Origin of the sequence: Microcystis sp. M083S1, assembly GCF_020246405.1 — a bacterium.
Taxonomy (GTDB): domain Bacteria; phylum Cyanobacteriota; class Cyanobacteriia; order Cyanobacteriales; family Microcystaceae; genus Microcystis; species Microcystis aeruginosa_C.
Genome location: NZ_JADBTB010000052.1, coordinates 1 through 45,580, shown reverse-complemented (window position 1 = coordinate 45,580; position 45,580 = coordinate 1). Strand labels below are relative to the sequence as shown.

41 protein-coding genes and 1 pseudogene are annotated in these 45,580 nt (G+C 39.6%); 28 read left to right on the top strand and 14 right to left on the bottom strand.

Features of this window, described 5'->3' with window-relative positions:
- The first annotated feature begins 340 nt into the window (after window positions 1–340).
- Window positions 341–619, top strand: coding sequence for a hypothetical protein (locus IM450_RS04655; protein WP_287665745.1), 279 nt, complete (start codon window positions 341–343; stop codon window positions 617–619).
- Between the two features lie 23 nt (window positions 620–642).
- On the opposite strand, the gene IM450_RS04650 is transcribed toward IM450_RS04655, so the two are convergent.
- Window positions 643–1,623 carry an aspartate carbamoyltransferase catalytic subunit gene (locus IM450_RS04650; protein WP_002801327.1) on the bottom strand — a complete coding sequence of 327 codons (981 nt, stop codon included), beginning with the start codon at window positions 1,621–1,623 and terminating at the stop codon, window positions 643–645.
- An 83-nt stretch (window positions 1,624–1,706) separates the two neighbouring features.
- Between IM450_RS04650 and IM450_RS04645 the strand changes: the two genes are divergently transcribed.
- The 12 genes from IM450_RS04645 to IM450_RS04590 all read left to right on the top strand — a co-directional run bounded on the left by IM450_RS04645 (window position 1,707) and on the right by IM450_RS04590 (window position 19,626).
- Entirely contained in the window at window positions 1,707–2,309 is a 603-nt protein-coding gene (locus IM450_RS04645; RefSeq protein ID WP_002801328.1) for a GUN4 domain-containing protein, read from the top strand.
- 112 nt (window positions 2,310–2,421) lie between these two features.
- On the top strand, window positions 2,422–3,879 hold the full coding sequence (locus IM450_RS04640) for an efflux RND transporter periplasmic adaptor subunit (RefSeq protein WP_287665739.1): 1,458 nt from the start codon (window positions 2,422–2,424) through the stop codon (window positions 3,877–3,879).
- A gap of 5 nt (window positions 3,880–3,884) precedes the next feature.
- Entirely contained in the window at window positions 3,885–4,379 is a 495-nt protein-coding gene (locus tag IM450_RS04635; RefSeq protein WP_287665736.1) for an ureidoglycolate lyase, read from the top strand.
- Window positions 4,380–5,267: 888 nt separating this feature from the next.
- A complete protein-coding gene (locus tag IM450_RS04630) occupies window positions 5,268–7,421 on the top strand; it encodes a dynamin family protein (RefSeq protein WP_287665734.1) in 2,154 nt (717 codons plus the stop codon).
- A 151-nt stretch (window positions 7,422–7,572) separates the two neighbouring features.
- Window positions 7,573–9,747, top strand: a complete 2,175-nt coding sequence (locus IM450_RS04625; protein WP_287665732.1) for a VWA domain-containing protein — start codon at window positions 7,573–7,575, stop codon at window positions 9,745–9,747.
- 19 nt (window positions 9,748–9,766) lie between these two features.
- Complete coding sequence (locus tag IM450_RS04620) at window positions 9,767–10,159, top strand: hypothetical protein (RefSeq protein WP_287665730.1); 393 nt, start codon at window positions 9,767–9,769, stop codon at window positions 10,157–10,159.
- A gap of 23 nt (window positions 10,160–10,182) precedes the next feature.
- On the top strand, window positions 10,183–11,565 hold the full coding sequence (locus IM450_RS04615) for a vWA domain-containing protein (protein WP_271950186.1): 1,383 nt from the start codon (window positions 10,183–10,185) through the stop codon (window positions 11,563–11,565).
- Window positions 11,566–11,653: 88 nt separating this feature from the next.
- Complete coding sequence (locus tag IM450_RS04610) at window positions 11,654–12,217, top strand: FHA domain-containing protein (protein ID WP_012266788.1); 564 nt, start codon at window positions 11,654–11,656, stop codon at window positions 12,215–12,217.
- A 64-nt stretch (window positions 12,218–12,281) separates the two neighbouring features.
- Window positions 12,282–14,105 carry a protein phosphatase 2C domain-containing protein gene (locus tag IM450_RS04605; protein ID WP_287665725.1) on the top strand — a complete coding sequence of 608 codons (1,824 nt, stop codon included), beginning with the start codon at window positions 12,282–12,284 and terminating at the stop codon, window positions 14,103–14,105.
- Between the two features lie 31 nt (window positions 14,106–14,136).
- On the top strand, window positions 14,137–15,117 hold the full coding sequence (locus IM450_RS04600; RefSeq protein ID WP_149978947.1) for a hypothetical protein: 981 nt from the start codon (window positions 14,137–14,139) through the stop codon (window positions 15,115–15,117).
- A gap of 26 nt (window positions 15,118–15,143) precedes the next feature.
- Window positions 15,144–17,261, top strand: coding sequence for a protein kinase domain-containing protein (locus tag IM450_RS04595; RefSeq protein WP_287665718.1), 2,118 nt, complete (start codon window positions 15,144–15,146; stop codon window positions 17,259–17,261).
- Window positions 17,262–17,595: 334 nt separating this feature from the next.
- Window positions 17,596–19,626, top strand: coding sequence for a trypsin-like peptidase domain-containing protein (locus IM450_RS04590; protein ID WP_287665715.1), 2,031 nt, complete (start codon window positions 17,596–17,598; stop codon window positions 19,624–19,626).
- 5 nt (window positions 19,627–19,631) lie between these two features.
- On the opposite strand, the gene IM450_RS04585 is transcribed toward IM450_RS04590, so the two are convergent.
- The 5 genes from IM450_RS04585 to IM450_RS04565 form a co-directional block, all read right to left on the bottom strand.
- The gene (locus tag IM450_RS04585; protein ID WP_012266783.1) at window positions 19,632–20,108 is read right to left on the bottom strand and encodes a hypothetical protein; all 477 of its coding nucleotides are present in this window, start codon (window positions 20,106–20,108) and stop codon (window positions 19,632–19,634) included.
- The gene (locus IM450_RS04580; RefSeq protein ID WP_287665712.1) at window positions 20,099–20,560 is read right to left on the bottom strand and encodes a DUF6932 family protein; all 462 of its coding nucleotides are present in this window, start codon (window positions 20,558–20,560) and stop codon (window positions 20,099–20,101) included. Before IM450_RS04580 ends, IM450_RS04585 begins: the two co-directional genes overlap by 10 nt.
- A 51-nt stretch (window positions 20,561–20,611) precedes the next feature.
- Window positions 20,612–21,403: a hypothetical protein gene (locus tag IM450_RS04575; RefSeq protein WP_287665709.1), complete on the bottom strand. Its 792-nt coding sequence runs from the start codon at window positions 21,401–21,403 to the stop codon at window positions 20,612–20,614.
- A 261-nt stretch (window positions 21,404–21,664) separates the two neighbouring features.
- Complete coding sequence (locus tag IM450_RS04570; RefSeq protein WP_287665706.1) at window positions 21,665–22,576, bottom strand: DUF1822 family protein; 912 nt, start codon at window positions 22,574–22,576, stop codon at window positions 21,665–21,667.
- Between the two features lie 18 nt (window positions 22,577–22,594).
- Window positions 22,595–23,302 carry a sigma factor gene (locus IM450_RS04565; RefSeq protein ID WP_012266779.1) on the bottom strand — a complete coding sequence of 236 codons (708 nt, stop codon included), beginning with the start codon at window positions 23,300–23,302 and terminating at the stop codon, window positions 22,595–22,597.
- A 68-nt stretch (window positions 23,303–23,370) separates the two neighbouring features.
- On the opposite strand from IM450_RS04565, the gene IM450_RS04560 reads away from it, so the two are divergent.
- From IM450_RS04560 to IM450_RS04515, 10 genes are all read left to right on the top strand, one after another.
- Window positions 23,371–23,508: a hypothetical protein gene (locus IM450_RS04560; RefSeq protein WP_287665703.1), complete on the top strand. Its 138-nt coding sequence runs from the start codon at window positions 23,371–23,373 to the stop codon at window positions 23,506–23,508.
- Between the two features lie 114 nt (window positions 23,509–23,622).
- Window positions 23,623–24,396: a hypothetical protein gene (locus IM450_RS04555; RefSeq protein WP_287665700.1), complete on the top strand. Its 774-nt coding sequence runs from the start codon at window positions 23,623–23,625 to the stop codon at window positions 24,394–24,396.
- A gap of 19 nt (window positions 24,397–24,415) precedes the next feature.
- Window positions 24,416–25,261 carry a hypothetical protein gene (locus IM450_RS04550; protein WP_287665698.1) on the top strand — a complete coding sequence of 282 codons (846 nt, stop codon included), beginning with the start codon at window positions 24,416–24,418 and terminating at the stop codon, window positions 25,259–25,261.
- Entirely contained in the window at window positions 25,248–26,162 is a 915-nt protein-coding gene (locus IM450_RS04545; protein ID WP_287665696.1) for a hypothetical protein, read from the top strand. The genes IM450_RS04550 and IM450_RS04545 overlap by 14 nt, the downstream gene beginning before the upstream one ends.
- Window positions 26,163–26,166: 4 nt before the next feature.
- Window positions 26,167–28,779 carry a hypothetical protein gene (locus IM450_RS04540; protein ID WP_287665693.1) on the top strand — a complete coding sequence of 871 codons (2,613 nt, stop codon included), beginning with the start codon at window positions 26,167–26,169 and terminating at the stop codon, window positions 28,777–28,779.
- An 80-nt stretch (window positions 28,780–28,859) separates the two neighbouring features.
- Entirely contained in the window at window positions 28,860–31,160 is a 2,301-nt protein-coding gene (locus tag IM450_RS04535) for a hypothetical protein (protein ID WP_287665690.1), read from the top strand.
- An 11-nt stretch (window positions 31,161–31,171) separates the two neighbouring features.
- Window positions 31,172–32,278, top strand: a complete 1,107-nt coding sequence (locus IM450_RS04530; protein WP_287665687.1) for a hypothetical protein — start codon at window positions 31,172–31,174, stop codon at window positions 32,276–32,278.
- A 13-nt stretch (window positions 32,279–32,291) separates the two neighbouring features.
- Entirely contained in the window at window positions 32,292–33,566 is a 1,275-nt protein-coding gene (locus IM450_RS04525; RefSeq protein WP_287665685.1) for a vWA domain-containing protein, read from the top strand.
- Window positions 33,542–34,450: an ARC6/PARC6 family protein gene (locus IM450_RS04520; protein ID WP_287665682.1), complete on the top strand. Its 909-nt coding sequence runs from the start codon at window positions 33,542–33,544 to the stop codon at window positions 34,448–34,450. The genes IM450_RS04525 and IM450_RS04520 overlap by 25 nt, the downstream gene beginning before the upstream one ends.
- A 2-nt stretch (window positions 34,451–34,452) precedes the next feature.
- A complete protein-coding gene (locus tag IM450_RS04515; protein ID WP_104398322.1) occupies window positions 34,453–35,922 on the top strand; it encodes a serine hydrolase in 1,470 nt (489 codons plus the stop codon).
- 203 nt (window positions 35,923–36,125) lie between these two features.
- On the opposite strand, the gene IM450_RS04510 is transcribed toward IM450_RS04515, so the two are convergent.
- From IM450_RS04510 to IM450_RS04490, 5 genes are all read right to left on the bottom strand, one after another.
- Entirely contained in the window at window positions 36,126–36,278 is a 153-nt protein-coding gene (locus tag IM450_RS04510; RefSeq protein ID WP_002737765.1) for a hypothetical protein, read from the bottom strand.
- A complete protein-coding gene (locus tag IM450_RS04505) occupies window positions 36,265–37,143 on the bottom strand; it encodes an SDR family oxidoreductase (protein ID WP_002801332.1) in 879 nt (292 codons plus the stop codon). Before IM450_RS04505 ends, IM450_RS04510 begins: the two co-directional genes overlap by 14 nt.
- A gap of 3 nt (window positions 37,144–37,146) precedes the next feature.
- On the bottom strand, window positions 37,147–37,455 hold the full coding sequence (locus IM450_RS04500; RefSeq protein WP_287658651.1) for a hypothetical protein: 309 nt from the start codon (window positions 37,453–37,455) through the stop codon (window positions 37,147–37,149).
- 361 nt (window positions 37,456–37,816) lie between these two features.
- Window positions 37,817–38,878 (bottom strand): ABC transporter permease, encoded by a 1,062-nt coding sequence (locus tag IM450_RS04495; protein WP_287665675.1) that lies wholly within the window; start codon window positions 38,876–38,878, stop codon window positions 37,817–37,819.
- Between the two features lie 156 nt (window positions 38,879–39,034).
- Window positions 39,035–39,553: an adenine phosphoribosyltransferase gene (locus tag IM450_RS04490; RefSeq protein WP_002742074.1), complete on the bottom strand. Its 519-nt coding sequence runs from the start codon at window positions 39,551–39,553 to the stop codon at window positions 39,035–39,037.
- Between the two features lie 98 nt (window positions 39,554–39,651).
- On the opposite strand from IM450_RS04490, the gene IM450_RS04485 reads away from it, so the two are divergent.
- From IM450_RS04485 to IM450_RS04465, 5 genes are all read left to right on the top strand, one after another.
- Complete coding sequence (locus IM450_RS04485) at window positions 39,652–40,278, top strand: DUF3038 domain-containing protein (RefSeq protein ID WP_002801334.1); 627 nt, start codon at window positions 39,652–39,654, stop codon at window positions 40,276–40,278.
- A gap of 2 nt (window positions 40,279–40,280) precedes the next feature.
- Complete coding sequence (locus tag IM450_RS04480) at window positions 40,281–40,934, top strand: DUF4335 domain-containing protein (RefSeq protein ID WP_287665672.1); 654 nt, start codon at window positions 40,281–40,283, stop codon at window positions 40,932–40,934.
- Between the two features lie 184 nt (window positions 40,935–41,118).
- Window positions 41,119–41,526, top strand: a complete 408-nt coding sequence (gene speD, locus IM450_RS04475; protein WP_002781248.1) for an adenosylmethionine decarboxylase — start codon at window positions 41,119–41,121, stop codon at window positions 41,524–41,526.
- A gap of 59 nt (window positions 41,527–41,585) precedes the next feature.
- On the top strand, window positions 41,586–41,891 hold the full coding sequence (locus IM450_RS04470; RefSeq protein ID WP_002801338.1) for a DUF6464 family protein: 306 nt from the start codon (window positions 41,586–41,588) through the stop codon (window positions 41,889–41,891).
- Window positions 41,892–41,969: 78 nt separating this feature from the next.
- Window positions 41,970–42,482, top strand: a complete 513-nt coding sequence (locus IM450_RS04465) for a L,D-transpeptidase (RefSeq protein ID WP_002801339.1) — start codon at window positions 41,970–41,972, stop codon at window positions 42,480–42,482.
- Here IM450_RS04465 and IM450_RS04460 read toward each other — a convergent pair.
- The 3 genes and pseudogenes from IM450_RS04460 to IM450_RS04450 form a co-directional block, all read right to left on the bottom strand.
- A complete protein-coding gene (locus IM450_RS04460) occupies window positions 42,444–43,094 on the bottom strand; it encodes a TIGR04282 family arsenosugar biosynthesis glycosyltransferase (protein ID WP_287665668.1) in 651 nt (216 codons plus the stop codon). The two genes, IM450_RS04465 and IM450_RS04460, sit on opposite strands and share 39 nt — an antisense overlap.
- A 229-nt stretch (window positions 43,095–43,323) precedes the next feature.
- Entirely contained in the window at window positions 43,324–45,396 is a 2,073-nt protein-coding gene (locus IM450_RS04455; protein WP_287665665.1) for an ABC transporter substrate-binding protein, read from the bottom strand.
- 54 nt (window positions 45,397–45,450) lie between these two features.
- Window positions 45,451–45,580 (bottom strand): annotated as a pseudogene (locus IM450_RS04450) (IS30 family transposase); the annotation flags it as partial.

Here is a 45,580-nt window from a genome sequence, read left to right as displayed (position 1 = left end):
TTCAATGGGATGGCGAATTTCATTTCACGAGTCTTCAGGCTTTTGACGTGATAGTACACCCAAAGTTGCCCCAAAAATCCCCCTTTAAAATGTTCTTTAAATCCCTAAAAGGCTTGCTGTGTCTAAAACTGAGAATTGCTGTTTAAAAAGAACGGAATTCGGTATCGGTCGCAGTTCCTAGAAAAGCCCTCTGGGTAGCTTGAGTATTTATACTTATTGCCATCCAAGTATGCTTCTCCTAACATAAAGTTGATCGGTAATCGTGCCGAACTAATTAGCGAAAACTTAGGGATTAAAACTCTTAGAATGATGTTTTTATTGTATTCAGGAAGTTGAAAAAATGAAGACCAAATCGATCATAAGCTTACTATCTCTTAGCATTATAGGAATGTCAATCTATGGGGGTCAAGCTAATAGTAGTGATTACCGGGCTTTGACCCCGGAAGAAAAATCACGGTTGACCGATGCTTTGCTAAAACAGGGCTGTAGAAATCCTAAAGCGATGAAATTTGATGTTGAGACTAACCAGTTTGAAGCAGAAGCTGTGTGTGAGGGAGGAAGAAAGTATGATATTTACCTTGATAGAAACTTTAGGATTGTTTCAATGAAACCAGACTAAAAGAGCAAATCCCTGAGAAGCTTTTACCGGTCGCCGCGAAGATTACCAATGAGGTATAATAAAGCCATTCTGACAGCGACACCACTGGTAACTTGTTGGGAAATCAGACTAAAATCGGGATCATCCATTAAATCGGAACTAATTTCCACTCCCCGATTCACAGGACCCGGATGAAGTACCTTCACCCCCGGTTGACAGGATTGCAAACGAGGACGAGTAATGCCAAAACTTTGATGATATTCGCGTAAACTGGGCAAAAGATTGGCAGTCATGCGTTCTTTTTGCAGTCGCAGGGTCATCACAAAATCGGCCTTTTCTAAAGCTGGTTCTAAATCCCAGTGGAGAAATAGGCGATCGCACAATTCCCCAAAATATTTCGGCAGCAGGGTAGGGGGTGCGGACAAATGTACTTCCGCCCCAGCCGTGGTTAAACTCCAGATATTGGAACGAGCGACACGAGAATGGAGTATATCCCCGACAATAGCGATTTTTTTACCCTCTAACAGTTCTAAACGGGGATTTTCCTGATCTAACAGACAACAGATCGTAAACAGGTCTAAAAGTCCCTGGGAGGGGTGTTCGTGTTGACCGTCCCCAGCATTAAGAATACTGACCCCCGACTGTAAACGATCCATTTCTGCGGCAATTAAATCGGGAACCCCCGACTGTTGATGTCGGATGACAAAGATATCCGTACCCATGGCCACATAGGTTAAAGCGGTATCGAGAATCGTTTCCCCCTTAGTCAAACTGGAACTACCCGGGGCAAAATTGAGAACATCGGCCGAAAGACGTTTCGCCGCTAGTTCAAAACTACTACGGGTGCGGGTGGAAGGTTCAAAAAAAAGATTCGTCACCACTTGTCCCTGTAGGGCCGGCACTTTCTTGGTGCGTCGGGAAAGAACTTCACGAAAACTAGAGGCCGTTTGTAGCAGGGTTTGGTATTCTTCCGGTTGCCAGTCTTGCAATCCCAAAATGTGATGTCGGATCCAAGTGAAAGCCATAGGAGTTGAGGAGGCGGTAAAAACGGCAAATTTCGTCTATGCTATTGTAGGATTTCTTTGCATCAAGTTAATAAATAGGGTTTATGAGAATTAATTTTTCCTTGTGTCAGGTCACTCTCGCGATCGCTTTATTTCTCAATCCCTTGCCGGCGATCGTTGCCCAGACTGCCACCTCTGGGGAAATGGTATCACCGACCACGGGCATTAATTACACTCGCCTGCAAAATTTCCTCGCTCAACAAAATTGGCGACAAGCTAACGATGAAACCCGTAATTTAATCCTGAAAGCAACCGGACGGGAATTACAGGGCTGGTTTACCATGGAAGACCTGCAAAAATTGGCCTGTTGGGATCTGCAAAAGATGGATCAACTCTGGAAAGAAGCTTCCGGGGGTCGTTTTAGTTTCAGTACCCAATTTCGCATTTTTATCGAGACGGGTAATCGACCGGGGCGCTTAGTGGCGATCGAAAATTTTCAAACTTTTGGCGATCGCATCGGTTGGCGTAAAGGTGGTGATTGGATTATTTTTAAAGAAAATCTTAACTATACCCTCAATGCTCCCGTCGGTCATCTGCCGGCGCCCCGGGACGAATATCAGATCGCCGGTGGTCGCCTAGAATACACCACCCTCGCCCAAAGATTAGTTACCTGTAATATTGTTAGCTTAGGGCAAAGCAAACAGTGATCACGCGATCAATTCTGTAGAATAAAATTTAAGGAAAAGCTTCTCTCCTCATCTTCCTCTTCCTTTTCCGATTTCCTAGCACTTTTTCCGCTAAAAACCCGTAAATTTAACAATGATTAAACGATCCGTTAACGTATCGAGAGCGATCGGTTCGTCGATCGCCGTTTCCCTAATTGTCGCTGGTTGCGCCCCCCAAACCCCCCAGGCCACTGGACCGGCGGCTGTTCCCGTCAAACTGCAAACCCTCGGCACCGACAAATTAGTGCAAAGTAGCGAATTTGTGGGTACTTTGATCGCCCAAGAGCGTGTTAGCGTCTCCCCTCAGATTACCGGTCGAATTCGGTCTATTTTCGTTAAATCTGGCGATCAGGTAACTCAGGGACAAAAAATCGCCGAATTGGATCCCGAACAACAACAGCAACAGGTAAACGCCAGTATCGGCCAGGTAAATTCGGCCAAAGCGAACCTCAATGCTTCTGAGGCGGATTTAAGGCAAAGACAAGCACAAGCGAGGGCAAATAAAGCCCAAATTGCCCAGAATCGGGCAAATGTGGCCAATGCCGAAGCCAATGTTAAAAGTCAGATCGCCACCTTGAGCGCCGCCGAAGCCGATTTACAGAGAGCGAGAGCTAATTTAGATTTAGCGGAAAAAAACCTAACAAGAGCCGAATTTCTGGTTAAACAAGGCGCACAGCCCCAACAGGACTTAGATGATCGCCGCCGCGACATTCAGGCCGCCAGGGCGGAAGTAGAGGCCCGGTCTAAAAATCGTGATGCGGCCCGTCAACAGGTGACGGCGGCTAGAGCTACCCTACAGGCAAACAAAGAAGCATTAAATATCGCCATTCAAAACGAATTAGCCTCACGGCAACAGGTGGCGGCGGCAGCGGCAACAGTGAACAGTCGTCAAGCGGCGGTAGCCAGCGCCGAGGGGCAATTAGGGGCGACGCGTCAGAATTTAGTTTTTAACACCATTACCGCCCCGATTGATGGTTTTGTCGGCGATTTTAATCAAAGAAAAGTCGGCGATATTATCTCCCTGGGTGAAGAATTAACCTCGTTGACTAATAATAAAACTTTGGAACTAAATGTGCAGATTCCCGTGGAATTACAACCGCGTCTGCGCGTCGGGTTGCCTGTGGAAATTATTAATCCCGATGGCAGCGCGGGGGTTCGCGGTCAAGTAACTTTTATTTCTCCCACCGTTTCCCAAGCTACCCAATCGGTTTTAGTCAAATTTGCCTTTACTAATGATGGCAGTCTTCGCAATAACCAATATGTGCGGGCGCGGTTAATTTGGGATCAAAAACCGGGGGTATTAGTTCCCACCACGGCAGTGACTAGCATCGGGGCGCAAAATTTTGTTTTTGTGGCCGAAAAAGAAAAGGCTAAAGAAGGTCAAGAAAATGCCAAGGAGCGTTTAGTGGTTAGACAAAAACCAATTCAAGTCGGCACAATTCAAGGGCAAGCTTATCAGGTTATTTCTGGAGTAAATGCCGGGGAAAGAATTGCTATTAATAATATTCTTTCTCTCCGAGATGGTACAGCTATAACTGTTAGTCAGCAGTAATTTTTATGAGTAATTCGATTACCGTTCGTCCCCTGTCAGCGCAACTAATTACAGCCGAGAGTTTCCGTCCCTACGGTCAATTAATAACCCCTAGCCATGACGGGAAACTGTTTGATGAAAGCGATGCACAACTGCATTTAAAAAACGGTGTGCCACGTTTTTATATTATGCGTTTACAGACTCGCGGACGTAAATTTAAGCGAATTACTCGTCATAGTCAATGTACCCAATGTCTTGGTTCTTTGGGGGGACAAGAGTGGTTTTTAGGAGTGGTCCCCCCTAGTCCTTATCCTCAACCGGATTTAGAAAAATTAAAGGTTTTTCGCATCCCCGGGGACTGTTTTATTAAATTAGAGGTGGGAACTTGGCACGCTGGCCCACTTTTTGATCAACCAGTGATCGATTTTTATAATCTTGAATTGAGCGATACTAATATTATCGATCATTTTACCTATAATTTTGCCCAAGAGCAGTCAATAGAATTCGAGATTGTTGATTGAAAAAATTAATTTTTTTACCTAGGTTGTGCTGAATATCGGCGAAAGCTGACAGGGGGAAAATGTGAGTTTGATAAAGTTAAAAAAGGGCAGAAGGTAGAGCAGGTAAGCTTTTTGCCTCTAAATCCAGAGAAGGCTTAATAGGATGATAAGTGTAAGCAATGATACCCCCTAAAAGGTTAACTAGAAAATTCCAGATACTACTTTGAATTGGCACTATTTGTCGATGCCAAGTCAATGACCGATCTTACTTTTTCCGCTAAGTCTGAAAACGATGACATATAGTCATTTCAGATAAGTATGATACAGTCTAGACCGACAAAATCCTTAGGAACTCTGGGATTGATATTCTCAATCTTAATTGAAATGACTATAATAAGGGTTTCAAGCTCCCCACAATTTTCAATAAGCTAGTCTTAATGACAATAAGCGACGAGAGAAGAGGACTTCGAGATAGGGGGAAATCAAAGGATCGCTCAACTAAAAAGATAACGGGAAAAGTCAGAATGACTGATAAGTTATTCCTATCGGAATTTTTAACACTTCTGCATAAATCACAGGTCTTCTAACGAAAATATAATATACACCTCCAAAACCAAAATGACGTTCGGCAAGCTCAGTCGAGCCGCAGAACTTATTGAGACAGCTAAGGCGAAACCGCAAAAAACCGCTAATCTTTGGATTATTTGGCGCAGCAGGATGTCTGGTGACAGAGATCTCACTGAGTGAAGTTTACAGCGTTTCTCGTAAAGGTGAAGTATAGATTAAACCTTGCCGAAGTAAGGATTTCAGTCGCAAAAACCTACCTCATCTATCGGATAAACTTTGTATCTCAATACCACAGTTTTGATGACTCCAAGACAATAATTAATCATTTCGAGGACTGACATTATGATCATGCAGAATAACCACTCACAACAAATTCCGGATAATTCTCAAAAAATTCAATCCACTATTCAACAGTTTCAGGAGTACTTCACTATTTATGAGAGTGTTTTTCCTTATCTACCTATTAAAGACACGGAGAAATCCTCAATTGAAAAACGAAAAGACTGGATTAGTAAGTTGAAACAAACAGAATTTCATGTCGCTTTTCTCGGTTCTTATTCGGCGGGAAAATCAACAATAATTAATGGAATTTTAGGACGAGAAATTCTCCCTGAAGCCAATAAATCAACCACTGCATTTCCCACTATTGTTAAAAAAGGAGAAAAAGATCAAGCGTTTATTTACTTTATGGATGACAAAGCGCAAAGGATACTTTACGATAGTTTTATAACTGAAATTGCTCACAAAATTGGTCAAAATCTGTCAAGGGAATCTCATGAACCTCTGGGAAGACACTTTCAAAGCATTGAGGAAGCCATTAAACAATATGAAACAGAAACTGGAAGTTCTATCGATCAACAAGCTTTAGGCAAAAGTAGATTGCTTGTAAGAAATTTGACAAATCCAAATTCCAATTATCAAGGAAGAAAAGAAATTCAACTATCAGAACTTGGCAACTATGTAGAAGGCTATGAAGGAGCAATTTATGTTGATAAAATTGAAGTGTTTGTAGAAAATTTGAATATTGCGGACGGCATTGTATTGGTTGATTTACCAGGACTAGGGGTGGACAATAAACGCCATAAAGAATTTACTCAAGACTACATCAAAGAAAAAGCAAAAGCTTTTGTCGTTTGTATCAACCCTTTCAAAGTTCTTCAAGGGGAAGAAATAGAATTTTTAGCTGAAATCAATAAGAAGAATCCAACGATTATTCAAAGGGCATTTTGGGTGATTAATCAATGGGATATACCGAATAAGACTCAAAAAAAAGAAGCTATTAATAGCTTTAATCAACGGGTTGGCGACTATAATTTTATCATTAAGAAAGAGCGAAATTTTCAGACTTCTGCCCTTAACTATTTATTGTTAAAGACAATTGCTCAAGGAACAATTGACCAAAGTAAAAAATTACCAGGACATCTTGAAACTTTGATAAAAACAATTGGCTTAGAAAACGAGCCTTCTAAGGATCAAGCTAAAGACTTGCTCCTTAATCATCCGGATATTGTTCCCTTTTCTCAATTCCTTGAATCTCTATATAAATATTTGAATAAAGAGGCAAAAGATGAGTTTATTGCAGATGCGAGAAAAGAACTTTTGGAGATTATCTGTAAATTAGAGCGATTGTTGAAAGAACCCTATCATCAATATGGTCAAATCTCCAATCCTCAAGAGAGGGAAAAATGGGATGCTGTTATTTCACAATCTCAGTTGTTTATAGATCAGTTGAAGAAAAAAGTTGAAGAATTTGCCAAACAAATTCGCACGCACGAAGATGGTCAATTTTGGCAGGAGTCTGATACGAATGAAATAATCCAAGAATTGCATCAAAAAATAGTACAAATAGATGAAAAAGAACTTAAAAATTATCTGTACACAGGAGAAGATATCAATAAGGAACAGATGTATAAATTTCCCGATTTTATGAAGAAAAAAATAGAACTGAATTCATTGATGAAAAAAAGATTAATGTCGGTAGTCTATATTGCTTTTACCGAGCGATTAAGTACACTTCTCAGTGATTTACAAACCATCAACCTAAGTTATTTACCCGAAGAAGTGTCTAAAAAACTAGAAGATAGCCTTTGTGAACGGGATATTTTAATGAGATTAAGTGGTCTGTCTGACGCTTTATTTTCTCAGTATGGAGACAAGCTTCATGAGATTGGAGAGAATCTCAAAGACTGTAGTGGTCAGACATTTTCTGAGCGTTTAGATCAAGCCCTAAAAATGTATAAAGATAAACTGGAAGAATACATTAGAGAAACTATCAAAGAGTTGAACCCAAATATTTGCTATAGCCTGAAAAATCATGCAGAATATTTGGAAGAAAAGTTACTGGAACTATTTAAAGATTGCCAAGGTAAAATATCCAGTCAAATTGCCCAAACTACCGAACTTGATGAGGCTATTGCTTCTGAAGTTACTAAGCAAACTACGATTACCAATAGTTACGAAAAACTGATTACTTTAAAAAGCTCAATTACTGGGTAGTTTAGGAACACAAATACCTGTAGAGGTTGAACAATTTACTCGCTAATTGACTGTTTATTCAGCAATGCCTTTTTTTGTGTACTTTTGTGACAGCTTTGGCATAAATCACAGGTCTTCTGGCGAATAGATAATGTAGTCCCCCGAAATTAAAATGCAGAACTTATTCGGCCAGATCAGGCGAAATCTCAGAAAACTCCTAATTTTTGGATTATGTGGTGCGGGAGGATGTCTGGTAGCGGCGATCGCGCTAGGAGAGGTTTTTCTCACGGTGACTGAACGTCCGCCAATTGTCGAACAGAATCCTCAATCTGTCGTAATGTTGATTGATACCTCCGGCAGCATGAACGATGACAATAAATTACAAGAGGCGAAAAATGCCGCAAAAGCCTTTATCGAGCGACAGGATCGGTCGGTTAATCGCTTTGCGGTGGTTGGTTTCGGCAGTCAGGTTCAAATTGGCACAGGACTAACCTCCGATTTAGCCACCCTCAATCAAGCCATTGACAATTTATCTGATGGTGGGGGGACAAGAATGGATTTAGGACTGGCAACGGCGATTGAGCAACTAGAGTCTAGCAGCTCCGATCGTCATATCTTGCTGTTTACAGATGGACAACCCGCCCCGGCTCCTTCTCCAGAACAAATTGATATTATGATTGTTCTCGACGTTACTAGCAGTATGAATGAGGAGATCGCCGGAGTACAACAAGGCATCCAAAACTTTGCCCAAGAACTCAAAAAACGGAAACTTGATGCTCAAATAGGCCTAATCGCTTTTGGCGATCGCTTATTTGGCGAAGAGCCGCAAATTCTCAATTTTGATGGTTCTGTATTTACCCCTGATAGCGATCGCTTTAGTGAGCAAGTCGGCAGCATTCAACAGGTTAACGGCAATGATCCGCCAGAAAGTAGCTTAGATGCTCTGGCATTAGCTGCCCGTCAGCCTTTCCGTTCCCATGCAACCAAAGTCATACTGCTGATTACTGATGCTCCTCCTTTAATACCCGATCGAGAAATTCCTTCTTTAGAAGCAACCACTAATGTTTTAAAGGAAAATCAAATTGCTCAACTGCACTTAGTCATTCAACCTGATGATCGCGCTACTTTTGAACAACTGCAACTCTCCGCACCTGGAGAAACCTTCTTACTCGGTGAAACCGCCGCAGGACGACAAGGATTTGAAAGTGTACTCCCCACCATCGGTAAAGCCATCGCTGAAACAACCCTGAAAGAAGAAGATCGCCAACCGATTGTAGAGGCGACCCTAAACATCGGTCAAACTGCTCTGAGCCAAAAAATCAATATTATTGCCGTCGGAACAGGAGATGCCGATCAAAACTTTCTGACTCAACTGACGGGAGAAGATAAAAAAGTCTTCTATGCTAATTCCGGAGAATTTGACCAAGCCTTTCAATCTGCGGCAAAACTCATCTATGATTCGCAGCTGATCGGAGAACAAAAGCAAAATCAAGGAATTTTATACACTTTACTGAGCCAATCTCTTCCTAAAAATCAACTGCAAACCCCTCAATTTAGATTTATCTATGATGCCTTGCGGACGGGTGGCTGGACGGCTATCCTGTCTGTGGGTGCTTCTTTAGCGTTAATTGTCGGGCAGAACCTCTATCAACGTCGTCGCCGCCTTCTTTCCCTGGGCGAGACAAGCATCGGTACAGTGGGGGGAATCGTTGCTGGATTGGTTGCCGGTAGCTCAGGACTCCTTGTCTCTCGTTTTCTCATTCAAAGCATTCCCACCCTTGCCCCAGGGGGGCCACTTCTGGGTTGGACGATTTTAGGGACAATGCTTGGCGGCGGCATGGCTCGTTTTGTCCCCAATCTGAAAATCGGCAGGGCGGTATTGGGCGGGTTTCTCGGTGGCGCGATGGGAGGAATGGGTTTTGTTTTGCAAGCTGGAGCGAGTAATGAGATCGCCGGACGTTTAGCGGGTTCAGCGATTTTGGGTTTTTGTATTGGCATGATGATCGCTCTTTTGGAACTGCTGACTCGACAAGCTAAACTGATCGTGCATTGGAGTCCTACGGAACAACGAGAATTTTTACTAGGCTCTCGCCCGATCATTTTGGGCAGTTCCTCGGAAGCCAATATTTACTTACCCAAAAAACAGGGTTATGCCCCGATCACGGCTCAGGTTTTTCAAAAAGGGGAAAACATTATCATGCAGTATAACTCGTCCTATGGACAGGCCAAGGGGATGAAAAAACTAGAGCATCAATTAAAGGATGGTGATCGCCGGAAATTTGGACAGATTACGCTGGAGGTAAAAACATCGCCCGAACCGTCCAATCGAATAATATCAACTCATTAATCTTATTTTGGTTGCCCAAATGGTAGTCTATAAATTCTTTCTTAACCTGAAAAATTCGCCAGAAAGATATGATTATCCTCTAGATATAACCGCCGATCAGGAAAATAATCCTGAAACTATCTTCACCAAGGAAATTCGCCAAGCAATCCGAAAACATTTTCAAGCAAGAAGCTCATGCTCTATCAACGATCACCGTCTCAATCAAATTATCGCCGCTTGGGTCGAAGATATCCGAGAAGGCTATCGAGAAACTGTCCTGACCCTAGATTTACCCCTACTGAGCGAGTCGAACCTTGAAAACATCCAAGACGAAGGAAATCAAGAGTTACCCCCTCTTTTTACCCCCGATTTAGGGGCTATAGAACCCATGGAGGGAATGTTTCCCCCTTTAGAAGACATTTTCAACACTTAACCTATTCTCTGAAGGAAATTTTAATGCTTAACGTATCTATTACCCCCCATCGAGAATTTTTACCGGCCGATACTCCAGATCAGCGACTGTTTATTATGCTGAAGTTGCGACCAACCCAAGAAGTTGCTCAAACCCGTCCTTCTACTACCTTTGTCTTTCTAATTGACACCAGTGGCTCGATGTACGAAATTGTGGCTGGCGATTTTCAACCCACTGGCGAAATCTATAGACAAGATGGGAAGGAATACACGAGAGTGGTGGGCGGCATTGCCAAAATCGACATGGTTATTGAGTCGCTTCGCACCCTGATTAATTCAGGACGCTTCACCCCGGAAGATCGGATTGCTCTGATCCAATTTGACGATCAAGCCTCTACTCTGATTGGCTTAACACCAGTTACCCAAACCCGTCAACTGGAAGATGCGATCGCAAAACTGCGAAATTTTAGCGGTGGAACTTGTATGGGGAGAGGCATTAATCAAGCCCTTGCTCTCCTAGCTAATCAAAGCATGACTAGCCGCCATACCATGATTTTTACCGATGGCGACACCTTTGATGAAGATGATTGCCAAAACTTAGCCCAACAATTTGCCAGTCAAGGGATTTCGATTACGGCCCTGGGTGTGGGCGAGTTTAACGAAAACTTGCTCACAGACATAAGCGGCAAGACGGGAGGGCATTGCCGTCACATTGTTCCAGGAACGGCTAGTGGTAACGATGTTTCTATTACCGATCTTCCTAACCTTCTACTGGCAGACTATCAGCAAGCCCAGCAAGAAGTAATTAACAATCTTGTCCTGAGCTTAAAAACTGTTCAGGGAGTCAAACTGCTGCGCCTTACCCGTGTTTATCCCGATTTGGCAGAATTTTCCTTAAATCAAGCTCCCTATCCCATTGGTGCCGCCAAAGCAAAGGATGAAACCATATTTATCTTAGAATTTGCTATCGATAGTCGTCCTAGTTCAAAAATTCGTCTGGCTCAACTGGGCTTGACTTATGACATTCCTGGCTTAAACCGACGGGGGGAATTACTACCGCAGAACGTTGTTGTCCAGTTTGTGCCTGGACAGGGGGGGACAGCGCAGGTCGATCAAGAAGTTATGGGATACGTTCAACAACGCAATATTTCCCAATTAGTTGACGACGCAACCCGCATGGCAGAGAGTAACCCCCAACAAGCTGAAAAACTCCTGGAAACTGCCCGTCGTATCACAGTTCAAATTGGCAATGATGCTATGCTCGAATCTCTCAATGAAGGGATTGAAGAATTGCGAAAAACTCGTCAGATTTCCTCTGGAACCCGCAAAACCGTGAAAATGGGATCGAGAGGAAAAACTGTCAAGATGGGCGATGACCTCAACGACGATCTCTCGGAAGAAACTATTCGGAAACTAACCGGTACTTGAGCAGACTTCTGGCACCGAGTCAGGCAACAGTAAGATTAATTTCAATCTAATTAATTCCTCTTATATCCCTCAAAAAGGAGAAAAACCAATGGCTATTGTTTGCAAAGTTTGTGGCTACGATCAAAACCCCCAGGGAGCAGAATACTGTGATGCTTGTGGTGCAGAATTGACCCCATCGACACCACCTACACCTCCCACACCTGTCATCCCCGATCCCATCCCAGAACCCACACCCATGCCAATTCCCCAACCGATTGCCGAGACGATAACACTCACACCAGAACCGCTGCCCCAACCGATTACTCCGGCAATAACAACAACGGCCCGACTGATTGCCAAGCACCCTAACGCCCCGGTTGCTGAATTTTTCATTGATGGTTTTACCTTGATTGGCATCTTTGACTCGGACACCGGACCTGTGGATGTGGACTTAGAAAAATTCCCCGATAACGAAACCGTTTCCCGCAACCATGCGGAAATTTATCCCGATGGAGGAACTTGGAAAATTAAAGACCTCGGTTCTCTGAATGGGGTTTTTATTAAACCCATCGGTCAAACTCGCTTTAACGCCAGAATAACTGCTCCGACCCCTCTCAGTTCTGGTGATGAGATTGCGATCGCTAAAATTCGCTTTCTTTTCCAAACTCCTTAACATTTCTTGGGGTGGTTAGCCCCACCCCGATTGTGTTCGACTAAAGTTTTAATGGCTGCCTCTCATGACTTCACCATCGACAGAAAACTTCTCCCCCCTGCTTATTCAAGAAAAAGAATCTTTTTCTATGGCAGATTATCAGATAGAAATTATCGCCTATCTAGGGTTATTAACCGCAGATGTTTATTACTTCAAAGTCAAGTTTCAACCCATTGCCGATCTCGATGGGGAAAAGGGCGAAACATCTTCTCAATTGGGACTTTTGCGTGTCGGCTCTCTTAATAGTAGTCTCGATCGGGAACTGCAACTGAGAAAAATTCTTCAAAACTACAGCTTAATCGCTCCACTTATCGCTGATATTCAAGTAGATTCAGCTATTATTAATCCCCTATCAATCAAGGAAAAATCCCAGGAGGTAGATGAAAAACAAAATGAAGATATTGCCACTGAACAAATAGTCTCGGAAGATTCTGAATTTGTCAATATTACTTCAACAAAAGATGATGATTCTGGAGAAAATCAGTCCGCAGAAACAGACTATTTAGAAGAAGAATACTACCCAGAAACAGCAGTCGAAAACGAGACGAAACCAGAAAAACTTCTTCTGTTAACGCGATTTCCTCAAGAAAACTTGACTTTAGAAGCTTGGCTAAAAGAAGAACATTCTCAAGAAGAAGCACTAACGTTAGTGATTCAAATTTGTCAGTTATTTTCTTATATAGCTAAACAAAACTGGTATTTAATCAACCTGCTTCCCCAGTTTATAGAAATAGACAAACCCCTCAAAATCTTTGACTTAACCTGCGCTTACTCAATTGAAGAAAGCCTAACTTCTGGTGTTATCGGAGATTATTGCGCTCCTGAACTTGCGGCAAGTCGCTCGATCAATGAATCAATGAGCAGTTATACTATCGCCGCTTTATTGTATCAAACTACCCATAAAAAATTACCTCAATCTGACCAGATTATTAGTTTAGAAATTGCTCCGATTCCGCGTCTTTATCAACTGCTGAAAATTGCCTTGTCCTCTCTTCCAGAAGAACGCTTTCCCCTGGCTCAATTTCTCAGCTTATTAATCGAAACTCGCCATTCACTACGAAGTCTGAAAGTGCAGTGGAATATTGCCAGTTATTCAACCGTTGGACTTTCAACAGAACGCTTACAGAATGAAGATAACTACGGTGTAAGACAACAACACCTCAGTAATTCAGAAACCCTTATTTTAGGCGTTGTAGCTGACGGTATGGGAGGAATGGCCCAAGGAGAAGTAGCTAGTCAAATTGCTGTTAAAACTATATTACAAGACTCCCTTCCTCCAGAATTTAAAACAGGAGAACAGCGTAATAAATGGCTACTTAATTTATTTCAAAAAGCCAACATATCTATTGCTGATACTGTTCGTAATGGCGGAACAACTTTAAGTGCTGTATTAGCGATCAATGATAGCTTAATGATAGCCCATGTGGGAGATAGTCGAATTTATTTAATACGACAAGGAAAAATTAAACAACTAAGTGAAGATCATTCACTGGTAGCTATGTTAGTGGCTAACGGTGAAATAACAGAAGAGGAAAGTTTAACCCATCCAGATCGAAATGTCTTACTCAAATCTATCGGTTCAAAAAAACATTTAAGTGAAGGCTATGTGCAGAATTTAAGTCGCACCAATAGCAATTTATCAATGACTTTAGAAAATGAAGATATTTTACTTCTCTGTTCTGACGGGGTTTGGGATTTAGTACCGACTCAGGAACTGGCGGAAATTTTTAGTCAATTTAAATCTTTACAAATGGCAGTTGATCAAACCATTCAAAGAGTTATTAATCAAGGAGCAACCGATAATGCAACGCTTTTAGCTATGCAATGTTTTATGACTTCTGGCAACTAAACAATATTTAATCAATCAATGAGGTGTAAATATGTCTCAAAAAAACTTGAATGTTTCAGTGTTAAAATATTTTTATCCTCTGGGTAAAAAAGTTAGAAATTTGATCATTTCTCTATCTACAATCGCTGTTATTTTATTGCTAATAGATATGGTGATTCTTAATAAAGAGTGTGAAAAAAGTGGCAAGGATAACAGTTGGGCTTGTGTGATATCCCCTATATGTGTTGAATTTTATGCTTCTATTTTTGTTTTAGCATTTACTTTATCATCTATTGAATTAGCCTTTCGCAACGAGATGCTGGAAGAGATACAAACAATATTTCAGTCGAGCGAAGCTACTAAATATCTAAAAGCAGTTCATCCTAAAGTAGCTATTCATAGAGAAATGGTTAGAAGTAATTTAAGACAACTTGATGCCCATGAGCAAATAAAAATGCTTTGCTTATCAGAAACCGTGAGAATTCTGAATGATGATGAGATTGGCAAAAAAGTAATTGTCGAAAAATTACAAAATAATTGTCAATTTAAAATTCTCACTCTCCATCCAGACTCCCTACTTTTAGATTGTTTGAATAATGTTAAATTTAACAGAGATAGACAAAACCTAGTCAACAATCTCTCACCTTTATTAAAGGAGCTATCTAGAGAATTGCCAGGGAAAGTATTGCAAGGTTCTCTAGAAGTTCGTCTGCACAAAGATGTTTTCTCACCCTTTTGTTATTTTTCAAGCAAACAATTAGAACTGATCTGGATTTACTGTTTAAATTCGGCAGGTTTTGAATATCCTGCCTTTGAGATTTTACATATTGATATTATCAAAGAAATTTCGGAACACTTTGAGACTATTTGGTCAAAAAGTTCTAGTTCAATTCTTTTTAAATTTGAAAAAGGAGAGATTATCGTTGATAAAGTCGATCATTATTTACATGGTATACAACCAGAAGATGAACAAAAATCTCAAAATAGAGAAGCAAGAGAAAATGATGAGAGTAACTTCCCTAACCAACAATAATTATAAGTCTCAAAGACAATAAAAATATGTCTATCCTCTGTCCAAGCTGTCTAACTGATAATCCCGATGGAACACAACAATGTATTAGTTGTGGTTTTAATCTCACCCCTGTATCCCCTAACAAAACTACCACATCACTCCATCATCTCAGCATCGGAACTTTACTCAAACAGGGACAATATCAGATCGAACAAGTTTTGGGTGAAGGGGGATTTGGCATTACCTATAAAGGAATTTATCGAGCGAATAATGCTCCTGTGGCTATCAAAGAACTTTGGCCAGAAAAATCCGCTAGACAAGGGAATCAAGTTATTTGGCCTGCCTCTATTTCTCCTCAAATAAAACGACAACAAACCAGTAAATTTAAGCTAGAAGCCAGCCATCAACAAAAATGTCATCATGCCAATATCCCTAAAATTTATGATTGGTTTGACGAAAACGATACAGTTTATATTGTCATGGAATTTATTGCGGGAAAATCTCTTTTTAAAATCCTGACCCAAGAAAAAAAGCTAACTGAAGAGCGAGTTAAACGCTATTTTATGCAAATTGCTGATGCCTTAAAAACCGTCCACAATAATAATTTTTTACACCGGGATATTAAACCTGACAATATTTTAATTGATCCTCAAGATAAAGCGATTTTAATTGACTTTGGTGCGGCGAGAGAATTTATCGCCGGTCAAACAGGAGACATGACCAGAACCTTAACCCCGGGTTATGCTCCTTATGAACAATATAGTCAAAGGAGTAAACGTTTTCCTGCCACGGATTTTTATGCTTTTTGTGCTTCAATCTATGAACTTTTAACCGGACAATTACCAATTGAAGCACCGGATAGAGCTAGTGCATTATTGCAGCAACGTTCATCAGATCCTCTCATTCCACCCCGACAACTCAATCCAGATATTTCTAATTTAATGGAAACTGTTATCCTAACTGGAATGAGAATTAATGTTGAGGATCGTTTCCAAACTGCTGACGAACTGATTGATGCGCTCAAAGGTCAATTTGTTTCTCCTTTACAAAAAAAAGCAAGAGAGTTAGTTAAACAAGGAAAACTTGTCGAAGCAGTTCAAAGTTACGAGAAATGTTTAAGCAACGAACCCAATAATGGTGCAGCTGCTGTTGAACAAGCGTTATTGCAAATCCATCTTAATGATACTCAAGCTGAAATTGCTGCCCAAAAAGCAATTCAACTAAACCCTAATGATGGTAGAGGGTACGGAGTTTTAGGCTTGGTATATTGCCATCAAAATAACTGGGAATCCGCCGTACAACAACTACAAAAAGGGGCTAAACTTTCACCTCAAGCTCTTTGGATACAAGTGAATTTAGCCTGGTCATTCGGTAAAATTGGTCATTGGCAAGAAGCGGAATCCGCTATCAACACAGCCCTAAAACTTGATAGTAACAATCTCTTTGCTCTCGGAATTCAAGCTTGGATTACCTTCAATCAAAATCAATTTAAAGCCACTATTGGTGCTGCTAGTAAAGCAATTACTAAATCCAAACAAAACCCCTCCCAAAAGAATCAACAAATTCAATATTGGGTTTATCCCTACCTGCTTGCCGCTCTTGACAAAGCCACCACTAGCCAACAAAGCCAAGATTTAGACCGGCGCATTCAAGACTGTCTGACTCAAATTCAAGACCATCCCTTTGCTTGGGGTTTCAAAGGTTGGAAACAAGCTCAACAAGGGTTATGGAGTCAGGCTCTTCCTTGCTTTCAACAAGCTAGTCGTCACCCCAACGCAGCCCCCTGGGTGCTTATCAATACGGCTATTAGTCATGAGCATCTCAACAATCCCTCGGAAGCCCTTCAAATTTATCAAGCTTACCTACAGAACAATGGTGAGGAGCCTTTTATTGCCTATCGACTAGGAACATTACTCGCTCAATTGGGACAATGGAAACAAGCGAAAACTCATCTGGAGCAGGCGATTCAACTCAAACCTGACTACCCTGAAGCCTACCACAATTTAGGCTGGGTATTACTTAATCTAAAAACTGCCGATGGACAAATCCAATATGCCCGCGAACTCTTATCCTACTATCGTCAAGCCATTACTCTCTACAATCAACAAGATAAATCCCATCTATCCAGAATGCTCGCTCAAGCTTTAACAGAGGCTGACGTTTAAAGGCTAAGAAATGTAAAATTGACTTGCTTTGACGAAGTTAACCTGCTATAGTCGCAAAAAAACTGTTTTACAGTTTCCTCCCAAGAGCTATTTTTCTACTTCCCTAACCGCCACGACTTCGTTGATTGTTATTCGTAGCTCATTTTCAGGAAATTGGCCTACTTCTGTGCCTGATTTTCAGCTTAGTAAGCTGAAGGAGATTATCTATTATCCTGTTTATTTGGGATTTTTAGTTTTTCCTGACAGGATTTTGCCAAAAGCATTGACGTAGGGATTTCTAGGTTGTTGTTTTTTTATGTTAGTAGTTTTCGAGTTTAGCTAGTTAATTTGAACCATGATTAAATACGTTATTCTCAATTTAGAACCGAGCAATGATAAAATTCAATGTTCTCTACAAATAAAATATTTATCAACTAATCCATTGCGAGCGGTAATGTTTGATTGGAGTATTCAACTATTTTATAATTTTTTTCTTGGTCAAACCTGTAAAGATGATCTAGGCGATCATTCAGACCTTAATAATCAATATGAAGTGTGGAAAGAAATATACAATAGAGATGTTGAAAATTTGAGATCTAATACGGCACGAGATAGTTGGATAAAAGAACTAAATTCTGCTTTGGAAAATTTAGATAAAAAGTTAGATGAATGGTTAAGAGATATTTCTTTTCGAGCCAAAATTGAGAAAAACTTTGTCAGTAAACTTGAGAAATTTCTAACAGGTGATAATTGTAGCGTCGTCTTTGTTATACAAAGTGAAGATAAATTTATATCTCAACTATTTTGGCATAATTGGGAATTAATGAAAGACCCAAATTATCAAAAAATTCCCCTGGTATTTGCCATAAAAAATCAAAGAAAAATTTCTCAAGCAGCTTACGTTCAACTACCTAATAAGTCACTAGAAGTTTTGGTTATCTTCGGGAATACAAGGAATTTAGACCCCAAAAAAGATACAGCAGCATTGCAAAAGTTTACTTCAATATGCCCTGTTCTTGAACTTGATTTAAGATTGTACCCTTCTACAGAGACTACAGGGACTGATCTAACTCATTGGCTCGATCCAGAATCTCAACATAAATTTGATATTATTTACTTGCTTGGCCATGGATCAAATGATAATTCAGAACAAAAGATATGGATTAGTGATACAGAATTTCTGACGTTTAAACAATTCTGTTATCGTGTCAGCCAAATAAAAACTTTAAAACTTGTTATTTTAAACTATTGTAATTCTCTCCCCTTAGCAAAGGAGTTAATAAAATCTTCTGAAATTCCTCAAGTCATTGCCATGAGAGAGACTATATTCGATTCTTTTTCTCCAGAATTTTTGACTAACTTTTTGCTCAAATTAGTTCGTTGTAACTTTTTACCTTTAGCTGTCAAAGAAGCTCAAGAACATTTGGAAATAGAATATAGCAATGAATGGCGAAGTTCTGCTTCAGTCGTTGCTCTTTTACAAAATCTCAACAAAACTCCTTGGACATGGCCTAATAATAAAGAATCTCGCTTCAAAAAGACTATATTGATAGGTGGCTTAGGTTTTTTGTCTTGTTTATTGATAGGTCTAGGTTCTGTCCCGATAATTTCTACTTTGAGCAAGAATAGATTGATTAATCTTCCTGGACAGATTAATAAAATATTTCCTCCGTCAAAAGCTGAAGTAGAAAATGTATTACAAGAAAGTACAGTAACTATTAAGGTTTATGACCCCAAAACAAATAGATCTAGTTTTTTTGCGGGTATTATTTTTGCTTATGACAAGAAAGCAGACAAATCTCATTCTCAACAAGATACAACTTATTATATTCTAACCAACGCAAAATCATTAGAAAACAGAGAAAATCGTCAAATTGTTATATCAACTAATCAAGGACCAAAAGAGTTCAGAAACTACAGACCTATTACAGAGGTGAGTCAGCACTTAGCTATAATGACTTTTAACAGCAATAAAACATACAAAATCGCTCAACTGAGCAAAGCTAAGGCTGCATTAGAAGAAAAAGTTTATATGGCCGCTCGACAGTCTCCAGAAGACTCTCATTCAAATCTCAATTTAATTGATGGTAAAATTACCGATCTAAGTCCAATGCAACAAAATCAAACTTATAAATTTTTCTATAACAGCTTCGATGGTACAATTAAACCAAAAGCGGAAGGAAATTCTATCATCAATCAATATGGCTGCTTAATTGGAATTGATTTAGGTAGTTCTAATTTGCCTAATCAGAATTTGGGAATTGGTATTCCTGAAAATACTCTTTTAGAGGTAAAAAAGCTTAAAAATCTCCAGGACACATCGATAAATAACATAAAAGAATCAAAGTTTGCAGATTTATATACTGAGTCTTGTCAGTATGAATAATAAACCTATAAAGACTCTTTTTCCAGCTTACGATATTGAAGCTTGAACAGCGATAAAAACCACTGCGATACCGTTTCTTTATTAGGATTATATTGGTCGATTTTGTCAAATACTTGCTTCAAGGTTTGCTGCCATGCTATTCCAGAAATATCCAGGGAAGAACTATATATATTTTGATTTTGTACTTGATTAGATTCTTGAATTTTATTAGTTAATTTAGTTAAGCTTTTATATCTTTGCTGACTAATTTTTGGATAATTTTTAGCAGCCAAAGCTAAACTTTCTAGCTGTTTGTCTTCATATTCTGCCAGTTCTGTGTTGATTCTCGCTAACAAAGTCCGTAAAGAATTTTCCCTTGCTTTCAAGATTCTTGAATCGATTTCAGGATGTTGAATTGCATAGTCAGAAAATTCTACTATTGCTTTCTCAAACTCTTGAGCTTGAGCTTTTCTAAGTTCATATCCCTTTTCGTTCAAAACCATAGCTGTAAATCCACTAACTGTAACTCAACGCAAACAATACCTTTAGTAATTCCTCTTTCTACATCTATTGTATAATAACCATAAATCGTTTGACCATTTACGGCTCTCGTATCTGCGGTTAATAATTCTCCTCCATACTTTTTCTTTTGCTCTCGACATCCTTCTAAGGAATTATCCAGCAGGATACTATCAAGCTTTTCTGGATTTACTTTCTCACTTTCCCAAAAACCATCATAATCATTGGGTTTTCCCTTTTTAGTCACAAAACTACCATCAAGATAGACTTTTTGGCAACCTGCTTGTTGAAGATTTAGCAATACTCTTTTTAGTCCGACTAGAAGACGTTGTCTTCTTCGAGTGGTTCCAAATCTTTCTACAAGCTCTTCCCAGCTATCTAATTTATGTTCTCCCGGCGGCAAAAAGCCGCGCTGATTAAAAGGAGGAATTCCCATGTTTTTAATATTAGATAATTTGTGAGCAAGCTGGGCATTGCCCAAGAAAAATTAGGGTTGATTAGAACTAATTGAATGACTATCTTGATAAGATTGGTTTAAGGGATCTCTGTAAGTTAGGTAAAGTTTTAGAGGAATCGGTGGACTCTGAATCAACGCTAGATGATAGTCCTCAACAACCTGCATAGCTTTAGAAATAGATAAGGATTTATCGTAACGAAGATCGGCGCATTTTTGAAAAGTACTTTGAGCAGATAATTTCAGATCTGAATACTTTTTCCAAAGCAGTAATATATCCCCAGATAGAATAAAAGAAATAGCTGTTAATGCTGCCTTAACTGCCCACTTTACACCACTCATATCTTGATTTTCTTGGCTAATTGTAGCCGTAGAGGTTGCGAAGTCTGCAAAATAAATAATTCCTGATAAAATTAAAATTGAAATAACTAAAAATACCAGTAAATAATTGACCGCTTTTGCCGCTAAAAACTCAGTAAAGTAAGCAGATTCTGTTGTAATATCCATTAATCTTTGTGGACTATTAGATAGAGAAGATGAATAATAAGGAGAAGTAAAAGGAGCTTGTTGCAATTTAATTCCTGTTGTCCAAGCGCTAACCATAGCTAACTGATGGCTGGGAATATCTTCTCCTAAACTATCAGCATATAAAATCATTCTTCTACATTTATCAGCTTTTTGTGTCAAGTTATTAGCCCATTCTCGCAACCATGCTACTGCTATTGGAGTGATTAAGGCAAGAAAACCGGCAATAGCTAAAAGCCACAATTTATTGTTGACTGTCGCAATTAATGCTAAAACTTGAGCGCATAAAGATAACCACAAGCTGTACCACCATCTCACTTCAGCTTGATCGTAGAGATATAGTCATTTCAGATAAGTCTGATACAGTCTAAACCGACAAAAGCCTTATGAACTCTGGGATTGATATTCTCAATCTTAATTGAAATGACTATAATTGCGAATATCCGATAAATTTTTTTGGTTTGGCATAGCTTACTTTAGAAGAGATATAAGATCAAATTTTGAACATTTTATCTAAACTTTAATTAGAAATTTAGATAAATTATCCCGTTCAAATAGGGTTTAGTCAAAAGAAAATTGTTCTGTGTGAATTTCCTCTCCTCGCTTCACTTGTATTTGAAAACTCTCTCCCAATTGAAGGGTGTATTTTAAAGAGATGTAATGATCTCCTTTTGTCGGATTTGCCTTCAAAGTTTGGTCGGATAAAGATAATAGCTTCAAATTCAAATCAGATGGAATTTTTTTAGATGATTCAACCTCCACGAGAAGTTGAAACTTTCCCTCTTTTGTAGGGGTTATCCTAACCAATAGAATAAATGTCCGTCTTATCAGAGTAATGTATTTAGCTCTATAGAGAGGAGAGGTAATAGATTTATCGATTGTAGGTAGAGCAGGACTATCTCTACGAACAAGCTTTTTCTGTTTATCTTTTAAAATTTCTGCTGATTCATCCTCATTCCAATAATTCTTGGCAAAAATTCTTTCGAAAAATTGTTTGTTTTTAGCCAGAAGAAGTAAATCAACTAAATTGTCAATATCTGGTAATTGAGCTAATGGTAATTCATTAGTTTCTATCTGCTCGACAAATCCAAATAAAATAGCTTTCTTCGCTTCTTCATCAATTTCTACCACAACATAACCCACTCGATCTGACCATACCTCGGACGGGACATAACAGATATTTTCATTTGGCAAAACCGGACGACATTCTAATTTACCGAGAACATCGATCTTTAAATCAGCACTATCCATTAAAATTCGCCGATCATAATGCCCAATAATGCTTTCCTCTAAATTGGTTTCTACTTTCAAACACTGGCAGTAAAAGTTAACAGCAAGCACGGCTAAAGTATTTAGAAAAACCTGTTTACTTTTATCAGCATCTTTCTGCTCGCAACTAAACTTTTGAGCTAATTTAAAATCAGCACCGCTCAGGGGAACTGTAAAAGTTAAACGTTCAGCTAGTGGCATCATGGTTTTTGTCTCCTATTTCTAAAGATATTCTTGAAAAATTGGTTGTAATTTATCAACGCTGCGTTGATAAAAGCTGCTTAAAGTTGCTAGGGAGATTCCCCATTCTGTTGACATTTCCTTCCAAGATTGTCCATTAAATCGCCTTATACAGATTGCTTGAAAATTCGCCTCCGGATGCTTTTCTATGTGAGTCTGCCGAAAACAATCTCTAGGATCTTTTTGGATAAAATCCCATAATCTCTCCCAATCTTTTTGGGGGGAGAGAGATTCAGTTTGCTCGATTATATCAAGCAAGGAAGTATCTGGGGCATGGTTCCAGCTTGATTGCTCCGACTGGAGAGGAACATCCAAAGATTGCTCATAAATTCTGATTCGCTTGCCGTTATCTTGTCTATGTCGCAGTTTTAAATGTTCCCTGACAGCATCGATAAACCGCTTATCGAGCAAAAAACTTACCCATGCCAAGACATTACCTTTACTTGGGTCGTACAGGTCAATTTTTTCAAAAATCTCTAAAAAAGTCTGCTGTAGAGCTTCGTGAAAAATATCCTGATAGACAGACTTAGGAAAATTATAGATATTTTTACAGTACACTTTATTAGAGTTTTGAATCTCATTGGTTAGTTTTGTTAGCCATTTTTGTCTCTCCTTGCTGTTTGCAGGGGAGCTTTTAGCCAAAAGTGCCATTTCTTCAAGAAGCTTAAGTTTGCTGTCTGGGTTACTCATCAGAGAACTCTCCTTGCATTTTCTAGATCACTACCCCTTTTATCTACTCGTCAGGTTACTGGCATTTTATGCAAAAACCGATAATTAAAATTCTTTTTTGTGAGGAATTGTCGAGGGAATTGCGATCTCGCTCCCAGACTGCCTTCGGTATCGCAGCCAGAGTGGATGTGGCGCGGGGTACTATCGAGAATGTAAATTTATGTTAAGATAATCATAAATTTTGCATAAAAAGCAGCCATCCCTACGAGAAAGTAATGTAAAACCGAAACTAAACACGATCGCTGTTTGGTTGCTATCAATCAGGACTCATTGATCAGGAGGTGGAGTGCTTGGGAGTTATTTATATTGGCGATCGCGAAACAGGTAAAACTCACCTAGTCTTGGAATTAGCTAACCCCAAGGGAAATTATGTCAAAGTTACTTATCCCGATTATCAGTTTCTTAGAGGACTCTTTTTAGATCTAGAACTTGGCTCTCCAAAAGCAACTGGTAGTATCGCCCCCGAAGGAATTAATGAGCAGTACATAGAAGTTAATGTCACCCTTCCCACAGGGGAGAAAATGATTGCCTTGGATTGGTTGGACACCCCCGGTGAAATCTGGCGACAATACTGGCAAAAAAATCAACCTGATGAGTGGCAAAGATTTCTCGAAACGATCAGAAAAGCTGAAGGAATTATGTTGATTTTACCGCCCTATCGGGACATCATTAAACCGACCAGCCAAGTAAACCTAGCTGACTTTATCACCAGACAACAATGGTGTAATCGTTTTGACCGTTGGCTTGAATTTTTCCAGCAAGATTGTCCGAAAATTCGACATCTTCTCCTCTGTTTAAATAAAGCCGATTTACTCCCAATCGATCTCGAAGAAGAAGCCAGAAAACTCGCTTTTAATCCTGATTTCCAACCCATAACATGGCAAGAGAGAGATAACTATGTCTTTCAGCGTTATTTTCGACCGATTCACCCTCAAATCAATCAACTTAACCGTAGTATTCAAGGGTTAACAATTAGATGTTTCATTACGAGCATATATAATCGAAAATTATTAGAACTCCCTTGGATTTATTTGGGCAGTCATCTCGCAAAATAAAGTTAAAATAGGAGTAAAAATGACCAGTGGAAATATTGTTGTAATTGGACCGACAGCAGCAGGAAAAACCACCTATTTAGCGGCTTTATCCTACTTCAAAGAACACAAACAAGGCAAAAAACTATTTACTGTCAATCCTCAAAATCCCGCCACAAGAATACTTGCAGAAAAAGCTGAAAATATTCTCAAACAGGCGGCCGATCTAGATAGAACTGTCATCGGACAAGAGATTGAGTCAGTAGATGACTTACCGTTTTATTCCTTTGGTATCACAGCCAAACCCTATTGGTATAGTTCCACGGAGACTTTTCAATTAACCGCTAGAGATTATCCCGGAGAAGTCTTTGAGGCAATTGCCAGTCCCAGTGCAAGAAAGCCTATCCATGAAGATTTTATTAATGAATGTTTTACCGATGTCATCGGCTGTCTAATTATGCTAACAGGATGGGAACCCGGAACTGATAACTTTTATAACAGAATCATGAAACAATTCCTTAAATTAATGGATGAGCGGGGTCGTTCTCAGAATTTGAAGTTAGCAATAGTTATGAGTAAATGCGAAAGAGGAGAAATTTGGCCCGGTAGGCTTGACCCAGAAATTGATTTGTTCGCTGTCCATTTACGAGAAACTACTAAAACCTTGCGAGCAAAAGTTATTCCCCAGAATCTGCGTTTTTTTGCCCTTTCTACCTTTGGCGTTTTAGGCAGAGATAATCCCCGTCCTAACCGAGAAGATCGGATGAAAGGAGAAGAACCGGCTTCGGTGATTAGACAACCAAACTCATGGCAACCTTATAATCTAATTGAACCTCTCTATTGGCTCAGTAAAAAACCAAATCAAGGAGCCAAAAATGAAAGGGTTTGACTGGTTAAAACCAAAAGCTCCTGAATTAAAAGATGCCAATGCCGAAATACGGGTTATTGGCGATCGCAGTGCTGGTAAAACCGCCTATATGGCTTCCCTCGCCTATTGGCCCAATGCTAAGGCCGATAGTCCAGTTCAATCGGTGACTCCAGTGGGGAACCAAGAAGCCAGCGCACAACTGATGAACATGGCACAGAACATCTTGGAACAGGGACTAGAATTAGAACCAACTCCCCTAGAAGCCACCGTTGATGAAGTCAAAGATTATGGATTAAGTATTGTTCTCAAAGAACAATTTTCTTTGAAAAATCTGCAAAGAGGCCTATCTTCTAGCGCAATACGTCTCAATGTTAACTGTAAAGATTATTCCGGCGAGTTTCTTCGGGATCTCATTAACAAAACCGGCGATCCGCGCTTAGTTGACTATCTCGAAGACTGTGTGGTGGCTACAGGTCTTTTATTGTTAGTGGATGGAACCTCTCACCGCAAAGATAAAGACTATGCTATTGGACTAGAAAAGTTTTTAGCAGCCCTAGACAGGGTGGATATTAATCCCAAACAGCGCCGCGTTGCTTTTGCGGTTAGTAAGTGCGAACTGAGTCAACTGTGGGTGAGTCGTCATGAACCGAGAAAATTGACACAAAGACGCTTTCCTCTGATGCAAAATAAATTAGAAAACTGGGTAGATAGGGGAGGAGGTGAAGTGGACTATTTTGCCACTTCTGCCTTTGGTACGTTGGGAACAAATTATCCCGAACCCAACTCGATCGAAAAACAACGCGATCGCCAAGGAACAACTTCTATTATCCGCGATCCGAGACGGTGGCGACCCTTTGGTTTAGTTTCCCCGATTTACTGGCTTTGTACCGGTCAACATCACAAAGAATTAGATAAGGATTAAAACAATGACTACTATTCACATTCATGAATTTAGCACGGGTATTTTAGTCGATGGCACTGGCGGTGCTGGTGAGTGGAGGTCGCGGGGTTTTTCGGGAGAGTACATGAACTCAACCCTTGCTGAAATTCCTAGACCTGTACAGTTAGCGATCAAAAATAGGGAATTTGCCGTTTCTGAAGGCGCATCTAGCCAAAATCCCGCCATTATTGGACGGGAAGTGGAATATCATGGAGAGGCTTGGTCAGTCATTGCCGTCGTCACACGGGGGATGGATGAACGGGGACGGGGTGCATCTCTCTATCGCTATTTCTTGTGTCAGGAAAGGGGTAAGCTGCCTGATCTTGTATCTTGGTACATGAAAAATGGAATGCCAACTTTTAACCCCTCCGATCATAAACAAGTCGATTGGTTTACAGAATATGACGATACTGGGACTCAAATTAATGACTATATTCCGCCTGAGTTGGATGGGATTTGGGAAGGAAAAACACCGATAATTATTACTCAAAAACAGCCACCATATACTGCTTTAATCATTCATAAAATTGCCTCTAAAACTGACCCAGCAAAATATAATAAATTGATTTCTTGGGCCTGTAATGTGGAGGCTTTAGAGAAACCAAATCGCTTTTTAGTCATTCATCCCGCCAGTAAAAAAGCAGAGGAGACCATAAGAGCCACAATAAACAGTATTCCTCAACTTCCCCCGGCTATACCCGAAGAACCCCTAATCAGAACTGCTATTAAGAATTCCTGCCGGACAGGAAACTTTCAAGAAAATTTAGCCCCTATCGAAGATGCTTTGAACAATCCTAAAATTCAACAGGATTATACAACCTTTTGGAATTCCATATTTGAAGGACAAGGCTCCAAAGATGCTTATGAGCAACAAATTTATGATGACTTTAAAGTACGTCTTTTGACGCTACAAGCCATCATTTGCCCTGAAAAGCTGCCAGATTTTGTCGCTTGGATAATGAACAAAGATAAGGATTCTTATCCAATATCTCAGAGTTTTCAAGGGGAGATTGTAAACGCAATCAACCCACAAGGTGATTACCCCCTTGCACCTACTATATTTAGTAAAATCACCCAAGGTATTGATAGACTTATTCTTAATGTCATTGAGCAGCCAGAATTGATAGATGCTACAGCTAAACTCTTATCAGATAAAAAAGGACTCTGGGGCAGAATATACAAAGATGATACCAGTAAAAAACTGAAAAAAAGTTTAAAAGAAAGAAAACTAGATGATGCACCTTGGCAAGAAATTAAAGATGACTTAAGTAAAGTTTGGGATTCTCTTTTTTATCCCAGTGAAAAAACTCAAAAATACATCCATCTTGCTCACCTATTTGATAAACTAGAAGAAAAAGTTCCATCAGATCAAGGAAATAGTTTAACCGTTTTCTTTTATCATCTCGCCCAGGAAAAGATTCCTAGTGACGTATATAAACGCCATAAATTGAAGGGGGATGAAGTTTATAATTTTGATATTAAAGTTAAAAGAGATATACCTTGGTATGAACCAGTATTTAGAGAAATAAAAGAAACAGCAATATTTCTTCTATCTTCCGTGTTTAGAGGTGGAGCATCTGGCTGTTTTATTGCTATTATTTATTTTTTGCTTGTATTCACTTTAGGAGGATTTTTCTTTCAAAGATTATTGAATTTAGCTAATTTATCTGTACCCGGTTTACCCGGAGGATCAAACAATTCAGAATCGCCGATTATTAAAAAAGCGATTGAAAGCTTTCCAACGACTAAAGAATCATTAATGCAAATTAAAAGTGACTTAATGAAGACTACTAGAGCAGACAATTCTAAATCTAACCCTCAAGAGAATGAGATTGATGAAGCTATTTCAAAAATTCTCGATCCTACCTATTCTTCCAATGCTGGTAACTCCTCTACTTCTAATAACTATCTCAATCTTAAAACTATAGACAAAGATAAAGACAAGTGGATTCAGGCAATCATATATTATCAATTATATAAAGTTACACCATCTAATTCTGATGATATTGATGGTATTATTGATAAGGATGGAACAACTTATCAAGCTCTCAAATGTAATCTGCTTCAAAATATGCAACTGCAAGCAACTCAAGCAACTGCTGACAATTGTAAAAAGCTAGGGTTTTCTAAAGTTAAAGTGGCTAAAACTCCCGCTAAAGAAACAACCCCATCCCCATCCCCATCCCCGACAAGAGACCAAAAAATTGAAAAGGCAGTCTCGGAATTTGATAAATCACAAAAGACAAAATCTAGTTTAGAAACTTTAGTACGAGAATTGGACCAAGCTTTTGGTCTTGATACTTCATCTAGTGTAATTAAGGTTCTTGATCCCAATAATGAATTTGGGATTTCCCTTAGTCGTATGACTGAACCAGCAGATAAAGAAGCTTGGGTTAAAGCTATTTTACAATACCAAGAAAGTCTTAAATCTAGACTTAAAAAGGAGCCATCTATTAAGATTGATGTTGATGGAGTGATTAACTATGGAAAGAATACCTATAACCTTTTGAAGTGTGATGTAGCTGCTCAACTGGGTAAAACATTAAGTAAGGAGACATCAGAAATTTGCGATAAAGTAAAACCAATTGATCCATCCTAGTCATCAACTAATCCATCAGGAGAATAATAATTTTTAAACCTATGCTCAACATCACAAAGAATTAGATAAGGATTAAAATAATGACTATTATTCACATTCATGAATTTAGCACGGGTATTTTAGTCGATGGCACTGACGATAATGGTGAGTGGAGGTCGCGGGGTTTTTCGGGAGAGTACATGAACTCAACCCTTGCTAAAATTCCTAGACCTGTACAGTTAGCGATCAAAAATCGGGAATTTGCCGTTTCTGAAGGCGCATCTAGCCAAAATCCCGCCATTATTGGACGGGAAGTGGAATATCATGGAGAGGCTTGGTCAGTCATTGCCGTCGTCACACGGGGGATAGATGAACGGGGACGGTGTGTATCTCTCTATCGCTATTTCTTGTGTCAGGAAAGGGGTAAGCTGCCTGATCTTGTATCTTGGTACATGAAAAATGGAATGCCAACTTTTAACCCCTCCGATCATAAACAAGTCGGTTATCCTACAGAATATGACGATACTGAGACTCAAATTAATGACTATATTCCGCATGAGTTGGATGGGATTTGGGAAGGAAAAACACCGATAATTATTCCTCAGAAGCAGACACCATATCCTGCTTTAATCATTCATAAAATTGCCTCTAAAACTGACCCAGCAAGATATAATGAATTGATTTCTTGGGCCTGGAATGTAGAAGATTTAGAGAAACCAAATCGCTTTTTAGTCATTCATCCTGCGAATCAAAAAGCAGAGGGCAGAATAAAATCACAAATAGCGAGTATTCCTCAGCTTACTACACCATTAAAAGAAACTTCTGTTAAAATTGCCGTCAGAAATTCCTGCCGTACAGGAAACTTTCAAAACAATTTAGTAACTATAGAAAAGGCTTTGAACAATCCTAAAATTCAACAGGATTATACAACCTTTTGGGGGGATATTTTTGAAAATGAAGGCTCTGAATATGCTTATCAACAGGGAATTTATGATAAATATAAAGTACGCCTCTTGACGCTACAAGCCATCATTTGCCCTGAAAAGCTGCCAGATTTTGTCGCTTGGATAATGAAAAAAGAGAAGGATTATTATCCAATATCTCAGAGTTTTCAACAGGAAATTTTAAGGGTTATTCTCAATCAAGATTCAGTTATATCTGATAAAATTACCAAAGGCATTAATATCCTCATTCTTAATGTGATTGATCGACCAAAACTAACAGAGGTAGCCGCCAAATTTTTATCAGATGAAACCGGTCTTTGGGGAAAAATATATAAAACTTATATAAGTCTGGGATTAAAAAATGAAACTTCTATTTTTGGACTTCCAGTTAAAAGAGAAATACCTAAGCAACAATGGACAGGTAGAGAAATAAAAGAAACAGCAATATTTCTCCTATCTTCCGTGTTTAGAGGAGGTGGAGCATCTGGCTGTTTTATTGCTATTATTTATTTTTTGCTTATATTCACTTTAGGAGGATTTTTCCTTCAAAGATTATTGAATTTAGCTAATTTATCTGTACCCGGGTTACCCGGAGGATCAAACAATTCAGAATCGCCGATTATTAAAGAAGCGATCAAAAGCTTTCCAAAGACTAAAGGGTCATTACTACAAATTCAACAAGATTTGAAGCAAACTACTAGAGCAGATGCTTTTAAACCTAACAAGAATGAGATTGATGAAGCTATTTCAAAAATTCTCGATCCCAATAAATCTTTTGAGCTTAAGACTCTAAATAAACTAGAAGATAATAAAGATAAAGAAAAGTGGATTTTATCTATATTGTCTTATCAATTATATAAAGTTACACCATCTAATTCGGATGATTTCGATGGCATTATTGATAAGGATGGAAAAACTTATCAAGCTCTAAAATGTAATCTGCTTCAAAATATGCAACTGCAAGCAACTCAAGCAACTGCTGACAATTGTAAAAAGCTAGGGTTTTCTCAAGTTAAAGTGGCTACCCCATCTCCGACAAGAGACCAAAAAATTGAAAAGGCAGTCTCGGAATTTGATAAATCACAAAAGACAAAATCTAGTTTAGAAACTTTAGTAAAAGAATTAGATGAGGCTTTTCCTGTTTCATCTTCATATAATGTAATTAATGTTCTTAATCCCAATAATGAATTTGGGATTTCCCTTAGTCGTATGACTGAACCAGCAGATAAAGAAGCTTGGGTTAAAGCTATTTTACAATACCAAGAAAGTCTTAAATCTAGACTTAAAAAGGAGCAATCTATTAATATTGATGTTGATGGAGTGATTAACTATGGAAAGAATACCTATAACCTTTTGAAGTGTGATGTAGCTGCTCAACTAGGTCAAACATTAAGTAATACACCAATTTGCGGTAAAGTAAAACCAATTATCGATTCGTCAACTCCCCCAAGAGGATAGTTTTTAAACCTATGAGAATTTGGCTTTACATACTAGCAGGAATAACCTCGGCTTTAATTGGCTGGAATATCGGTCAGATTTTCTTGACTGACTTAAAAATCCTGTCTCGGTTTCCAGAGGTGGTTCTTTTCCCCTGCGTCGCTATATCCTTAGGGATTGGGATGGTAATGAATGAAATATTTATTAGTAATCCCACCCGTCCTAAACTCAACTTTCGGATTGCTTTAGTTCCCCTATTAATTGCCACCTTAATCGGATTGATTGCCGGATTAGCTGCGGGTGGAATCTTTCAACTATTAATTCAATCTGGAGTTGCTGAGTTTCCTGGCAGACTTTTAGGTTGGCTTTTTGTCGGTGCAGCCGTTGGATTAGCCGAAGGACTTACTTGGCAATTTTACAGCATGGAAGCGGGGGATCGCGATCGCTTTCGACAACGGTTATATACTAGCATCATCGGTGCGGGTGTTGCCAGTTTAGTAGCGGTGGGAATCTTTGAATTTATTCGTCAATGGTTAGGCACCTCAGAAGCGTTTAGAAAAGCAGAAGATCCCCTCGGATTTGCCATTTTAGGCTTATTGCTCGGCCTAACCTTTACCATTACTAATTCTCCTAGCTACATGGCGGCACTGAGAGCCGGTAAAGGATTCGAGTACAGGAAAATCATTCCCGAACTCGAAAGCATTGATCCTCAATTTACATCCATTAATTCAGTCTTTCCTAACATCCATAAAACGCTCAAATTTGTCAGTGAATCGGATGCGGAAAAAATCGAAGAGGGACTGTCGATTCAACTTCCCGCCAAAGGAATCATCAAAATTGGTTCTGTCGCCAAAACTAAAGGTTCTGATGGTGTAGAAAGAGGATCGGATATTTATCTCCCCGGACTCCCCCGCCATATTGCTGACATCAAAATTATCGGCCGTGATGCCATTTTATATCCTAACCCAACATCTTACAACCTTATTGAACTCAATGGCAGACGTTTAACTAGCAACGAAAAAATTACCCTTAAACACAATAACCTGATAACCTTCCATGTTAAAGATAACCACAACCCCGATGAACCCAAAATCTATCGTTTCGTCTTCTACAATCGCTTCCTTGACCCACAAGCTTAGTTTATCAATGATTATGTTAACCGCTCTTATTACCCCAGCTTGGGGAATTAAACCTGAAATCACAGATATTGAGGACATCGACGATAAAGTGACTCTTCAAATTCAAGTGACAGGAGAAGACAGTAAACCGATTATGGGTTTAGCTGAAAGTGACTTTCATCTGAAAGTTCTTGATAAAAAAAACAACAAAACTTATCAAGGAAAACAACTACCTTTTGACTGGAAGTCTCCCCGAGAAACGACTCCTCCTGATGCTTGGATTGTCGTTCTCATCGACTTTAGTGGTAGTATGAATTGTTCTCAGGATCTCAACACAAAATGTGATGCCAAAGCGGTTGCTAAAGGAAAGCGAAAATTAGATGCAGCAATTAACGCGCTGGGAACATTTATTAAATTAGCCTCAGAGCGTAAAGGCAACACCTATTTATCTATTGTTCCCTTTGGGGTAGAAGGTAAAAATGATAAGCCTGGAGCCTGTGATTATTACCCAAAAGTTACTTCAGAAACTCTCAATAATTTTAGTTTAGTGCAAGATGTTAAACTAACTAATTTTCTAGGTAGTCTTGCGAATAAAACTCCTTGTGCAACGACTAATTTCTATCAAGCTCTCAAAGAAACCGTCAAATTTTTTAAAAACGATAAAGAAGGTCGTTTCTATCCTAAAGATAAAGAAGGAAAACCTTTAAAACCTCAACCACGACTCTCAATTATTCTCCTTTCTGATGGCTTTGATAATAATAGTAATTATCAAGAAGTTCAGAAAACTTTAGCCAATCTTCAGAACAATAAAGATATTGTTGTTCATACCCTAGGATATGGCTTAACCCCACAACAATTAGGCAAAAAATATTCCTTAGGTAAACCTGCTGTTCGTGGAGATATTAATAACCCAAAATTATCCCAAGCAACTAGAGAGCAACTAGAAAAAGAATTTGTAGATCAAAAACAGTTAGCGGAAATTGCGAAGTTAACAGGAGGAGTTACTGAATTTGCTGGTGATGCTGATGAAATTGCCGAGAAATTAGAAATTTTCCTTGATGCGATTCAAGGACGATACGAAATCAGTTATATCCAACCCAACGTTCGACGAGGAGGCGAATATGTAGCCACAGTTTTTACTCAGAAAGTAGCATCAAAATCTAAACCTTATACCCTTGATTTTTTTGGGCGTACACTTCCCTTAGAAACCAGAATATTAATGCTTATTTGTATTTTTCTTGCTCTTGGTTTGGGAGGAGTTATTCCTTTTTATTATTGGGGAAAATGGTTAAAGGAAAAACAAAACTAATCCTAAATATTTTCGGCACTTGTAAAGTCATGAAACAGATCCTTATTTATTCATCTCTCTTTTTTCTCAGTAGTTGTAATTTTCAGTTTAATCAACCTCAAACAACTTCAGAATGTCCTCAAAAACCCACAGCTATTCTCATTGCAGAAAATCTAGAAAATGTTAACCTAACCACTGAAACTATCACCAAATCTAATCAGGTTAGTGCCACTAAAGCTGTCGGATACACTTTTACAGGAAAGTCAGGACAAAACCTTAGCTATAACACAGATGATGATATCTGTGTGTGGCTTTATAGTCCAGACAATCAAATTTTACAAGGAACAAAATTGCCAGAAGACGGAAAGTATTTGCTGCAAATTGCTGCCCCCAAAGGTTCTAAAACTTTTAAGATAGATATAAGTTTAGGAACGCTCGCTTCTTCCCCGACACCGACACCAAGACTCTCTCCATCTCCCTCATCTTCCCATGATCTCACACAAGATGAAGCAGCAAAACTTGTTAAACGTTGGTATGAAGTTAAAAGACAAGCTTTCGGTTCTTCTTTTGACGACAGCTTAGTAAAGCAATACGCCACCGGAGAACTTTATTCTAATACCTTAGAAAAATGTAATGATGGAATCTGTGGGGGGACAGTGGGTTGGCTGCGCTCTAAAGGCTGTTATTATACTTATGATTTTTCCAATATTAATCGGATAGTCTCTTTTGATCCTTCAGGTTCGTCACCTTCAATAACAGTCAATGTAACGGAACAACTTACACTCCATGGTCCCAGAAGTGCTGGATGTGGAACCCCAACCCAGACTTATCAAAAAAATGTTACCTATTGGTTTCAAAAAGAGAGTGGAAATTGGAAAATTCTTAACTATAAGGTAGGAACTTAATCATGGAAAGAAAAAGAATAAAGTCAATAAAAGTCAGAACACAATCGAAGACTTACCATATCCAATGGTCTAGGTTTTTGCCCATCTTAATTTCTTTTTTTGTAACATCTGCAATCGCTCTGTATCTCATCTTAAACTCCTCCAAAAACGAATCCTGTAGGATAACTAAATTATTGTTAATTAACGGTGTTCCTAAGTCCATTGGAGGTAAAGTTGATCACAATAAAACCCTATGTTATGAATTTCAGGGCATTCAAGGACAGCAATTGCAATTAACAACTAATCAAAAAATAAGCCTAGTTTTTCCAAGTAATAAATACCAAAATCTTCAAGGAGATTATAAAACGATTCTGTCGGAAACAGGCGACTATTCGCTAGTCATAGAGACGCAAGAAGATAACTTAGATTATCAAATTAACCTGATAGTAAGCTCGCAAAATACAACTAATCTGCCCAGAAAAACGCCCGTTAATGATTTGTCCCTAACACCTTTAACACCTCAACTTCCTAGTCAGTCTAATCAGCTAACTTATAACGTTAAACAGTCGCCTACTTTTTATCAAGATCAAGAATTGCAAAAAATCGTTGACAATATTGTAAGTTTAGCTCGATCTAGAAAGTTACCAATAGATAAATTATCTATCAGTTTAGTTGACTTAAATCAATCTGAATGTTGCGCTTATGCTGCTTATCAAGATAGTGAATTGAGATATCCGGCTAGTATTGTCAAGCTTTTCTGGCTAGTAGTTCTCTATAGTCAATATTATTATCAAGGAATTGAGCCGAATCAAATTCCTCCAGAAAAACTCAAAGTTATTTCTAAAATGATTAAAGATTCCGATAATGAATCAGCTAGTATTATTGTTGATGACATTACTCAAACCAAATCGAGTCAAAAAGACCTCGCACCAGAAAAACTCAACGAATGGAGGAGAAAACGTTATGCTCTTAATGATTTTTTTGCATCCTATTTTGTTGATTCTGTTAATTACCCCCTTAATATTAGTCAGAAAACTTTTCCTATCCCCAATCTACTCGAGGATCCAGCAGGACCAGACCAACAAATTCGTCAGCTTAACGGCAAAAGCTCACCCCCGAGACGAAATTATTTAAATACCTATAGCGTTGCTAGATTACTGCTCGAAATTGAGCAAGAACAAGCCATTTCGCCAGCTTATAGCCAAGCGATTAAACAATTAATTAAACGAGATTTACATCCTCAAGCGTGGAAAGAAAAACCTTTTAATCCTATCCAAAACTTTTTAGGTCAATCTCTCCCGGTTAACACTCAATTTTATGCTAAGATGGGCTGGACATTTAATAATCGAAATGATGCGGCTATTATCGTCAGTCCTGATAACAAAGCTCATTATATTTTAGTTGTCTTTGGAGATGAAAAAAAGTTTTATCAAGATAAAGAGTTTTTCCCAATTCTTTCACGACAAGTTTATAACCAAATGCTTAAAAAATGACTTAAGAAAAGACTAAAATAGGAGATAATTCGGGAGAATAAGCAGGTAAATACGCCAATTAAGTTGCAAAGGGCAGTTCAAATGATTCCGGTTCTGATGGAGTTGCCGCCGAGATTCTATACATCTGTACTGAAAAAAAAGTGCAGGACTTTTAGGATATTTTACCTTTTTCCTATCGGCATTTCAGGCTTTTTCAGCATACCCTACTTAACTTTTCGCAATCCTTTAGAAAGATAGGCAACGAAAAAAGCTAACACTCCCGTCATCCCTACCTCAAAATAATTGGTCATGAGAATAGCGGTAAAAAAAAGGAGCAAGATAATTAATATAGTCCGCTTTTGTTCAGATAATTTCATCTCTAATTGCCTCTAATTCGCTTTTAATACTTAATGGTTGATAACCCAAAGAAAAAGCGAGAGAACTATCAAGAGAAACATCCTGGGGACGGGGCGCACTCATGGGAACATCTGACTGTAAACAGGGTTTTATTTGTTCTTTGGGAAGGTTAAAAACCGCCGCCATTAGTAAACCAAATTGATAACGAGAAACTCTTTCTTTACCCCCCAGATGAATAATCCCTTGCACTTTTTCTAATGCCAAAAGTAAACCATTCACTGCACTATTAACCCCAACAGCCGTCCGATATTCATCAGTAAATAGAGATAGTTCTTTTCCCTCTTGGAGGGTTTTTAAAAAGGGTTGCAGAAAACTATTAGCGGTGGGAGAAGGGGAACCAAACATCAAAGGCATTCGACAAATAGCCGCCCGAGGATATATTGCTAAAATACCCTTTTCTGCCGCTACTTTTTGCTCACCATAGACACTGACGGGAGAAACGGGATCATTTTCGGAATAGGGGGCATTTTTACCATCAAAAACTAAATCGGTAGAGGTAAAAACTAGCGGTATTTGATATTGACTACATAAACGGGCAATTTCTAGAGAAGCTGTCAGATTAATTGCCTCGGATGCTTGGGGAAATTCTTGACAGAGATTCGGTTTTGATTGGGCAGCCCCATGAATTACCGCGTCGGGTTTAATCTGTTGAAAAAGTTCTCTAACTGCGGCTAAGTCTGTTAAGTTAATTTTAATTAAATTCGGGTCATTACTATTGACATTGTGATTAAAATATGTACCAAAACTTGCCCAAGATGAGCGCGTTTTTTGGTAAATATGCCAACCTAAAAACCCACTAACTCCAGTGATTAACAGCGTTTTCATAGTTTAGAGATTAAATCCTTTTTCGTAGGCTAAAAACTGCACTTGTGGTTCCAAAGGTTCACTAACTAAACCAATTCCTGCAAATCCCCATCGCTGCATCAGTCCCTTTAATTGTGTTCCTGAGAGAGTTTCCACAGAAAAATTATTGGCTAAATCCTGAGCATGGGTATTGATATAACTTAAAGCATCGTAGGATTCTTTAAACAGAAGCAGATAACTGGCCGGACTTTCGCTTTCACCTTTTCTCAGACGCGCCACTAGGTATTGTCCGTCTTGTTTTGACCTGAGTAAATAATGTGTAGTTGCTAACATAGTTTATTAAGTGAAAAGTGAAAAGGAAAAAAGGGGTTGGGTGGGGGTACATCCCATTTTTGTAAATCTACTGAGTTGGGATTTTTAAAGGGAAACTATCTTCTAAAATTGGTCATTACTTCCGATTTTACCACTCAATCCAAGCCTTTGGGGGGTTCTACCCCCCAAACCCCCCGTTGGGGGCGTGGCGCCGCCCCCAAACCCCCCGCGCATTAGTTTTTCGGTGGGATGCTTACACGCAGCTGCTGATACATCTGTAATAATTTAAGGGTCACTGATAATTGCTTATTGTCCCTATTTCTGCAAATGTGAGATGCACCCGTTGGGTAGTGGGAAATTTAGCTGAAATTTCCCTATCACCCTACTTTAAATCCTCCAATTTAATCCTAGGATCTACAGCTTTGAGAAGTAAATCAGCCAGAAGATTACCGATAATCAACATAGTAGCCCCCATCATTAAACTGCCCATAACTAAATATAAATCTTTAGCCGTCACAGCTTGCAGAATTAAACGACCTAATCCAGGCCAGTTAAAGAAAAATTCGGCGATAAATGCCCCACTTAACAAACTGGAAAATTCAAAGCCCAAAAGAGTTATCAGGGGATTAATAGCATTGCGTAAAGCGTGGACATAGATAACTTTATTTTCTGGTAAACCTTTCGCCCTGGCAGTTTGAATATAATCCTGTCGCAGAACATCTAATAATTGTCCCCGCATCAATCTTTGTAATCCGGCAAAACTGGTAACTGTCAGGGCAATAGTTGGTAAAATCATGTGCCAAGCGATATCTAAAACTTTACCGATAGGGGAATATTCCGAATAGTTAATACTGGTCATATCACCCACCGGTAAAAGCGGCGAGACATTTTGGGCGAGAATTAGCAGTAAAAGGGCAGTGATAAAACTGGGGAAACCTTGACCAAGATAACTGATAACTCGAAAAAATTTATCGATAAATTGGTTTTGTTTGACGGCGCTGAGAATGCCCAAGGGAATCGCAATCGCCCAGGTTAAAATGATGGAAGTCAAAGACATTAATAACGTCGCTGGAATTCTCTCTAATAGTAGGGAAGACACGGGACGAAAATAGGTAAAACTCAGACCAAAATTAAACTGAGTTACCACTTGCCACAACCATTTAAAATACTGGACAATCGCCGGGTCTTTTAAACCAAAAAGGGCAATATATTGTTCTTTAGTTTCCTGACTAATCTTGGGATTAAGGTCAAGCAAAGCCAGAAAACCGCCGGGGGTTAATTGGATAATAGCGAAACTCAAAGCCGAGGCCAACAACAGAGTTAATAAACCCTGGAGAACACGCTTGACAATATATAAAAAAGTTTCGCTAGTTAGGAGAGATTGTAACCCATTAGCACTCGATCGAGCGTTTGCATCCTTATAATTATCATCAGTCGCCGTCATAAGTAATCATGCCAAGTTAATTTCCTAGTGGGGACTCCAATTCAGGAGTCAGGAGACAAATAGTCGCGCAGAATTAATTGCCATTTTTGAGATAGGCACTCTTGCCAGAGTGTTAGCGAAATGTGTAATTAATTCTGCTTAGGTACTTAAAAAAACCTAGTAATCGATAATGGTAATAATCGGTAAATCGGGTAATTTTTCCCGACCACCGAGGTCGATTAACTCGATGATAAAAGCAAATCCTAACACCTCACAACCAATTTTTTCTAATAAATCGGCCGTCGCTTTCGCCGTCCCTCCCGTCGCGATTAAATCATCGACAATTAAGACTTTGTGATGGGATGCCACCGCGTCCTGATGAATTTCCAGGCTATCGCTTCCGTATTCCAAATCATACTCGATACTATGAACGGCGGCGGGTAATTTGCCCGGTTTCCGGACAGGAATAAATCCCGCTTCTAATTGGTATGCTAAAGGAACACCAAAGAGAAAACCCCTGGATTCCATACCGACAATGTAATCGGGGGATAAACCGTAATCGCGACACTTTGCCGTTAGGGTATCGATCGTGTAACGTAATCCTTGGGGATGATTGAGTAGGGTAGTAATATCGCGGAAGACAATACCCGGTTTGGGAAAGTCGGGAATATCGCGAATCAATGATTTCAGATCCATTCGGTTTCCGTGTCTCGTAAAATGGGGGACAGCTATCTATACAATACAATTTACAATACCCTGACTCGATCGCCCTTGTGTTTTAGTTCTCCTATATCATGACCCCTACTAGCCTAACGCCCGAATCTACAACATCAGCCCCAGAAAAACCGTTTATTTTAAGCGTTTTACCCGATTTTCCGATTGCCAGTCAGCAATGCGCCCTACATCTCCAACAGCATATCGATTTAATGCTGTTAGCGTTGGAATCCTTAGAAGTAGGTGCCGGGGAGGCCCTGTTAGCCCTCTGTAAAGAACTAGGACTCGATAAAATTATCAAAAACCGGATTATTTTCTGGCGCTTACGCTGTACTAATCCGTGGCGAATTTCCTACACCCTCGACCGTCTCACCCTTGACCAAGCAAAAGCTTTAGTTATCATTGCCAGTTATCGGGCCAAACCTCTAGCTATATCCATCCGACAATTACTGTTAGCGCGGCAACAGATGGAGTCAAAAGGTTTACCCGTGGATAATAATTTTCTTTTATCAGAATACCTAGAACGATTTCGCTCCAATTTTCGCAGTCGCATGAACCCCCGTCGGGCCAAAGTATCGGTTTATCTAGCCGATGAAAATGCTTTAAATGAACTGGCTTTATCCCTCCTCGATCAGTTATTATTTTGTACTGGTACCACGGGAATGCAGCGGTTTTGGATTAGTTTATTTGATGGGGAGATCGTGTAAAAATGAGAAGACAGTATAGCCTGCCCAATTGTACCCTGATTCTCGATGGTTTCGGCGATGATTTCGCCCCGGCTAACCCCGGTGATAGCCGACCTTTACTCTCAATTTTGACTAACGTAGAATGTCGGTTAATCGGGGCCAATAAAGTCCTGCAAGGTGGTCGGGTTTTCTTGGAAAATTTGGCCCAAGCGGTCAGTCAGTATGCCCAAGAATTTTTGAGTGGTGTTCGTCATCCCCAAGACCCCGTACAGGAACCAGATCATGTGTACCTAGAAAAGATTGACCATAATCTCCATCGTCTGGTCTGGTATCCATCAACGGACTTGAATATCCCGGAAAGTCCGGTCAACATAGAAATCAGTACCGTGCAGTTATTCGACTTAATAGAAGCGATTGACCAATTTTTTGCCGATACTCGCACTTTACCTGACCTAACCCTGAAATTACAGCCGGTTTCCCGTCGCTACCATAAGGTTAATGAATCGGTGGCCAGTCGAACAGTACCTTTTTTGGCGGGATTAGGCAGTCTTGTCGCTTGCGCCCTACTTTTCTATCTGTTACCCGTCCCCCAAGTCCGTAAACCCGAAAATCCCCCCATTCCTGCCGCTTCTCCCAGTCCCACCGTCCCCACTAATCCCGTCCCCCCTCCTAGATAAAATTAGGCCCTTGCGCTTTTCCCAACACCCCACACCCTACACCCTACACCCCACACCCTTCTCTGTCTTAGTTTTTTAGAGAAAGTACCCAAAAAAAAACCAGATCTTTTTTGCACAAGTTAGAAAAATTGTGTTATATTGGTAAATCTGTGAAGGTTTTTCGATAGGGAGTATTGAAAAAAAAATGACCAAACTGGGAACCCATTTGATTGTCGATGCTTGGCAAGTACCTGCTGACCTCCTCAACGATCCCGAGCGCATTCGTCGCGCTATCCTCGATGGAATTACGGCAGGAGAAGCAACGCTGATCGATTTGTGTGTCCACCAGTTCAGTCCCCACGGAGTTACCGCGACGGCGACTTTAGCTGAATCTCATATCGCGATCCACACCTGGCCTGAACACGGCTATTTCGCCGCCGATTTATTCTTCTGTGGTGCCGGTAAACCCGTGGTTGCCATGGAAATTTTGACCAAATCCCTGCAAGCAGGTGAAATTAAAGTGCGGGAACTAACCAGAGGATTCCCCGGTCCTGCGGCAGTTTATGAAAGCAAAAAGGAAGAACCCCTTAAGTCTTCCCTGGTTATGGCCTAATTTCTAGCGCCGGCCTCAATAATAAGTTAGCATCACTGGTGATCGCCTAAACTGAAATCGTGATCAGGATAACCTTTGTTTTTATCCTCGCCCTCTTTCCCTCTCTCGTTAGTCTCTGGTTGATTAACCGATCCCAACAGAGATTAAGCAACCGTTTGAGGGGGATTCGCCATCGTCACGAATACAGCCCGGTGATGGCCAGTGATTTTTTGTCAATTCCTCTAGGGACAGAAAATAAACCAGCCTTGATCGGTGATCTTAGTTGTCGTTTTAATGCCTATTCCCCCCATTTGCGTTGTGCGGTTAATCCCACAGGTCCCTGTGAAGGTTGTCGGCAGTACGAAGCTAAAACTGGCACAGTATAAGCGGCTTGAGCTTCCAAACAGTTCCCTATTTGCTATCCTTAAAAATTATCGCTATCGCAATTGAGGAGTGTGGGAATAATGGCGTTCAAACGAAATTTGACCCTCTTAATCATCGGATTAGGATTAACTTGTTTACCCCTATATCCGGCCCAAGCTAACCAAATCAGCACCGTCACCCCGAATACGGCAGCCAATCAAACTCTTGCTACCCATCTGGTTCTAAAACTGAAAGAGAGAAAAGTTTACGTTTATCAAGATAGTAAAGTTTTAGCCCAATTTACCGTCGCCGTCGGCAAAAAAGGCTGGGAAACCCCCACAGGTAAATTTGAGGTGCGGGAATTAGTTCGCAATCCCGTCTGGAAAAGTCCCTGGACGGGAAAAGTCAGCGCTCCCGGTCCCAATAGTCCCCTAGGGGAAAGATGGATCGGTTTTTGGAGTGACGGCAAAAATTCCATCGGTTTTCATGGCACCCCCGCGGAAAATTCCCTCGGTAGCGCCGCTTCCCATGGTTGTGTGCGGATGCGGAATCGGGATGTGAAAGTGTTGTTTGATTTAGTCCGCATGGGAACCACCGTCATCGTTCAACCTTAATTCTGGCAGGTATTTTTTTAAGATGGGCAGGTCTTCCGGGCGATCTATATCGGCTAATTTAGGCAGATAAGCGGTCTTTAAAGCCAGTTTAGCGGCGATTGTCTGAGTTTTTGCCAAGACTTCCCCCGTTCCCCAAGGAATACCGTCAAAAAGCTCTGGAAAGACCTGTTTTAAAGCAATTAGGTAGTATCCTCCATCTAACGCCGGCCCTAAAACCATATCGTGGGTTTTTAAGGCCTCAAAGGCTGCTAAAATCTCTTTTTCCCCGATTTCTGGGCAATCTGTGCCAATAATAGCGATCGCTGTCATCCCTTGAGCAAAACCATCGGCAAAGGCATTTTGCATCTTTTCTCCTAAGTCTTTTCCCCGTTGAGAATGATAAGAATAATGCACACCTAACCAAGTACGCATTTTTTCCTCGCTGCCGCCATGATAGTAAATGATCAGGGAGAGAAAATTCCTCAAACCCGCTAATTTACTGAGAGTATATTCGGCCAGTTTGCGGTGCAATTCTTCGGATCCCTCGGCTGCCAAAGCTGGAATCATACGGGTTTTTACTTTCCCCAATTCCGGATAACGGGTAAAAATAATCAGTTGTTGTCTCCAGTCCACGAGTGATTGCGACGATGATATTCATTATTAGTTTGAGCCTACTGTCAATAGAAGGCAGGAAAGCCAATAAAACAGGCTTTATTGGCTTAGTATAGATTATTTTAGTTGGTTATCTAATTCTGTGTTGGGTTTCGTTCCTCAACCCAACCTACAAGAGGGGCGATCGCTTGATTGAGTCGAAACCTTTTTCCTAGCGGCATTTCAGACTTTTTCAGCCAACCCTGATTAGCTAGGGACTAGGTTTTTTGGGTGAGTTTAAACAGGATAAACCGGCATCTTTAGCAGTAGGATACTTGATTGGGACAAAAGCAAAATCTGAACTTAGTGTCCGACACTCCACAATGTGAACAAATTCTACGGAGGGATTTTGGGGTTCGCCATTTTCATCAATTTTTTTGCGATCACCATTTTCATCGAATTTAATTGTCCCAGTTGCACCTTTAGTGACAAGAAAATCAGGAGACTTTAATTGTTCACGGATATTAATTCGTGTGGGAGTATTTGCCTTTTCTAGAGCTTTTGTTAGAGCAAGAGTTGCATCATAGGATAGGGCCGTTATTGCATTAACAGAAGTTGTAGTCCATAAAATTTTGGCATCCTTAAGAAAATCCTGGTTAGGACTGGTTAAAGAATCCCAAGGAACCGCTATAACAAACTTTTGAAAAGGTTGTAGGTTGTCAATTTGTTCTAAGGTACGAGAACTACGAAGCCCCCATGATCCGATAACCCAATTTTGACTATTATTAAGTTTTATAAGTCTAATTGCATCGCCTTGAGCATCGCCAATTGCTTTTGGGAATAGTACAAGCCCTATTGTTTCTGTTATTTTTGCTTCTGTTTGTCGTCGTAACTCTTGGATTGCTTCTTCTGCCTTAAAATTATTTCCCAGATCAAATTCATCTAATTTTACTACAGTTCCAGAGAATGGAGGGCGTGTAAAAATAGTTTTAAAACTATTAAAAAAATATTCACTAAATGGACTTCCTTCACTATAAAAGCCCACCACTTTTTTAATAGACTTTTCTTGCAAAAATTTTGCAATGGCAGGAGATTGTTGATCGATGGAAAAAACAGTTCGCAGGAAATTTTTTCTGGGGTATTTAGTAAGCTCGCTAGTCGTTGATCCGGGAGAAATCAAAACTAAATTATTTTGATTATAAATATCCACCGTTGCCACAGTCATTTCACTGGGATAGTGACCAACAACCCCTAAAATTTCAGGACGCTGGGAAAGAGATGATGCTGTCTTTTGGGCTAGTAATTCGTCATTTTCATCATTAGTAATGACAACTTTTAATCCCTTACCATTAATCGCTTTTTTATTGATAAAATTTTGATCTGGAAAATACTTGAGGAATGGATCATTGTCATTTAAAAGTCCCAGATTAATTTTTGTTTGTAATTGCGCTACTCCTCGTAACATTTCTTTTGCTCGACTATCACCATCATCATCATTAAAGTCACTTTGATTTTTGGGAATACTAACAGCAACAGCAATCGTGTAATATTGCATTTTATTGGCTTCTAGTAAAGCATTATTTAAGTAAATTAATGTTTCTGCATCTAGCCTATCCTGTTGCCATGCGTCCTTAAATCTTAACAGGGCTTTTTGATAATCACACTGTGCAAAATATTCTGTACCTTTCTTCTTGTTAAACGATTGAGAGTAATTAAGAACTTCTTCTCCTTCACTAATAAAGTCTCCCGTTTGTTTTGGACAATCAGATGGAATTAATGGAGTAATAATATTATGGCGATAAATGGCAAATAAACTTACAACTGCTATTGATGCTATTCCTATGCTAACTGGCAGATTTAATTTGAAATTTTTTATAAAATGCAAAATTTTTTCCATTAAAGAAGCTTTCACTTTTTTCTCAATGAACTGAATATCCTCATCCCTGAGTCCATAGATAATTTGCAGTTTCTTTAAACTCTCTCTATCTCTGCTGCTCAATGGAGTATGGTTAGCAGCAGCTATTATTTTCCGAAACGCATTCCTATATTTCTTGATATTGTCTCTTCGCCGTAGCAGTGGGTTAAGAACTTCTGTTTCAATCGTTCTGGCTTCATCTGGTGAGAGATTTAATTGATCTATTGTTGCATCCAAAACTGCCCTATCTGCAGCAGAAAAGTCTTCCTCCTTAAAACAATAATCTTTAATATCCTCATCATTCCACTTTTTAATAATATCCTCAACTATTTTACGATACTTAAATTTAGGATCATTAGCAGCAAGAGGAGATCTGGCTAAATAAATAGTATCATCTCCTTCAAGAGAAAGATAAAATTTGGGAGTCATTGCAGGGGCAGCTTCCTTTACTCGTTCGCTGGCATACTCATGCAATTGGCCAATTCAAGTCTGAATTGCATCACTGTCTGATCTATCTTTATAGAATACCTCATTCGGGGTACGATAGTCAAGACATTTTCGAGGACGATTGTTAATCAAGTTTACGGCTCTTTCCACCTCCTCTGGCTTAACG

Excerpts from the sequence above, each read along its gene's own strand:
- IM450_RS04655 (WP_287665745.1), top strand. The coding sequence starts at position 341 with ATGAAGACCAAATCGATCATAAGCTTACTATCTCTTAGCATTATAGGA.
- IM450_RS04650 (WP_002801327.1), bottom strand. The coding sequence starts at position 1,623 with ATGGCTTTCACTTGGATCCGACATCACATTTTGGGATTGCAAGACTGG.
- IM450_RS04645 (WP_002801328.1), top strand. The coding sequence starts at position 1,707 with ATGAGAATTAATTTTTCCTTGTGTCAGGTCACTCTCGCGATCGCTTTA.
- IM450_RS04640 (WP_287665739.1), top strand. The coding sequence starts at position 2,422 with ATGATTAAACGATCCGTTAACGTATCGAGAGCGATCGGTTCGTCGATC.
- IM450_RS04635 (WP_287665736.1), top strand. The coding sequence starts at position 3,885 with ATGAGTAATTCGATTACCGTTCGTCCCCTGTCAGCGCAACTAATTACA.
- IM450_RS04630 (WP_287665734.1), top strand. The coding sequence starts at position 5,268 with ATGATCATGCAGAATAACCACTCACAACAAATTCCGGATAATTCTCAA.
- IM450_RS04625 (WP_287665732.1), top strand. The coding sequence starts at position 7,573 with ATGCAGAACTTATTCGGCCAGATCAGGCGAAATCTCAGAAAACTCCTA.
- IM450_RS04620 (WP_287665730.1), top strand. The coding sequence starts at position 9,767 with ATGGTAGTCTATAAATTCTTTCTTAACCTGAAAAATTCGCCAGAAAGA.
- IM450_RS04615 (WP_271950186.1), top strand. The coding sequence starts at position 10,183 with ATGCTTAACGTATCTATTACCCCCCATCGAGAATTTTTACCGGCCGAT.
- IM450_RS04610 (WP_012266788.1), top strand. The coding sequence starts at position 11,654 with ATGGCTATTGTTTGCAAAGTTTGTGGCTACGATCAAAACCCCCAGGGA.
- IM450_RS04605 (WP_287665725.1), top strand. The coding sequence starts at position 12,282 with ATGACTTCACCATCGACAGAAAACTTCTCCCCCCTGCTTATTCAAGAA.
- IM450_RS04600 (WP_149978947.1), top strand. The coding sequence starts at position 14,137 with ATGTCTCAAAAAAACTTGAATGTTTCAGTGTTAAAATATTTTTATCCT.
- IM450_RS04595 (WP_287665718.1), top strand. The coding sequence starts at position 15,144 with ATGTCTATCCTCTGTCCAAGCTGTCTAACTGATAATCCCGATGGAACA.
- IM450_RS04590 (WP_287665715.1), top strand. The coding sequence starts at position 17,596 with ATGATTAAATACGTTATTCTCAATTTAGAACCGAGCAATGATAAAATT.
- IM450_RS04585 (WP_012266783.1), bottom strand. The coding sequence starts at position 20,108 with ATGGTTTTGAACGAAAAGGGATATGAACTTAGAAAAGCTCAAGCTCAA.
- IM450_RS04580 (WP_287665712.1), bottom strand. The coding sequence starts at position 20,560 with ATGGGAATTCCTCCTTTTAATCAGCGCGGCTTTTTGCCGCCGGGAGAA.
- IM450_RS04570 (WP_287665706.1), bottom strand. The coding sequence starts at position 22,576 with ATGATGCCACTAGCTGAACGTTTAACTTTTACAGTTCCCCTGAGCGGT.
- IM450_RS04565 (WP_012266779.1), bottom strand. The coding sequence starts at position 23,302 with ATGAGTAACCCAGACAGCAAACTTAAGCTTCTTGAAGAAATGGCACTT.
- IM450_RS04560 (WP_287665703.1), top strand. The coding sequence starts at position 23,371 with ATGCAAAAACCGATAATTAAAATTCTTTTTTGTGAGGAATTGTCGAGG.
- IM450_RS04550 (WP_287665698.1), top strand. The coding sequence starts at position 24,416 with ATGACCAGTGGAAATATTGTTGTAATTGGACCGACAGCAGCAGGAAAA.
- IM450_RS04545 (WP_287665696.1), top strand. The coding sequence starts at position 25,248 with ATGAAAGGGTTTGACTGGTTAAAACCAAAAGCTCCTGAATTAAAAGAT.
- IM450_RS04540 (WP_287665693.1), top strand. The coding sequence starts at position 26,167 with ATGACTACTATTCACATTCATGAATTTAGCACGGGTATTTTAGTCGAT.
- IM450_RS04535 (WP_287665690.1), top strand. The coding sequence starts at position 28,860 with ATGACTATTATTCACATTCATGAATTTAGCACGGGTATTTTAGTCGAT.
- IM450_RS04530 (WP_287665687.1), top strand. The coding sequence starts at position 31,172 with ATGAGAATTTGGCTTTACATACTAGCAGGAATAACCTCGGCTTTAATT.
- IM450_RS04525 (WP_287665685.1), top strand. The coding sequence starts at position 32,292 with ATGTTAACCGCTCTTATTACCCCAGCTTGGGGAATTAAACCTGAAATC.
- IM450_RS04520 (WP_287665682.1), top strand. The coding sequence starts at position 33,542 with ATGGTTAAAGGAAAAACAAAACTAATCCTAAATATTTTCGGCACTTGT.
- IM450_RS04515 (WP_104398322.1), top strand. The coding sequence starts at position 34,453 with ATGGAAAGAAAAAGAATAAAGTCAATAAAAGTCAGAACACAATCGAAG.
- IM450_RS04510 (WP_002737765.1), bottom strand. The coding sequence starts at position 36,278 with ATGAAATTATCTGAACAAAAGCGGACTATATTAATTATCTTGCTCCTT.
- IM450_RS04505 (WP_002801332.1), bottom strand. The coding sequence starts at position 37,143 with ATGAAAACGCTGTTAATCACTGGAGTTAGTGGGTTTTTAGGTTGGCAT.
- IM450_RS04500 (WP_287658651.1), bottom strand. The coding sequence starts at position 37,455 with ATGTTAGCAACTACACATTATTTACTCAGGTCAAAACAAGACGGACAA.
- IM450_RS04495 (WP_287665675.1), bottom strand. The coding sequence starts at position 38,878 with ATGACGGCGACTGATGATAATTATAAGGATGCAAACGCTCGATCGAGT.
- IM450_RS04490 (WP_002742074.1), bottom strand. The coding sequence starts at position 39,553 with ATGGATCTGAAATCATTGATTCGCGATATTCCCGACTTTCCCAAACCG.
- IM450_RS04485 (WP_002801334.1), top strand. The coding sequence starts at position 39,652 with ATGACCCCTACTAGCCTAACGCCCGAATCTACAACATCAGCCCCAGAA.
- IM450_RS04480 (WP_287665672.1), top strand. The coding sequence starts at position 40,281 with ATGAGAAGACAGTATAGCCTGCCCAATTGTACCCTGATTCTCGATGGT.
- speD (WP_002781248.1), top strand. The coding sequence starts at position 41,119 with ATGACCAAACTGGGAACCCATTTGATTGTCGATGCTTGGCAAGTACCT.
- IM450_RS04465 (WP_002801339.1), top strand. The coding sequence starts at position 41,970 with ATGGCGTTCAAACGAAATTTGACCCTCTTAATCATCGGATTAGGATTA.
- IM450_RS04455 (WP_287665665.1), bottom strand. The coding sequence starts at position 45,396 with ATGACTCCCAAATTTTATCTTTCTCTTGAAGGAGATGATACTATTTAT.